Source organism: Chryseolinea serpens (genome assembly GCF_900129725.1).
GTDB classification, from domain to species: domain Bacteria; phylum Bacteroidota; class Bacteroidia; order Cytophagales; family Cyclobacteriaceae; genus Chryseolinea; species Chryseolinea serpens.
The window spans coordinates 692055-749725 of the sequence record NZ_FQWQ01000004.1 but is presented as its reverse complement, the minus strand read 5'-3'; the positions used below and the strand labels follow the sequence as shown (position 1 = coordinate 749725).

The window sequence follows — 57671 nt, the reverse complement described above, 5'->3', positions numbered from 1 at the left end:
AGCACGGGACGCACCTTATCGTGGACGAAAACAGCCGACGGCGTTTCGCTGACGTTGCCCGCCGTGAAAGATCCCAACGGTTATTATCCTGCTGCTGTACTTTCCTTCAAAGAATAAACGGTTACACCGAAAACTAAAATGCTATCCTGGAATTGCCCTCATAGTTGAGGGCAATTCCAGGATAGCATTTTTTATAAATCGTCGTACTATTTTTTCGCTGCAAGGCGATATAGCATCGCCATCATGCCGACAAAGAACAAGGTGCCCATGAGCATATAGCCCCCATGGCCCACCAGGGCGACCACAGAAGATTCCAGGCTAAGCTTGCCGATGTCGCTCACAAAAACCGAAAGGATGGCAACAATGACACCCGTAAGTGCGCCGCCCGCGATGAGACCTGTCGAGAAGAGGTTTGCTCTGCCCAATTCGTCCTCTTCCTTTTTCTCTCCTTTTTGCTCAGCGCGCCAGTCGACGTAGCCTTTCAAGGCGCCGCCTGCGAAAATGGGCAACGTGGTGGCCAGGGGAAGGTATAACCCGATGGCAAACGCCAGCGCCTTGATGCCGCACAATTCAAGCGTGACGGAAATGAAGACGCCGACAAGGATGAACTGCCAATCGAGACCAGACTGGCTGCCGTCGCCGACAGCAGCAAGAATGCCTTTGTCGATGGTAGCCATGAGGGTAGCCTGCGGTGCAGGATAGGTATCGCTACCGATGGCGTGCTTCAAGCCTTGCTCCACCATGGCGGCTGTGGGCGTATCCAAGATTTTCACGACAAGGCCAATGGCAATTGACGACACGATTGCACCGATGAACAATGCAAGCTGTTGATATCTGGGGGTCGCGCCCACGATATAGCCCGTCTTCAGGTCCTGGGATGTTCCGCCTGCATTGGCTGCGGCAATACAAATCATGCCGCCCACTACCAAAGCCAATGGTTCATAAAATTTTCCGGTCCAACCCACGCTGGTGAAGATGAGGCACGTGCCCATGAGTGTGGCGATGGTCATGCCCGAGATGGGGTTGTTGCTGGTTCCTACCAGGCCAACGATACGACTGGAAACGGTGACGAAGAAAAATCCAAAGACGATCACCAGCACGCCGATGAGCAGTTTTTGAACAAAGCTCTCGCCCGGGATGAAAGGCAAGAAGCAGGTGACCAATACCAGTGCCACGGTGCCGATGATCACCACTTTGAACGACAGGTCGCGGTCGGTGCGCAACACGCCGCCTTCACCTTTTTCTTTCAGGGAGCTTACGCTTTCGCGAAAAGCGCTCACGATGGTGGGAATAGTTTTGATGAGGGTGATGAAGCCGCCCGATGCCACCGCACCGGCGCCGATCTGACGGATGTAGGCGCGGTAGAGGGCATCGGCATAGCTGCCGAACGTATGCGTTTGAGGATCCCAGGAACCTGCACCACCGGCCGTGTTGATATTGGCGAGGTAGCCGAGCTTTACCAACTGGGCGGCTACCGCATCCGGCGGCACGACGGTCGCCAGCAAGGGGATCATCGCCCACCAGGCCAGTACGGAGCCGGCCACCAGGATGCCTGAAATGCGGGGACCGATGATGTAGCCTACGCCGAGATATTCGGGTGTGATCTCACCGCGCGTCGCGGCAGAGGGCCAGTATTTGTTGACCTGTGAGGTAACAAAAGCGGGTGTCTCGGCGATGACGTGGAACACCTTCTGCATAATAGCATAGACCATGGCCACACCCATGCCATAGAAAGCGGTCTGCGCAAACACGCCACCCTTCTCGCCTGCCTGCAGCACCGACGCACAGGCCGTGCCCTCGGGATAAGGCAACACGCCGTGTTCTTTCACGATGAGCGAGCGCCGGAGGGGAATCATGAGCAACGTGCCCAACATGCCGCCAAAGGCCGCCAGAATGAGAATGGTTAGGTAATTGAAGTAGGCATCGCCTACGCTATTGCCATCGGGTCCCGGCGAGAGAAACAAAAAGCCAGGCAATGTGAACACCACACCTGCCGCAATGGACTCCCCTGCCGAACCCGTGGTTTGAATGATATTGTTCTCGAGAATGGTTGTCTTCAAAAATTTCCGACCCAGCGTGATCGCGATCACCGCGATGGGGATAGAGGCCGTCACTGTGAGGCCTGCTTTCAAGGCCAGGTATACGGTGGACGATCCGAAGAGAATACCGAAGAGCGAGCCGAACACCACCGACTTAATGGTGAACTCGGCTACGTTGGCTTCGGGCGGTACATAGGGTTTGAACGATTTATTTTCTTCCATGGGAAGTTTAGGTTAATGAGTCGGGTGTCAGGATTCCTGGGGCTTTGGCGCCAGGTACAAATTGTAGAGGATCATCAACGTGGTTGATGTGAAGCCAATACCGGCCACGATGTACCACATTAATGCGGGGTTCGTATCCAGGTAGTTCAAGCGGAGCCAGTCGGAAACGGCCCCTGCGGAAAACGACCCGATGGCTACCGGCAGGAAGGCAAAGCCCATGTAAGTACCGGTTTGCCCTTTCGGGGCGAGATTGCTCACGTATTCATAAAAACGTGGGGCTTGCGTGGCCTCTCCCAAAGCGTACAAGGCTATGCCGGCAACGGTGGCCCATACGGTGGGCACTGCTCCTATCAATATCCAGGCAAAGCTGGCGAAGATAAAACCGAGGGTCATGGCCGTGATCGGCTTCCATTCTTTCACGAGTGCGGCCATCGGTACCGTTAGGAAAATGATGCAGGCTGCGTCGACGGTTTCGAACCATTCGAACGCGGTAAAGTTCAACACCTTGGGTGCATAAAAAGGGATGAGGTAGAAGATCTGCCAGAACATGATCCAGATACCGGAAAAGATGACCAGGAAAATCATGAACCTGAAGTTGGCAAACACCAGCAGCATGTCGGCGAAGACTTTGCCCAGCGTGCGTTTCTCCACCACTTCGTTGTTGTGGTCCACGGGCTCGCGATAAAAGAACCAGGCGCCAAGAAAGAGCATAAACGATGTGAGCGACGACATGATCAATACATATTCGATGCCCCAATCTTCACGCACCTGCAGCGCAACGATGGGCCCAACCGCGCCGCCGATGTTGGCCATAGTATAGTAGACAGAAAAACCCAACCCTTTCGCTTCGGGCTTTGTAGTTTTTGCAACGGTGCCGACGATGCACGGCTTGATGAGCGAGCCGCCGATGGCCGTGAGGATCAACACCGATAGTGCATAAGCTTTTTTGCCGATGACGCTCACGATCGGTTCTCCGAATTGCATGCCGGCCAAGCCGATGAGAAAGTATCCGATACAAAAAATGAAGAAGCAAGCCATCAGGGTTTTCTTGAACCCGTAGCGATCTACTAATACACCGGCAACAATAGGTAGAGAAAAAATCAGACCGGAGAAGATACCGGCCAATGTTCCTGCCTCTTCGTGCAGACCAACTCTATCGGCAAGGAAGACGACGAGCACAGCTTTGGCGCCATAAAAAGCCATGCGTTCGAAAAGTTCGAGGGTGTTTGCGATCCAGAAGTTGGAGGAAAAGCCGGTACGGATCTCGTGAAGTCGTTGTGAAAACGCCATTAATTGCGGTTAGGTTTTTGGTAAAAAATCCAATCAAAATTTTGCAAAAGGGGCCTTTTAAAAAATCTTTTTAAGTGGCACGCCTCTTCCTCCAAATCGGGTGTCAAAGTAGGCCGATAAATCCATTTTCGCAAGTATCCCTGAAGGCGGGCAAATGTAACAAAATTCATAATGCAAACGATTGAAATGGTATAAAATTGAGGTATCTTTGAGCAACTCATTAACCCATTTATCATGCAAGAACTCGGAATAAAACCGGCCGATGCCTCGGTCGAAGACCTCGGCATTGAGGAGGGGAAGGCGCACTGGAATTTACCCCCCGAACAACTCGCCGCCCGTGCGTTGAACGAAGGCCAGGTTGCCCTCGCCAGCAACGGCGCTGTTACTGTAAACACCGGTGAATTTACCGGCAGGTCACCCAAAGACAAGTTCACCGTCAAAGACGAACTGACCACCGACGCGGTGTGGTGGAACAACTTCAACATCCCCTTTTCACCCGCCAATTTCGACCGGCTCTATGCCAAGATGATCGCCTACTTCAACGGCAAGGAATTTTATGTGCGCGATGTTTATGCCTGCGCCGATCCGCGCTATCGCATGAACCTGCGGGTGATCACGGAGTATGCGTGGTCTAATTTATTTGTCCATAATATGTTTCTGCGTCCCTGGGAACGCGAGCTGAAAACGTTCTCCGCCGAATGGCACGTGCTCAACGCGCCGGGCTTCCATGCCGATCCCGCCACGGACGGCACGCGGCAACACAACTTTTCCATCATCGACTTCAAACGCAAGATCATCCTCATTGGCGGCTCCGGCTACACGGGCGAGATCAAGAAAGGTGTGTTCACGGCGTTGAACTTTATTTTACCCCATCAGAAAAACGTGTTGTCCATGCACTGTTCTGCCAACACCGGCAAGAGCGGTGACACCGCTATTTTCTTTGGCTTGTCGGGTACGGGCAAGACCACCTTGTCGGCCGATCCCGATCGCAAACTCATCGGCGACGATGAGCATGGCTGGACACCTGACAACGTGATCTTCAATTTCGAAGGCGGCTGCTATGCGAAGACCATCGACCTCGACGAAGAACGCGAGCCCGAGATCTTCCACGCCATTCGCTCCGGTGCTTTGTTAGAAAACATTTGCTTTAAGCCCGGCACCACGGATGTGGATTATACCAACTGCTCAAAAACAGAAAACACCCGGGTGAGTTATCCCATCCATCACATCCCAAACATCGCGGTGCCTTCGCTTGGGTTGAACCCGAAGAACATATTCTTCCTTACCTGCGATGCTTACGGGGTGCTCCCTCCTATTTCAAAGCTCACCCCAGGCCAGGCCGCATTCCACTTCATCTCCGGCTACACGGCTAAAGTGGCGGGCACGGAGGAAGGCGTAACGGAACCTACCATGACGTTCTCGGCATGCTTTGGTGCGCCGTTCATGCCCCTGCATCCCACGGTGTATGCCGGCATGTTGAGTGCCAAGATGCAAGAGGCCGGCGTAACGGTGTGGCTGGTGAATACCGGCTGGTCCGGCGGCGCCTATGGCGTGGGCAAGCGCATGAGCTTGAAAGTTACCCGCGCCCTCATCACGGCAGCGCTGAATGGCGCGTTGCACACGGTCGACTATAAAACGCATGATGTCTTTGGCGTGGCCTACCCGGTAAGTTGCCCGCAGGTCCCTTCCGAGCTCCTGGACCCGCGCAACACCTGGACCGATAAGGAAGCCTATGATCAAAAGGCAAACTTCCTGGCCGAGTCGTTCCTGAAGAATTTCGAAAAGTTCTCATCTTCTGCTTCGGAGGAGATCCTCATGGGCGCGCCACAGATCAAGGTGCACGCATGACTTTCTTACCGATGGCTGTAGTTGGAAAGCCGCCCTTCGGGGCGGCTTTTTTTTGATTTGATTTCTGATCCGTATGAGGCACAAAAAAAATGGAAGGGAGCTTTGTGCGCCCTTCCATTTTTTATTGCTCCTGATTTTGTGTTTAAGGTTCTACGAGGAACTTGAATTGTTTCTGCACACCTGGATTTTTCAGGATCATGATGTACAGCCCCGGTGAGAATGTTGTTGCATTGATGTCAAGCGTGCTGTGAGCTTGATCTATTTTGGTTTGTTGCAACAGGGCGCCCATGGCGCTATAAAAGGTGACATGGGTCTCGCCAGTGATGCCTTGGAACGAGATCGCATTCTTCACGGGGTTGGGATAGAAACCAATCGGCGTTTCCTCTGGGGCCGCGGGTTGCTCTGGGGCGGTCTGCGCGAGAGTTTGTCTAGGCGCCATGCGCGCCTGGCTCGAGGGTGGGATCATGGCGATGCTCCAGGCTACTTCCGTAAAATCAGACGCATAGTTTCCATCGCGGTCGACCGCGAAATAAATGCTGTCGCCAACGGTTAAAACTCCCAGCGACAGCGGGGTCGAGCTTTGCACCCAGTCCTGGTTGTTGGTGGCCTGGAGATCCAGGAGGATGGACTGGAGGTTGTTAAAAATTTTGAGTCTCTGGGTGCCCGAAGAAGATGACACTCTTCTTACGGCAGCACTGCTGACCGTATACTCACCCGCGGCGGGTACGACGAATGCGGCCACCATCAGCTTGGATGAATTCGGTGGATGCAATTGCAGGTCGAACACACCGGTGGGTGAAGGCACGTTGCCTTCGCCGGTCTCACTGCCTCTGCCCACGGTGCTTTTGCCTGCGTAGGGATATACGTTGCCGGTGTTGTTCGCCCAATAGGTGGTGACAAAACTATTGGCATTTGGATGCGCCCCGGGATTGTACACGGGAAGCAACGCGCTTTTCCGGACACCACCGTCGTTAGTGGATTGGAAGAACGCTATCGTTGCCTGCAGGCTGTTGTCGGTGCTGTTGACCTTGCCTTGTTGCGCCTGCGTGGATTGCATGACGATGTCATAGGAATTCCAGCTGATCTCTACGGGAGCGGTCACCACGACGGTTACCTCGTCGATGGCGGTGGCGCCGTCATCGTCGGTCACGGTGAGGCGGAATACGTACTCTCCTTCCGAAGAAACACTCACGGTCGGCGTCTGCGTGGTGGCGTTAGTGATCGTTGCCGTGGGGCCGTTTTGTTGTGTCCACGCGTACGTGGCGATGAGACCGTCGTTATCGGTTCCCGAGCCGGATAAGTTGAAGCTGTGCTGCGGCGTGGCGAAGTCAGTACCGGCATTCGCAACGGGAGGGGTATTGGGGATGAGCCGGTTGACGGTCCACATGACTTCGGTGAAATCGGAGGCATAATTTCCTTCCCGGTCAACCGCAAAGTAAATGCTGTCGCCAATGCTCAGGGTTCCCAGTGCGAGCGTGTTCGTGTTTTGTACCCAATCCTGGTTGTTGGTCGCTTGAAGATCGGCCACCGGCAACTGATCACTATCGAATACTTTCAGCCGGGTTGTTCCCGAGGCCGAAGAGACGCGTCGCACCGCCAGGTTGCTGAGTGTGTATTCGCCCGCTACCGGAACGACGAATGCCGACACAATGAGTTTGGCGGAGTTCGGTGGATGCAGTTGCAGATCGAACACTCCTGTGGGTGAAGGAACATTGCCTTCGCCGGTCTCGCTTCCTCTTCCCACGGTGCTCTTGCCCGCATAAGGATAGACATTGCCCACTCCAAGGGCCCAGTAGGTGGTGACAAAACTGTTGGCGTTGGGATGCGGTCCTGCATTATAGTTGGTGAGCAGGGCGTTCTTTTTTACGCCTCCGTCGTTCGTGGACTGAAAGAAAGAAACGGTGGCTTGAATGCTGTTGTCGGTACTGTTCACCAGGCCTTGATGCGCCTGGGTTGACTGCATCACAATATCATAGGCATTCCAGCTGGTTGCCGCGCCGACCGGCTCGGGATTGACAATGAGGGTCACTTCGTCGTAGGCTGAGGCACTGTTGTTATCCGTTACGGTCAGCCGGAACACATAGGTCCCTGCCGAGAAATTGCTTACCGATAGTGTCGCCGTGGCTGTTCCTGATAAGGTACACGTGCCTCCGCTCTGTTTGGTCCATAAATAAGTGGAGATCAATCCATCGCTGTCAGAACCGGAACCGTTGAAGGTTACGGGCAAATGCGGAAGGGTGATGGTCACATCGCCGCCGGCATTGGCTACCGGGGGCACATTGGTTCCTGAAACCGTGATGGTCACCTGGTCGGGGGGCGATGCGTTGCTGGCAGCGTCCGTCACCACGAGGCTAAACACATAGGTACCTTGCGTCATGCCCGATACCGAGAGTGCGTTGGTCGTGATTCCGCTTAACGTGCAGGTGGGGCCCGATACTTGTTGCCATGCGTAACCCGTGATGGTGCTGTTGGAAGATGTGCCGCTCCCCGTTAGTATTACGCTGTCCTTAGGAAGGGTGATGCTCCGGTCGGCGCCCGCATTGGCAACGGGCAGGTTGAACGTTTGCATCATCCATTCATACACATTCGGATTGTGGAGTGCATGATCGGTCCGGTAGGCATTATCCCATGCGTTGTGATTAACCCCTGGATAAATGGTTTTGATGGCCAGTGGATTGGGTGCCGGGATACAGGCGTTGATCGCGTTTACCATGTTGATGGTTTTGAGTTTGCTCACGGTGGTATCGTCCTCGCCGTGAAAGGCCCAAACGCGGATGCCATTGTTGGCGATGTTGCACGCCTTGTTCTGATCGTTTTGATGACCACACACGGGCACGATGCCCCGGACCTTCTGGCCATATACCGGGTCTTGCGCATAGCCCCACACGCCACCGCCGCCGAGGCTCAATCCGGTGAGATAAAGCTGGTCGGGATCTACGTTGTAGTTTTGCAAAACGTAGTCGACGACGGGGTTGATGTGATTTTTATTATTCCAACCCGGTTGGCTTGTCGGGAGTTGAGGGGAGATCAGTACAAATTCAAAATCTTCACCATCCTCCACATAGTTGGGTGGCGTATTGTTTACATTTATGATTTTGCTCATGTCGGCATCCGTATTGCCCCGCTCCTGCAGGCCGTGCAGAAAGATCACCACGGGGATTTTCCGTCCTGTCGGGGAATAGGTTGGTGGGAGATATTCCCAATACCGAAGCCCGTTTGGCAATGTGCGGATCGTTTGATTCGCGGTACTTTGACCGTGAAGATGTACAGCTGTGCTCACGAGGAGCACCCATAGTAAGAGGATTTTAATTTTCATGGATTGGTTTGAGGATTTATTTGAATTTAATTTTACAACATGTCGTTTTTTTTACGGGTTCGACAAACGGCATTGGTCAAAAGGCTGACCGGTGAGGTAATTTGCAGTGGTCTATCACTTCATTTGACACATCCTTTATCTTCTCTTTTTACAAAATATCTCCACAAAGAATGGAAACTTCGAATACTCTCTAACGTGAACCTTGTGGGGTGACCCGGTGGCTATCGCCTTGCCGACGCCAGGCCGAACTCATGATCACAGACTACTTTTTCTTTTTTGCAGCCACTTTCTTTTTTGCGGTCTTCTTAACGGGCTTGGCTTTGGTTGTTCGTTTTTTTTCGGAGACGGACTTGGTGATGGTCAGGCCCTCCATAATTTGTTTTTTATCTTTTACCTTGGCGAGTGAATTGGCATAGGCCTCCGTCAATAGCTTTTTCATATAGGCTTTGGGGAATTCTGCCGGGTCCTTCACCAGAATATAACGGTATTGATTGCCTTCACCGATCAAGCGTTTTTCGGGGTCGGCAATTTCGGAGCCCCAATAAAAACCGAAGTGAACGTTCATGCTGGTGCGGCCAACAGCGATGGAACAGAACGTGTGCCCCACCCGGTCCGTGGGCGACCAACCGAAAGCAACGGCGTTGTAATTGTCGTAAATGAGTTCGTTGGTTTGCGGGTAAAGATCCCACACAAAGTCCCGGAGAAACCAAACTGTTTCCTGGACACCGCTGGGGAACGGCTTTAGAAATTTCGACAGGTCTTTGGTTTCGGCTTTGCTCATAAACTGGGTGATGAAGTTAACCATTTCAAAACAAAAATCGAAATTACCTTTTCGTTACGTTTCGGCGCTGACCGTCCAGGCGCTTGTCGCCGGTCGATTGCTAATATCCCGCATTATGCTCATCTTCATTTCTTAAAATCAAAATCGTATGAGACCCTTTCTATTCCTGCTCTTCATCGCGCTTTCCCATACGCTCCATGCCAAGGCCGTGTCGGGATTTGTGTTTGCCGATAAAAACAACAATGGCCAGAAGGACAAAGACGAAACCGGCCTCCGGGGTGTGGCCGTGTCGGACCAGGTGCAGGTTGTTCAAACGGATGCCACCGGTCATTATACGATCGACGATGTGGAGGGCTATGGTTTGATCATGATCTGCTTACCCGACGGGTATAAAGCTGCGGCAACCTATTGGCAAAAGATCCCCGAAACCGGGGGTGAGTTGAACTTCGCCCTCCTCAAAACCGCGACCGTCACTTCCTTCTCCTTCCTGCATGCTTCCGACACCCACATCAGCGAAACGAGCCTTCCCCGAACCCAACGCCTGCGCGCCATGGCCGATTCTCTGAAGCCGGCGTTTGTGTTGGTGACGGGCGATCTCATTCGCGATGCGTTGAGAGTTCCCGAAAAGGAAGTGACCGCATTGTATGATCTCTACCTCAGCGAGACGCATAAATTCTCCATGCCCGTGTGGAGCGCCGCCGGCAACCACGACAACTTTGGGATCGAACGCCATTTGTCGCTGGTAGGAAAAAACAACCCCTTGTATGGCAAAAAAATGTTCCATCACTACTTTGGCCCCAACTACTACAGCTTCAATTATGGCGGGATCCACTTTGTGGCCCTGGACGATATCGACTATGAAGACTTGTGGTACTACGGCCATGTGGATTCCACGCAAGTGGCGTGGCTCAAAAACGATCTGGCCGCGATCCCTCCCACCCAACCGGTGGTCACGTTTGCGCACATGCCATTCTTCTCGGGTGGGCTTAGTCTCTCCAATTTTGAAGAGACCGGTCCGGGCCGGTCATTGGAGCGCCAGCACGGCATACTTCACTATCGCCACGTTGTCTCCAACGCGCAGGAGTTAGTGGCCATCCTGAACCAGCGCCCCTACCCGCTTTCGCTGGCCGGCCATTTTCATTTTCGCCAGGTATTCACGTTCGAATCCTACAACCAGCCCACACGTTATGAACAAACCGCCGCCATCGTCGGGCCTTCGGAAGAAGGCACTATAAAATTGCCGTCGGGCTTTACGCTTTATACGGTGAAGGATGGCAAGATCAGCGAAGGAAAATTCATTCGCCTCGACACCAAATAATGGTCGGTTTATGAAATAAAAAAAGGCTGATCAGTTTCTGGCGGGAACATAGACCGTAAACACCGCGCCCTTGTTCAATTGTCCGGAGGCTTCGATGAAGCCCTGGTGGTTCTCTATAATTTTCTTACAGATGGCCAATCCGATGCCGGTACCTGGATATTCGTCTTTGCCGTGAAGGCGCTGGAACACCTGGAAGATGCGCTCGTTGAACTGCGGCTCGAAGCCGATGCCGTTGTCGGTGATCATGATCCGGTGATAAAGGATGTCTTCCGCATCCTTGTGATGCACGTGATCGCGCCCCACCTTGTCGGCGTGGATGGCGATCAGCGGCGGCACATCCGTCTTGGAAAATTTCAGTGCGTTGGCGATCAGGTTGGTAAACAATTGTTCGAACTGGAAGCTGATGATGTTCAACACCGGCAACGTGCTGGACAGGATCACGGCTTGCTTCTGATCGATGGTGTCCTTCAATTGCTCTTTCACAAGCTGAAGGATCACGTTGAGGTCGGTCACCTCAAAATATTTTTCGTTGGTGTTGGCCCGCGAGAAGGAGAGCAAATCCATAATGAGTTGCTGCATGCGGACGGAAGCCGACTGCATGCGTTGAAAATAATCCCGGCCCCGCTCGGAAAGATTTTTTGATTCCACATCCAGGATGCGACCGGCGAAGGTTTGGATCTTTCGCAGGGGCTCCTGCAAATCGTGGCTGGCCACATAGGCAAACTGCGCCAGTTCGTCGTTGCTTTTCAGCAGGTTTTGGTTGAGCAGGTTCAATTCATTGGTGCGTTGCAGCACCTTGTTCTCCAATTCGTCGGTGAAGAGCTTGCGGTCGTGAATATCGGTGCTGGTGCCAACCCACATCTCAATTTTTCCCGTCACGTCGCGTTGGGGCACGGCGCGGCTTAGCTGCCAGCGATAGGTGCCCTCGTGATGACGGAAGCGGTGTTCGAATAGGAAATCGGTGCCCGTGGTCTGCGATTCCTGCCAGGCTTTCAGGGTGCCCTTGCGGTCTTCGGGGTGAATGGTCTTCCACCAGCATTCGGCCAATTGTTTGGGATCCATGATGCCGGTGTATTGGTATACCGACCGGCTGAAGTAATTCAGTTTACCGGCCCTGTCCGTGGTCCAGATAAATTGGGGCATGGAGTCGGCCAGGGTCCTGAATTTCTTTTCACTTTCTTCGATGACGCGTTCGGCGCGTTTGCGTTCGGTGATGTCCATCATCGTGCCCAGCATGCGCAGCGGGATGTGATTGTCACTATAGAATACTTTGCCCCGCGTCTGGATCCAGTGCACCGACTGGTCGGGGTGGACGACACGCGCTTCGTAGTAGTAGGTGCCCTTCTTCAAGGCAACATCAAATGCTTTTTCTATCACACGCAAGTCGCGTGGGTAAACGGCCTGGCGCATGTCAGGGAAGCTTAGGCGCGTGCTTTCCGGATGCCCGAAGACGCGGGCCAGGCGTGGCGAGTGAATGATGTCGAAGGTTTTGAGGTCGAGGTCCCAGGTGGCCATCTTTGTGCCCTCCGTGGCGAGCGTGAGGCGTTCGGCGGCGTCGGCAAGTTGTTGGCGGGCGGCCACCTGTTCGGTCACATCATAGCCCATGGCGAGTATGGCGTTGATCTTGTCATCCGCGTCGCGCAGGGCCTTGAAAATGAAGTTCACATACACATCGCGGATACTTCCGTCGCGCTCCAGGCGGGCGACCGATTCCCGGCCTTCAAACGTCTTGCCGGTGTTGTAGACGTCGATCATCAGGTCCAGGAAAGGCTGGCCTTTCAATTCTGGTATAGCGTCCAGCACAGGCTTGCCCATCACGCGGCGGTCTTTGCCCCACAATTTCAGGGACTCGTCGTTTGCCAACTCGATGATGAATTGAGGGCCACTAAACACGGCTGTAGAAATGGGTGCCTCGGCGATGAGGCTTCTCAGTTGCCGGCTGGTTTCTTCTGCATGCTCCAGGTTCTGCACTTTTCCAGTGGTCTCGTTGCAAACCACCAGCACACCTTCCACGGTCCCGGATTCGCCACGAACCGGACTATAGCTAAAAGTCCAATACACGTCCTCCAGCCCGCCGTTGCGATAGATGGGGATCAGTTGATCTTCAAAATAAAACGACTCACCATTTTTCATCACCCTTTCGATGAGCGGGCCGATGGTGGTCCAAATCTCAGGCCAGCACTCTACCCCGCGCTGTCCAACCGCATGGGGATGTTTTCCGTTGGTACCCAGGCTGGGCCGGTATGCGTCGTTGTAAAATTGGATGAGATCCGGTCCCCACCAAAGAAACATGGGAAACGGCGACGAGAGAATAATGCTCAGCGTGGTGCGCAAGCTTTGTGGCCATCCGGACGGAGGTCCGAGCGGCGTCAGGCTCCAGTCGGTGGACCGAATGCATTCGCCCAACTCACCGCCTCCCGAAAGGAATTGTTCCGTGCTATGCGGGCTCTCGATGATCATCACTGCCGGGATTGGATTATAAATTTTTCCTTGGAAGGTTGTGGAAAGGAGCGCCAGTTTGTACTGAGTATTTGGTCGATGATATTTTTCAGTACACCAAAGTTCCTCGGTTTGGAAATGTAATAGTGCGCGCCGCCTTCGTATACCTTGTCGATCATTTCCGGTTGGGTTGACGTCGAGAAAATAACAATGGGGATGTGTTTAAGTTTTGGGGACTGTTTCAGCTCCTGCAAGCACTCCATCCCATTCTTGCGGGGCATGTTCAAATCGAGGAAGATCACGTCGGGAAGTAGGGCATTCTCGAGGATCGTCATCAGTTGCTCCCCGTCATTGGCCATCGTGAGCTGCGTTCCGCCAGAGATCTCCCGGAGGGCCTCCTCGAAAAGGAGGCGATCGTCCGCATCGTCATCCGCCAGGAAAATGGTTTTTTCGGGTTTCATCGGAAAATGCTAAAAGGGCCTGCTCCGAAAGGTCGGGTCCCTAAAATACCCAAGTCCTTCCCCACTTCCAAGACAACTTCGGCGAACCGTTCAGCTATTCGCGGTCAAATCCGAAGCAAAAACGACGCACCGCAGCGTTTATTTCGCGATCACAAAACCGGGACGAGCGACACGAGCCCGCGTGGCCAGTAGATATGGATCAATCGATATACTTGGAATAGGTTGCTCTATAACCCAGCAGATACGCGATGGGCGACAGCAATGTGAACACAATCTTCTGCACGGTGTAGGAAGGCCTGGCCATGCGAAACACGTGGTGATATTTTTTTATGGTCAGCGCCACTTGCAGAATGCCGGGCATGCCGTCGGATTTCGTCTTACCATCCATGGCCAGGCCGGTGGTGACTTCGAATAAATTTTCGGTATCCAGGGCGGGGCGCACCTGCCAGTTCACCATGGCCTCACGGTCGGAACGGTTCCACATGGCGTGCACCATGCCGCGGGGAATGTGGAGCGTGTCGCCCGTCCGCAACGTTTTCAGCGCACCGTCGAGGCGCACGGTCACTTCACCTTGCAACACTTTGAAATCCTCGTCCTGCGACGGATGATAGTGCGCCACGGGCTCCTTGGAATGACCCCGGTAGGTGGTTTCCATTTCCAGCAGTTCGCCGCTGGTGTCTTTTGCTGTTTGAATGAACTTAAATGACTGCCCGGTATAAGGATTCTTGATGACCTTGTTTTTGTACGCCATGAACTTCGTTTTCCTCCTTTAACGGCGGGTAGCGTTCAGCGTTGCGTTCAAGGCTTCATCCACGCATCGCGCAAGGCCAGTTGTTCGGGGGTGGCATCCGGGTCGATCTCCATGATGTGACGGCGCGTGATCTCGATGCGGGCATTCGGAGTGGAGAGCTCCACGGTTTTCAAGTTGCCTTTTTCGTCTTTGCGCAACACGGTATAGGCAAGGGTCTTGCCTTCGCCCAGGTTGGCAAATTGTGATTTCAGGAACGGCTCGAAATCAGGTCCCACTTCGGGCATGACCTCGCCATTCATCTTGATCAGGATGTCGTCTTTCTGGAAGCCCAGGGCTTTGGCCACGGCGTTCATATTATCGAGGCTGATGATCTTCAGCCTTTGTTTACCTTCTACTTCGTCCACCCCGATCACGTCGTCGTCGATGCCGAGGCTCACGGTGTAGTATGATGCTTCTTCTGCATAGAGGATGCCGATGTCCTGCAAGGTTTCTTTCAGCGGCAGCTTCTCCGCGCCTTTCACATAGCGGTCGAAGAACGTGCCGATCTCGGGATAGGTCATGCGGGTGATCTCGTCGAAGAGTTGGTCGTCCTCAAAGGCTTTGTCTTTGCCAAACTTCTTCGACAGGTCCAACATCAGGTTTTGCAAACCGTATTTTCCATTCGAGAGCTTGCGCAGTTTCACGTCGAGACACAGACCGATGAGCGGCCCTTTCTGGTAAACGTTGTAGTATTGATCGTTGTACTTGTCCAGCGTATACTTGCTGATCTCCGTGAACGGCACATCGTTTTTGAACGGATCGGCCGTGACCATTTTCTCATACAGCACTTCCAGGTATTGGCCCAGGTCGATCAGGTCGTATTTGAGCTGCACCAGGCCGGCAAAATATTCCGTCACCCCTTCGTACATCCACAGGTGTTGCGACATTTTGGGGTGGTTGAAATCAAAATGTCCGATCTCTTCGGAGTGAATGCCCAGCGGGGTGATGATGTGAAAAAATTCATGCGCGGCAAAATCACGCAGCTGCTGGTTGATCTGCTCGATGGTCATCTCCGGCATATAGTACGTGGAGGAGTACGAATGCTCGAGCGCACCGTAGCTATAGAGCGGCTTGTCGGTGAAATAGAAAATGAAAGCATACTTATCGACCGGCAGTTTGCCGCCGAGAAATTCTTTTTGGGCCATCAGCACTTCGCGAATGCTGGCCGCGATCTGTTTGGCGTTGATCTTGCCTGTGGGCGAATAGGCACCCACCAGCACTTCGGCGTTGGCCACGTGGATGACGGCCGTGTCGGGCTTGTTGTACATCACGGGCGAATCCACCAGTTGGTCATAGTCCGAGGTTTTATAAACATCGACCAGCTTGTCTTTTTCGTTGCCACCCTTTTCCAGCTTCAGGATGCTCAGGGGCTTGCCGGTTTGCTGGGCAATGAGACCCGTGGTGCCATAGAAATCTTTGGGGCGGATGATGTTGAATTGAAAGGGCATGTTCTTCATGCCATCGAAATAGCCGTAGTAGCCGCCGGAGTTGATGATGAAGTTCTTTCCTTCCTCGATGTTGGTGCCGGCCGGTTGAAAGATCTCAGGGCCTTTCATGGGTGTGTCGATGGTGTCGTCCACCCAATAGCTGATCTTGTGCAAGCGCGTGGCGCCTTTGATTTTCCAGGAGTTGTCGTCGATCTTCTCAACTTCCAGTTTCTTGCCTTTTTTGTCTACGGCCGAGAACTCGGAAACGTAGCGGCCATAGTCGGCAATGTCGTAGGTGCCGGGCACGATCTTGGGGAGGTAAAAAATGATGTCGTTGGTCGTGATGGGTGGGGCAATAAGTTCTACGTGCACCTTGTCTTTCACCACTTTGGTGATGTCCACTGTATACACATAGCCTTGATTTTTACTGGATTGCGCAAAAGAAGCTACCCAAAAACCCAGAAACACCCCGATCAGCCGTAACCGCATAGTTATAATTTTGGCGCAAGATAATTTTATTTTGCGGGGTTAGTCATATTTGTTTTAATCGGGGGCCCAAATACTGTATTACGCGGCAAGAAGGCAGGTTTTTCCGTTCCAGGGTTGTATTTTTAAAGAACATGCAGAGCACCAAAAAGACCGTTGACGAAATTCTCCCCGACCTCCCCCGCCGCGAACAGGTCCTCGTGAAACGCCTGCGCTACCTGGTGCTGGAGTGCCTTCCCTTTGCCACCGAAAAACTGGTGTACGGTGTTCCGTTCTACAGCCAAAACCGCCTGATCTGTTTCATCTGGCCCCCCTCGATCTCTTGGGGAAAGAAGAAGGAGTCGGCCTTAGAAAAGGGCGTTACCCTGGGCTTTTGTCAGGGCAACCTCATGGCCAATGAAGACGGGATCCTGCTGGCCGAAAACCGGAAGCAGGTGTATTGCATTTACTTCAAAACCCTGAAGGAAGTTGATGACGAAAAGATCAAAGCATTGCTGTACGAGGCGGACATGATCGATGGGACGTTTCGGAAGAAAAAGTAAAACGAAGCCGATAACGGAAACAGCTCACAGGAATTACGTGAACCGAAGTAATTTATTCAAGAAAGACAGTCGATTTTCTTGATCATGACGTCAAGATCTGTAAAATATCTGGACTCAACCCGCAAAGCGGCTCTCCATCGTTTTCCTTCCGGGTCGGTATATCGCACCGTATGAAACCGCACCCTGAAAAATTGTGTTCGTATAAAGTCCTTGAAGTATACCGTATCATCCTGAAAGTTTTCATCCAGGTCTTCGTAGACTGCCCTGGATAATTTAATGTCCGTAAACCCCTTGTCAGTCAATTGACGGAACAAATTTCTTTTATAGAGTCCCAAATCATAAACAAGAACATAAAGAGGGATGCTCACGATGGAGAAGCAAACAAGAAAAAAGACAATGAATCCCATGACCCTTAGTCGTCAGTATTTTTCATTTCACCAACTGTATCCAACTCTTACACGCCGCATGATCGCTCACGGTGACCTCATAAAAATACACGCCGGCCGCTAACCCCTCTCCTTCCCAATCATACTGATAGTCCGCCGACTCATACACCTTCTTCCCCCAGCGGTTGTAGATCACCACCGACGTCTTGAATCCATAGTCAGCGGGTGTGGCACCTTTTTGATCGCCGTATTGGATGGTGAACACATCGTTGGCATTGTCTGCTTTTCCTGGGGTGATGATGTTGGGGATGAGCAAGCGGAACACGGGCATGGGCATCACTTTTTCGGTCACGCAAAACTCGCGGACGCCCACTAGCTTCACATTATACAAACCGTCTTTCGCATATTCATGCTGCGCCTCCTCGGAATCGACGGTAGTGCCGTCGCCAAAGTCGAAGAACAGGCGGTCACCTTGCCATAGGCTATCCGTTGTGCTTCTCACCGTGATGATGGGCCGGTTAAAACATTCGGCCGACCGGTCGATCTCAAATTCCGGCAGGATCACGGGGATCACATCGAGTTGCACGGTGTCCTTGTGAATACACCCGCTGGCTTCGACGATGGTGATGTAATAGATGGTGGTGTCTTGCGGGCTGACGTTCGGCGTGGCCGCACCGGAAGTGAATGTGCCATCCTGGCTTTTCCAGGCATAGGTTGCGCCGCCGCTGGCCCTCAAGGTATAGGTCGATCCCAGGCAGAGCGCATCATCGTCCTGCACTTTGGCCAGGGCGATATTGACGAACACCTTGGTGCTGGTTGAGTCTTTTACCTTACAGGTTCCTTTGTCGATCGCTTTCAGCCAGACCGTATATTGGCCGGTGTTCATGTACTGATGCACGATCAGGGACGTATCTTGCTTGGTAATGTAGGTGCCATCGCCCAGGTTCCATTCATAGGTCTCGCCACCGGTGCTCAGGTTTTGAAAGACGATCTTGTCGGGGATGCAGATCGTGTTCAGCCCGGGATGGTCGAGGGCAACAGAATTGGTTTGAATGCGGGCCTTCAGCGAAGAGAGGTCAAACTTGAAGGCGGCGTTGTTGCAGTTCAAGCTGCGGTTCTGCCGCGACCACGCATTGGCTGTCGTTGGAAAATCGGAAGAGGACTGCCCGCTGGCATTATAGGCCTGGCAGCCTGAACACACGGCATGATAAACAATCCCGCCCTTGTCGAACCGGCTCGTGCCACCATCGACGTGGGTGCGCGACTGACTGCCGCCGAGATAAGTGCCATACAGGAATCTGGAGGCGTCGTCGGTGAGCACCATGAAATAGAAATCGGACCCCGATGTGATGCGTTGATAGGCGTCGGCGGTCACCGGCATGCCGTAGGTATTGCTGTTCCAATAGCCTTCTCCCTCATTGATCAGTCCACCCCAGCCCGACATATAAATGTTGTTGCACTCGTTCACCAAAAAGGCTGTCGGCGAAATGTCGGGGATGCCGCGCCCCGACCCAAACACGGTGGAGAACATCAGTTGATTCAAGGTGGCGTCAAACTTTTGGATGAATTGCCCGCTGTTGGGATTGTTATAGACACCCGGTGTAATGGGAAATTGCCCGGCGGTCTGGCCGTAGACAAACACTTCGTCGTCTTCGTTCAGGTCCAGAAAATAGACCTGGTCAAACCCGGTGGTGCCGGTGAACGTTGCCGTTTTAATCGCATCGCCCGCCTGCCCCACCTTGGCGATCCAGCCATCGGCATCACCCGCCAAGGCAGCCTGATACACACCGGCCGTGACCGGAAAATCAGCGCTGCTGGTTCCCCCGGCGATATAGATGTCGCCGCTCTTGTTGAACTTCAGCGTATGCGAAGCGTCGAACCCGGTACCGCCGATGTAGGTGGACCACTGAATATCGGAAAGGTCTTTATCGATCTTTAACAAAAGCGCATCCGTAGTGCCCCCGTTAAAAGACGGATCGATGCTGTTCTCCATCGGAAAATCCGAAGAGGATGTGACCGAGCTGATATAAATATTGTCTTGTGCATCGGTGATGACATCGCCCCGGAGTTCGTCGCCATAATTTTTTGTCAGGGGTCCTATCCGAGGGTTCAACCCATCGTTCTCCAGGCCGCCCAGGAAAGTGGACGCCAGGAGTTTTCTTCCATCACTGGCCACGCGTGCCAGAAAAATGTCTGTGCCCTGTTGGTACACCACCACGTTGACAGCAAACGTGCCCCCGTTAAAGGTCCTGTCATAAGCTGTTGCCGTGGTGGGGAAATTTGTGGAGCCCGTGGTGCCGAGGATGATCAGGTCATGGCTGGAATTCATCACGAGACTATGCGGACTCTCCACGTCATCGCCACCCAGGTAGGAGGCATAAAGTAATTGTGAGCCCGTGGAATCGTATTTGAGGAGCGCCACATCATAGTTACCACCAAAGGTCGTTTGAAAAGCTCCGGGCGTGACCGGAAAGAAACCTCCCAGATCGCGGTTGGTCACCCCCGACGAGTAGAGCGTTCCGTGCTCGCCCGGCGTAGCAGTGCTCCCCCAGTTGTCGGCCGTCGAACCTGAGTAGGTGGAGAAGATCAGAAGGGGATCGATGACCAGTTCGTAGCACGGATCATATCCTTTCGGGAAACAAAATGACAAGGTGCTGCCCTCCAGGTGAAATTCGCACACCACGGCCGTGCGCCGGCCATCGATGAACTGATAGGCTACCGGCCGCTGCTCGATGATGTCGGCCAGCGAGGTCTTTGCATAGAGGTTGCCTTTGTCCAGCAACAAGGCGTCCATGCCTTCATAGGTCATGTTGATCACGGAAGGGTCGGCATAGGGCGCCACCGTTAGATCATATTTCACGTGCTGACCCAGGCCATATACTTTCAGATCGATGCCCGGATAAAAAGAAGGATACAACACACCCGAATAAGCATGTGCACCCGACGTCCAACGGCTGCTGTCGTTCCCTAAGAAGTAGTTATAATAGGTGGAGGATTGTCCAAAAGGAAGCGGCTGTGCCTCCCGGTTTGCCCGGACAAAGGTGACGTCCACCATATGCCCCTGGATGGGTTCTTCTTTTGATGGCGGTTCGTTTTCCTGGTGATGATGCGTTTGTTCATGAAGCTCCTGCAGCTTGCCATAATCCAAAAAACGATAGCTGAATTTACCCGGCTGCAAAACCATGTTGCCCCCCGGGATCTTGGCCGAGAACTGAACGCCTGCCGGCCACTGATTTTTGTTCTCAATAAACTTTGCGGCTGAAGGGTCGCCCGGTCCACCAAAGGCCAGCCTGCAAAGAGTGATCAATCCCACCCCAAGCCATATAACCTTTCTCCTGATCGTCCGCGATGACATACACATTCAGTTTTAAGCCGAGAGGGGGTACTTCGTAAAGATAGGGATAATCCCGAGCGGCATCAAAACAAATAGCCAAGGCGGATATAACCGAGCGTAGCTTCCGCCGAATGTGCGACCTCCACCGATAAAATGGCGAGGTTGAAAGGCGTGAACCACACGCCACCACCCCAGCTCTTGTGCCACACATTCGAGGAACCGTCGGGAGCCGTGGGATCGACGCCATTAGCATCCTTATACCAGATCCGACCAATGTCGTGGAAACCGAGGACGCCCAGGCTTGCAGGAAAGAGATAGGTCTTCAGGCTTAACAATTTGATCCGCATTTCCAGGTTGGTATACAATTTCTGTTCACCATAAAAGCGGGTCTTCCGGTAGCCTCTCACCTCGGTGCGGCCGCTAAGAATCTGTGCCTGATAAAATTCATACCTCCCCGTGTTGGCCCCTCCACCTACACGCGCTGCGAAAACGATGCGCGAAGGGAAGCGGAAGGAATGATAAAATGACACCGAGCCATCATACGACGAAAAATCCGCCGCCCGGTTTTCCACACCCGCCATGTTGCGCCCCGCCACCGTGAACACAACGCCCCGGGTAGTGAACACGGGATGGTTGCGTTTGTCGATCGTAAAACGCCAGGTGGTGCCGGTGTAGGTGTTATGTCCTTCGAAGAGATTGTAAGGCAGCGTCTCCGCGTAGGTGCTGATGTAGCGGTCTTTGGTTCCGGGATCCTCCACCTCCACCCGCTGAATGGCCGGGCCCACCTGGATAAGTCCCCAGTTCCCAACCTTTCGGGTGATGTAGGCATCCAGGCGCCATTCCTCAAACCGATACCGGTAATACTGCACGGCCGACGGCAGGGACTCGTGACCGGGCTTCTGGTCTATGTTCTGATCGAAGACGCTTTCGTTGCCCCAGCCAAAGAAGTTGTTCACATAGTTGGGCTGCTTTATGTCGGCATTGATCTCCAGCCCAAACTTGCCGATCACATCCGTGAAGTCGCCGCGGTATGACAGGTTAAATGAGCTTGTTCTCGGGGCCATGCTAAACAAGGCCACATGCCGGGACTTGAATAATCCCTTGCGGAAACCCTGGGTTTGATAGAGAAACCCGCCGCCAATAAAGAGACCATCGTCAGGGTTTACGTTGCCGGTTATGAGGGGAGCTAAGGTATTGTATTTGAAAACTTTACGATCATATAGATTAACTTGTGGATCGGCACTTGTCCGATCGCCCGCTTCTCCCTCCGAAACCAAGGTGTTGCTTTTCTTTTGATCGTAATATAAGGTCTTATGGGCCAGCCCACGAACGTGAGAGTTGTCTACCAGCGAGTCCTTTCCGTCTCCCCCGATCACCCTGATCAGGATGCTGTGGGCCGTGCTCCCCTCAATATCAAACTTGTCTTCCCCTCCCTTTCCGTAGAGCCGGATCTCCTTCGTTTCAGATCTCAGGAACAAGCGGTCGTATAACGTCTTTCCCTGATCACCGTCCTTGCCGATCTTGAACACCTTCACTTGCACATTGCCTTGGGGCAATCGCGTCACTTCGAAACGCTCGTCCTTATTCGAACCCACAACATCGACTGACTTTGCTAAAAACTTATAATGCGACACGGCATACTCGACCATGTGCGCGCGGCGGGCTTTCAATTTACGGATCACCGCCTCGCCGTTGAGGGCATAAATCTCCGGGGGCCAGGCTTTGATGGCTTGTTCGATCTTGTCGTCCGTCATGTTTGCCTGGAGTTCTTTGGCGGCTTTGGCCCAGTCTTCCTCCGACGGCTCCGTGAGGAAGGTGCGATCGAAATAACGGGCGTTGAATTCAAGGCCAGAGGGCCAGCGGATGGCGTCGTTGAAACCTTCGAATTTGGGGAGGGCCCACTTGCGGCTCCAGATCTTGGGGATGATCCCCTCGTTCACGAAAAAGGCCTGGTCGCGGTCGCGGGGCACAGGGCGGTAGGTCTCTCCTTTTTTGGATTTGAAAGTGGCCCAACGCCACTGGTCGTCGTGACGGTCCCAGTCGCCAATCCAGATGTCGAACACCCTGGAACGAAGCACAAACAACTGGTCCACCTGGTTGTCGTTGTCCTTTTCCAGCCGCTCTAATACTTTACCTGTGTTAATAATGTTCTTTGAATTCCCAAAGAAGTCCTTGTCAGACCAGTCTCCAGCCGGCCTCTCTTCAAAGAGCGCCAGGGTATTGGCAAAGGTTTTCCGGTAGATCCCCAGGCGCGGATCGTCGGGGATATAGACGACGCGCGGGTTGGTGTGATAGATCCCCGCGGCTTGTGCCAGGCCCGGAACCACCACGGCGGCGTAGGGATGGGAGGCCGAGATCTGGTCCTGCACGAGGTCTTGGGCAAAGGTCTTTCGAAGCATTTCGGGCACGGCGTTCTCGGGGTATTTCTCCACCGAGCGCAACACGAACTCGCGACCGGTAGAGTCCTGCAACCGGAGCGACAAGGTCTGCATGCCCCCTCCTTTTTGAACGACCTTCAACCCGCCTTGCTCGGCTCCGATATCAAAGACGGGCACGTCAATCGGCTGCGCCCAGGCCGCCCGATAGTTAGCTCCCAACAAGCGCTCATGCCCCTTGCCTGACTGGTACTGCTTACTGCCTTCTATTCTCACCACCTTGTCCTTGAAAGAGATTTCCTGAGCCGGCGGCAAGGGCTTCAACCGCTGCAGGGCGGGAAGCACATCGCGATAAACTTCTTTGCCCTCGGGAAACGCATCGTCTACTTGCCAGTATTCGGCCACCGCCGAGCCGTCGTTCTTTATGGAGAATTTCACAAACCCCTGCACGGGCGCGGCAAACCGCGAGTACTTTTTCATTTTCACGAACGTGTGCTTCGATCCCGAGCCGCTGCCGATCATGTGCAGGCTGTCGCGCACCAGGTACTGAAGGGCATGCTCGTGTCCCGCGGCATAGACACTGCCGGGGTATTGCAGCATGATGTTTTGGATGAGGCTACTCATTTCCTTGTACAACGGGTGCGATGTGTCCTGAACATCGCCAAACCATTTGCGATAGAGCGGATAGATGGAGCCGATCACAGGCATCGGGATATACAAGTTGTGTTTCACCGCCGTGAGCGGGAAGAGGTGATCTTGCCAGGTGAAGACACCGCCGTGTTCGCCGTGGGTGATGAGGGGATGATGGGCTGCCACGATCACACGCTTGCCGGCATTGCGGGCAAAAATATCGTTGATGGCAATCCAGGCATCGGCGCCATTTTTTACGTCGCAGGGACTTTCATCGCCACGGGGTTTATCCCACGGATGCAGGAACCACTGGGTGTCGAGGATGACCAGCACGGCGTTGCCGGGGAGCGCGATCTCGACCGGGCCGGGGCAGGCGTCGCGTGGCAGCAGGGTGATGTTCTTGTCCTTTAGCGAGTCGATAAATTGTTGCTGGTTCATCAGCGTGGCCTGGCCATTTTTCCGGCCTCGCTGCCAGTCGTGATTACCGGGTACGAAAATGCCGCGCACCCCCAGGCCCTGGATCCACCCGGCCTGGGTCTTTAAGGTTAGCTCGGCTGCGGCGCGGCTCCGCGCATCTTCCGGAGGCATGCCTTTGGGATAGACGTTGTCGCCCAGGTAGAGCAAGGTCGTGTTGGGGCCGGACTGTTCCGCCTGGCGGCGCAACACCTTGCCCAAGGGTTGGTTCACAATTTCGGGTTCGCCGGCATCACCCACGAGGTAGAGGGTGTAGGCCACGTCGGTGACAGGGGTTTGGCCTTGGATGGAGGCTGAAACGAGTAGACAAAGAAGTAGAAAGGGTATCGCTCTTATCATGCAGGCACGTCAGTTGAAAGTGGGGGTTGCCGGGCGCCTTCTGCTGTTCCGGGACTATCTGAGCACGAAGCTAAAAACTTTGTTCCATCCATGGGATGCCCGGAATCAGCGAAGATGAAATATTTTCTACCTTTAGCTTTTAACGTTTATGGATTCGGCACTCATCAAACAGGCGCAAACGCTAGCGGAGGAGATCTTCAACGACAAGTCTTTTGAACGGCACCGCTTTCACAACCTGGAACACACCCGGGATGTTGTGGAGGCGGCCACGACCATCGGCAAGCAAACGCAATTGAACGCCGACGAGATGGAGTCCCTCATCGTCGCCGCCTGGCTTCACGACGTGGGCTACCGGAACGGATTTCAAAATCACGAGGAAGCCTCCATGAAAATGGCGTCCGAGTGGATGACCGGCCTGGGAGCTTCTCAACAAAAGATCCGCGATGTGGTGGAAGCCATCGCGGCCACCAAAGTTCCCCAACAGCCCTTCACGCTCATCGGCAAAGTGCTGTGCGATGCGGACCTGTATCACCTGTCCACCAAATCGTTTCAAGTCAAAAGCAACCAACTGCGTGAAGAGTGGGCGCTGCTCGGGATCCGCCAGCTCTCCGAAAATGACTGGGTGAAATCCACCCTCGACTTCATGAAACAGCATCACTATCAAACCCCTTACGGGCAAACCATTTTGGAAGAAGGAAAGAAAAAGAACATGAAGCATCTGAAGAAGCTTCTGAACGGCGACGGCATCAGCGAGAAGAAATACCGCAAACTGGAAGAAGAAGTGGTATCCCTCCAGGCCAAGCTCGAAAAGGCGAAAATCCTGAAACCCGACCGGGGCATCGAGACCATGTTCCGGACCACGTCGCATAATCACATCATGCTGAGCCAGATGGTCGACAACAAGGCCAACATCCTCATCACCATCAACTCCATCATCCTTTCGTTGGTCGTGTCGGTGCTGGTGCGGAAGCTGGAAGAGAACCCCTACCTGACCATCCCCACGGTCATCCTCATCGCGGTATGTCTGGCCACGATGGTGTTCTCGATTTTGGCCAGCCGGCCGAATGTGTCGTCGGGAAAATTCACCCGCGAGGACATCAAGAACAAAAAGACCAACCTGTTATTCTTTGGGAACTTTCATGCCATGGGCATCGAGGAATACGAGTGGAGCATGAAAGAGATGATGAAAGACGCCGATTATTTATATGGCAGTCTCATCAAAGACATTTACTACCTGGGGAAAGTGTTGGGTAGAAAGTACCGCTTTTTGCGGATTGCGTATAGCATTTTTATGTTCGGCTTTGTCGTAGCGATCCTGTCGTTTATCGTGGCCTTTCAGTTAGCGGCTAAGGCTAACCTCTGAGTGATGGCGCATGCCGACATGAGAACGTTGCTTGATGAAGCCGAAAATGCAGAGGCCGATTTGCACGGCGACTATCGAGAAGATCACAACAAATAATTCCATACCGCCTTCTGTTTTATTCCGTGATGTGAAAGTAAGTGATGAGACTTAAATCCGTTTACGGGCACATGACCACACGGCTTTTGTTCCGATAACCGATCAAATAACCCTTCGAATGGATTTGACCAAAGCCCTGCTGAAAGAGCACTCTAAAGCTCAAATGACCAAAATAGTTGATTATGTGGGTCAAAATCAGGCCCGGTTTAAAGTTTTAGTTGAAGTTTATCTTGCTGGCCCTTATAGGGTTACCCAAAGGGCCGCTTGGCCCCTTAGTTACTGCGTGGAGCGCCATCCTGACCTCGTAAAGCCCCATTTAAAGCGTTTATTGGATTTCCTGAACAAACCGGGTATCCACCATGCTGTTAAGCGCAACACCCTGCGCCTGCTGCAGTATATCGAGCTACCCAAACGGCTTCAGGGCCGGGTGGCGGATCTATGCTTTCAATACCTCCAAGGTAAGGGAGAGCCCATCGCCGTGAAGGCCTTCTCCCTCACCGTGTTGCAGCGTATCCTGGAAGAGCAGCCCGAACTCGGGTCGGAGCTGAAGATCATCATCGAGGATCAACTCGCCTACGCCTCACCGGCTTTCCGGTCGCGTGCAATGAAAGTGCTGAAAGTGATTGGGTAGATACATCACGTTCAAGTACTTTCGCCTTCGAATGAATACTTCTCAAGAGCCCAGTCTTGCGCCCCATGTCTGCAAAAGCTGCGGTCATTCCTTCCACGGCACCTACTGCAATATCTGCGGGGAGAAAGTGATCGAACCCAAGGACCGCAAGCTCGAATTCCTGGCCACCGTGCTCATCTCCACCACCATCGTAGACAACAAATTCCTGAAATCGCTGCGCCTCACCCTGGGCAACCCGGGGTTCCTTTCGCGCGAGTATGTCGATGGCCGCAGGGTGATGTACATGAAGCCCCTGCAGATGTTCTTCATCCTGAACCTGGTCTATTTCTTTTTCCCGGTGCTGCAGATGTTCAATGCCTCGCTGTATACCCAACTGAACGTGCTGCCCCACAGCAACCTCGCCCGGCGCATGGTGGCTCAAAAGATTGTTCATGAGGGACTTAGCCAGCAAGGATTCGAGCTTATCTACAACGACAAAACCACGAACCTTGCCAAGCTGCTGGTCGTCATCTTTGTGCTCCTGGCGTCACTCCCCCTGAGCGCCATCTTCCAAAAAAAGAACCGTTTCTTCACCGACCATGTGGCCCTTGCCGTGGAGCTCACCAGTTTTAACATGGCTTTGAATGCCATTGGGTTATCGATACTCTTCCTGGTCTTCAGCAAACTTTTTCATTGGGGACATTTCACCTGGGGCAGCTATCTCAACGACATCACACTGACGCTCATCTTTATCATCACCAACGTTTACTTCATTTTCCGGGCGGCGAAAACCTTCTATAACCAGAAGGGTAAGCGGCTGGTCATCAAGGCCATGTTGGGCGTGGTGGGATTGTTCCTTGCACTGGAGGCTTATCGCTTCGTGCTCTTCATCATTACCATGTATTCGATCTAAGCGCCGTGGATCAGCGCGCTTCCTGGAACTTGCGGATCAGGTCGTCGGCCTGTTGGTGGTTTTCGGGGGCGGTGAGCTGGCGGTATTGGTAGAGCGCTTTTACGGCCGCATCAAACTCTTTGTTCATGGCCAACGTGAGGGCCAGGTTGAAATAGCTGTTGGGGAATGTGGGCTCCACTTCGATAGACACTTCGTAGTGCACTTTGGCCAAAGGGAAGTTGCCGATCTCGCCATAGAGGTTGGCCAGGTTATAGTGGGCCTCAAAATGGCGGGGCTCGTTCTTGAGGCTCAGGGTGAAGCTGTCGATGGCTTTGGTGGTGTTGCCCTCCTGCCACTCGATGATGCCCAGGTTGCAATAGGCATCGGCCAGGGCTTCACCTTCTTCGATGGCTTTGAGGTAGAGCTTGCGGGCCCCGTTGCTGTCGCCCTGGTTGTCGGTGATGAGGGCCTCTTCGAATTCGGTGAGCTGATGCAGGCGCACGATCTTGGCGCCGGTGAAAAGGTTGAGCTGGCCCGCCTTATTTTCCGTGGGCACATCCTTCTTCTTTTCGACCCTTACGGGACCGAACTTCTCCGGAGTGGGTAGTGGAAATTTAACAACCTTAGCCATTCCCGCAAAGGTAGTGGGTTTTTCTCAATGTTCACGCTTTCGCGGATGACGATACCGTTTTTCAGCGTATGGAATGTGGGCCCACCGAGTGCGGTGAGCGCATTCTTCCGCGACAAAAAAATCAGCTGGCTTTGCGACTCTTGGTCTTTGTTTTTTCGGCGGCCTTTTCGGATGCTTTCTCGGCTTTGGCGGCCGTGGTTCCCTTGGCTTTCTCCATGGGCTTTTTGGCGGCGTCGATGCTGGCCTTGAGGGCGGTCATGATGTCGACTACCTTCGGTTCTTCCTCTTCTACGATCACCACTTCCTTGCCGGCGATCTTGGCGTCGATGATGTTCATCAGGGCGCTGTAGTAGTGGTCCTTCATTTCGATGTTGGCAAACTTGGTGGTCATGGAGTCCACCAGGGTCTTGGCCAGCTTGAGCTGTTCTTTGTCGGCCTTCACTTCCAGGAGTTGGGGCACCTCGCGCATGCTGCGGACTTCGCTGGGATAACGGAGCCGGTACATGACTATGCCGCCTTCGAAGGGCGCCAGCAAGAGGGGTGTTTCGCGGTCGCGGAGCACGACCTTGCCCACAGCGATCTTGCCGGATTGTTTCAGGGTTTCGCTGAGCAGGCCATAGGTCTTGGCGGCGATGTCACCGTCGGGACCGATATAATAGGGTGTTTCAAATAAAGTGGGATGAACCTCTGTAGCATCTACGAAGCCTTCGATCTCGATCACCTTTTCGCTTTTGAGCTTCACCTTGGCGAAGTCTTCGTTGTCGATGATCACGTATTGACCGGTCTCGTATTGATAGCCTTTCACGATGTCTTCCTGCCGCAGGGTCTGGCCCGTCACCTTGTCTTTTTTCTCATAGCTCACGGGGTTGTGACCTTCTTTGGAAAGCAGGTTGAAGCTGATGGTTTGACCCGTATCAATGGCGTTGTAGATGCGTACGGGGATGGTGACCAGGGAGAATTGGATGTGTCCTTTCCAGATTGCTCTCATAACAAAGTAGTTAGATTAAAAAATGAATCAGGTGCTGCTAAGTTATTGAAAATGTTAAAGTTTAAAAACTCTATCTCAATTTTTAATTAGCCTTTCCAGGATCTCTTGTTTCTTCTCGCGGCTGATCGGCAGCCGTTTGTTCCCCACCACCACCTCGTTTCCGTCGATGGCCGAGATCGCCCTCACGGCCACGATATACGACTTGTGAATCCGCAAAAATGCGGGCGACTGGAGGATCTCCTCCATGTTCTTCATACGCAACAACGTCATGTAGGTTTGGGTTGGCGTGTGAATCACGACATAGTTTTCCATGCCCTCCACGAAGGTGACGTCGTGGAAGTGGATCTTCTCATAGCGGTAGTCCACCTTCACAAAGAAGTAATCACCCCCCTGTATCCCCCCTTTGCCCCCTCGTTTTAGGTCAAAAAAGTCACGGGCCTTGTTCACTGATTTCAAGAAGCGTTCGAACGGGAAGGGTTTCACCAGGTAGTCCACCACGTCCAACTCATAGCCCTGCAGGGCGAAGTTGGGATAGGCAGTGGTCATGATGGCCATGGGGGGTTCCTTGAGGGACTTGAGGAATTCTATGCCAGTGATCTTCGGCATCTGGATGTCGAGGAACATGAGGTCGACCGGTGTGGAGCCCAGCACTTTGTTGGCTTCGAGGGCGTCTTCGCACACGGCCCTCACTTCCAGGAAGTCGATCTCGCGGACATAGGAAAGCAACCCTTCGCGCGCCAGGGGTTCGTCTTCAACGATGATGGTTTGGATCTTGGTGCTCATAGGGTCAACGTGAGGGTTACAGTGTAGGTGGTGGAGGTTTGTTCGATGTCGAGCGTGTGACGGTTGGGATATAAAAGCTCCAGCCGGCGCTTCACATTTTTCAGGCCAATGCCGCCCACGGGACCTTTGGGCAGGGCGTCGTGGGTGTTGTAGAAGACGGCTGTCAGTTGGTCGTCGGTACGGGTAAGGCGGAAGCGGATCTCGTTAAGGCCGTTGCCGTTATTCGACACAAACTTGAAGGCATTCTCCAGGAATGGGATCAGCAGGAAGGGTGCAATCTGGAAACCCGCGAGGTTGCCTTCAGGCATATATTCTACTTTTATTTTATCTCCCTTTCTCAGCTTTTCAAGGGCGATGTAGTTCTGCAGATACTCCAGTTCCTTTTCGATGGCGATCACCTCGTCGGAGCAGTCATACAACTGGAACCGGAGCAGGTCCGACAATTTGATGAGGGTCTCTGAAGCCTTGTCGGGATCTTTTTTGATGAGGAAGTAAACGCTGTTGATGGCGTTGAACAGGAAGTGCGGATTAACCTGGGCCTTAAGGTATTGCAATTCCGATTCCAGCCGCTGATGCTCCACGGTGCGCATGTGGCGCTGATTTTTCATGCGGTCGAGGACTAGCTTAACTGCGCCAAGGCCAGCCAGGACCGTACCGTTGGAGCTTAACGACATCATGAAAATGGGGCCGTAATAATAGGCGTAAGGGTTGTCGTGGGCTTTGAAAATAAGGTGGAGGGTCACCGCCAGGCCGACGGACATTCCCAACACGGTGGCGATAAAGGTGATGAAGAAAGGACCGTAGCGATGGGTGTTGAAGTATTTGGGAATGAGGTAGTAAACCACGCTATAGAACGTTCCTGCATTAAATACGAAATAGATGGAGATCACGAAGAACAGGAAGAGCATCGAGGTGTACTGATGCTTATAGACCGCGGCCCAGAAATTAAAATAACAGATCCAAAGCAGGACGTGATGGAGTTTGAGGCGATAGAATTTCTGCCAGTTGAAGAGGAAGAGCTTTTGAGCCTGGGTACCCATAGTGGGGGGATTGGATGGTGTCATGGTGTGTCTTGAGGCGACATAGTCCCCGAGACGGGAGACTATGCCGCGGACTCGGGAGACTATGTCGCGGACCAAAGTAAGGCATCCTGGGGAGAACCCAATAATCCTGTTGACCAAACGTAGCAATCTGTTGACCATCCGCAGGTAACGGCATCCTGAGAAAAATCATAGCCTGAAGGGATGCCTCCGTTGGCCAAAAATGTCGGGTGGCGCGGGTTCGTCAGTTCTTTGGAGCAGTTAGTCAATAAAAATTTAGGAGGCGGATGCGGGGGCGTTCCTTTGGGATATGAAAACGCAAAACACCAAAACTATGAAACGTATCTATTCCCTCCCCGCCATTGGCTTGCTGTTGTCTTTCCTGTTGGCCAACCTGATCGCTAATGGCCAGGCTCATTTCACGGTGAATGTCACCGGCAAAGGCAAACCCATGATCCTCATCCATGGCCTGTATTGCACCGGCGAAGTGTGGAAGGAAACTGTAGCCCACTACCAGGATCGCTATGAATGCCATGTGGTTACCCTGGCCGGCTTTGGCGGCAACGCCCCTGCCCTGAGCGACCATTTTATGGAAGACGTGAAGAACGACCTGGTTGCTTATGTAAAGGATAAAAAACTGAAGAAGCCCGTCATCATGGGCCACAGCATGGGTGGGTTCCTGTCGTTCTGGACCGCCGCCAGTGCGCCCGACATGTTTGAAAAAGTGATCGCTGTGGACGGCCTCCCCTTTCTGAGCGTGCTGCAATCGCCCGGCGCCACTGGCGAGAGCATGAAGCCCATGGCCGAGAACATGAAAGCCGCCATGGCCAAACAAACTCCCGAACAAATCAAGAACAACCAACTGCGCATCCTGGCCAGCATGATCTCGAGTTCTGATCGCGTGGCCCAGGTGGCCGAGATCGCCTCGAAAGCCGACCCTGCTACGCAAGCCGAAGTGATGTATGAGATGTTCGCGACCGACCTTCGCCCGCAGGTAGCTGCCATCCAAAGCCCGGTGCTTTTGTTGGGTGCCTGGAGCGCCTACAAGGATTATGGCGCCACCCATGATGGCTCGTTGGCGGCATATCAAGCGCAAGTGTCCAACATTAAAAATGCCAGGGTGGCCATCAACGATACGGCAAAACACTTTATCTTCTACGATGAACCGGCTTGGTTCTTTGAAACTGTAGATGGTTTTTTGAAATAACCCCACCCAAACCCTCCCCTAAACCATAAACCTCATGGAACTGAAAGCACTTCTTCGCCAGGAAAAACGGAACGCATTCCTCAAAGCCAACGGCGGCCTGGCCCTGCCCGCCGCAGGCTTTCTCTACTGGCTTGCGTTGGGTATTGCCGGCCTCTACCTGTCGCCCCGGGTTTGGTTTCCGGTGGCCGCATTCACCTCGGGCCTGATCTTCCCGCTGGGCCTGCTGCTAGCCAAGCCGTTGAAATCGGACATCATGAACAAGTCGGCCTTGACTGACCTTTTATTGCCGGCTTTCATTTCCATGCTGATGTTCTGGCCCCTGGCCTTTGCCGGCGCGCAGACCAACCTCTCTTTTGTTCCGCTGGCAATCGGGGTAGGTATGGGCATTCACTGGCCGGTGATTGGATGGGTGTATGGACGGTGGCTGTACCTTGGGCACGCCATTGTGCGCACCGTGGGGGCTACTGCATTGTGGTATGCTTTCCCGGACGCCCGGTTTGTGATGGTGCCGCTTTTTGTGTCGGGGGTGTATTTGATCACGGTGTTTGTGATCAAGGCGGAGGTGAAGCGAGCGCAGGCTGAACTTCAGACCTTAAACCAGCCAGTGGTTTAGGTCCGTCTCTTTTGAGAGGTCCTTCAACAAGATTTTTCAAGTAGGTGAAAGCAAAGGACGCAAGCTCGTGCAAAGATTTCGTTGCGCGGGCTTGCGTCCTCTGTATGTGATGGTTCTAGTAGGCTGTCTTGATCGTTGCTTTCAGATCGTGAAGGATGGTGTACAATCCAAAATAGGTGCGGTTGATATACACGGCATCGCTCACGCCCCTCGCCCGTTTTGAATCGCGCAGTTCCTTCATCGTGGAGAGCTGCTCTCCAAAAGAAAACAGTTCATCAAAATAAGCGTTGTCGGCAAAGTCGAATTGTTCCGAGCGGAACGGGCGACTGAGCAGTTCCACCAGCTTTACAAAAATGCCTGTGAAGAATTCTTTCTCCTTAGGGGTGTCTTCGGGATAGACGAATCGCAGGTCGCTGAACACCTTTTTCTGGACAGCGGCGTCCGATAGAACGTTGCCTTCGAGGAGTTGGAAGTAAGTGTTATAGAAATCTACGGGGATCTCTTTCACGCAGCCGAAGTCGATGATGCCGAGTTTGTAGTCCGGGGTGATGATGAAGTTGCCCGGGTGCGGATCAGCGTGGACGGCACGGAGGGTATGCATCTGAAAATGATAGAAATCCCACATGGCTTGACCCAGTGTGTTGCGGGCTTCCAGGGGAATCTCTTCCTTGAGGGCCTGGCCCAGCGGTTTGCCTTCCAGCCAGTCCATTGTAAGGACCCGGGGCGACGAATATTCAGGATAATACGTCGGGAAAAGGATGTTTTTGATCCCTTTGCTCTTCTCCGACAGCTCCATCGACCGCTTTAACTCAAGGGTATAATCGGTCTCTTCCAGCATCCGGGATTCCACTTCCTGGATAAACTCGTTGTATTCTACCGGATTCAATTTGAACATGGTGAGCGCGATGGGCTTCACCATAGCCAGGTCCGACTTCACGCTGTCGCCGACGCCGGGGTATTGGATCTTGACGGCGAGTTTCTTGCCCTTCAACGTGGCCTGGTGCACCTGCCCCATGGAGGCGGCATTGACCGCTTTGGTGGTGAAGGTGTCGAAGATCTTGTCGGGCGATTTGTCGAAGTATTTTTGGAATGTTTTTACGACCAGGGGATACGACAGCGGCGGCGCGCTGTACTGGGCCATGGCAAACTTCTGTTGATAGGCGGTGGGCAGCAGGTTTCTGTCCATGCTCAGCATTTGGGCCACTTTCAGGGCGCCCCCTTTCAGTTCGCTGAGGGAGTTGTAGATGTCTTTGGCGTTGTCGGCGTGCAGTTGGTCGCGATCGGTTTCGCCGGTAACGAGTTGTTTGCCGTAGTGCTTAAGATAGTTTGTGCCGATCTTGGCCCCGGCAGACAGGAACTTTGAGGCCCGTTGCACTTTGGTGACGGGTATGCGATCGAATTCTTTCACGTTATCAGGGGTAAGGTCACTTCTTGTTCTGGTATAGGAACTTGGCAAAATCCATGGCCGAGTCTACTGCGCCCTTGCCAATGAGATCGAATGCCAGGTTAACGGATTTCTCCACGGCGGCGTCCGTCTTTTCAAAGCCGGGGCTGTCGTCTTCCTTCCAGAAGATGAGGATAAAGCCCAGGTGCATCCAGAAAAGTTGCGGGTAGCGCTTGTCCAGCAAGGGCCGGGTGGCGATTTCGCCGTTGCCTTTGCCTTCGTTGAGGAGGGTTTCGAAGAAGGTTTCGAACGCGGTCTTAAAGCCTTTGATATAGTCCGGTATGAGTTCCAGTTTGCGGGAATGTTCCAATTGATAGAGCACGTAGCTGCGGTTGTTCTTCAATTCTTCCAGCAGCGTGTAATAGAAGGCCAGGATCTTTTCGCGGGTGCTGAATTCGGCAAAAGCCTGGTCAGCCGTGAGGCGCGAAATCGTTTTGTCGATAAAGCCTTTCCAGATCTGTTTTTCGAGGCCGTCGAATGAACCGAAGTGGGCATAGAAGGCGTCCTCTTTGATGCCGAGGTCGAGGCAAAATTTGTAGACCGTTGCAGGGCGTTGGCCGTGGGTCAATACATATTCCACATACGCGGTTCGGATGCGTGCCCCGGTTTGGGTGTTACCCTTGTTTTCAGATGTAACGGTTGCTCCGGAAGCTGCTGCAGTTCCGGATTTTTGGGTTGATTTTTTTGCGGCTGCCATACACGTAGTTAAACATGATTTCCAAAAAAGAGTTTACACTTTGCCGCAGAATATTTCGTTAAATTTCCCGGCATGAGAGCGCTCCTGACCCTAACGATTCTATTCTTATCAACGTATTCCTGGGCCCAGGAAAAAAAATCAACGACGCGTCAACGTTTTGAGCAGGCAATCGCCGCCTATGACGCCGGAAAGTATGCCGAGGCCCTGCCGCTGTTCGACAAAACGCTGCAGGAAACCCCCGGCAATATGGACGCCTACCTGCTGCGCGCCGCCACCCGTGAACAATTGAACGACCTGGCCGGCGCCAACACCGACTACAGCATCTACCTGGAGCATTACCCGGACCGTGCCGACGCCCTCTACAGCCGCGCCCAAGTGCTGTTCCGGCTGGGATTATACGCCCAAGCCAAAGACGACTTCACCAAACTGCTCACCCTCCACCCCGGCGAAACCACCACGGTCTATTTTAATACTTCGGCATCCGCCACTGGCAAGAACCAGGTCATGACCATGCAAGGCCCCATGCAAGCCCCGCTCTACAATTACCTCGGCCTAACCGAAACCAAACTAAAAAACTACAAGACCGCCATCCACTGGATCGACTCCGCCATCCAACTCCAAAGCAAGGATGCCGACTACTATGTGAACCGCGGCATCGCCAAGGAAGGACTAAAAGATTCCACCGCGATCGCGGACTATGAAAAAGCCTTGAAGATCAATCCCCAACACGCCATCGCGTTGCACAACATCGCCATCCTGAGGCGAAATGAAGGCAAGAAAGATGCCTCGCGCGACCAACTCGAAGCCGCCATTGAAAGCGACTCCAGCATGCTCTACCCCTACCTGGAACGCGCCAACCAACGGCTGGAGGGTGGCTACTACAAAGGCGCCCTGGATGACTATGACAAAGCGCTCACCATAAACGACAAAGACCCCCGCATCTGGACCAACCGTGGTATCGTGAAGGAAAGGCTTAATGATTTGAAAGGGGCCTTCAGTGATTATACACAGGCCATTGAATTGGATGAGAAATTTGATAAGGCTTGGTTGAATCGGGGGAATGTGCTTATTAAGCAGAGCCGGTATAAGGAGGCAATTGAGGATTATACGATCGTGCTGCTTTATAACGCTGAGTCGGCGACGGCTTATTATAATCGGGCGATCGCGAAGCAGAAGCTGAAATTGATTACCGAGGCATGCGATGATTTGAAAAAGGCGGAGGCGCTTGGGCAGACGGTTGCAGAGAAGATGAAGAAGGAGTTTTGTAAGGAATAGTTTCCTAAACCAATCACTCTCCACCGTGTCGCGCCGCACGTCATGTCGCAGGCACAAGTTTTATAGAAACCTACGCCAGTAGTTCAAGACATCCAGAATTTCGAGAGCACGGAAATTGGATAAGCTTCGCACTGGATGAAACGAAACCCGGCAAACACCGATAACTCCGAGCCCGATCTCAAATGCATCACCACACAGATGCAAAGCGCTATCCACTGGATTCCTTGGGCCACTTGCGAGGCTCGAGGAAACGCGTGCCTGCGGAATGACGTGTTTTGTCGAAACGTGCTGAAGGACTTCTCTTATCGCTGCTACAAATCCGGCCTCAGTCTTATGAACACCGGCTCCCGAAACATATTGTCCGGTGTAAGCTTCGAATAACTTATTTCCGCTACCGTAACAGGCTCCAGCCACGTCGATATTTTTTCATCCAACAATTTGCCAGTGACTTCGGGCTTGGGCGTTGTTTCCACTTTTTTCAGCACCTCAGAAATTTCTTTCATCGTCGCATCATCAAATCCGGTGCCTACTTTGCCGCGGTAGTGTAACTCCTTGCCTATGCGCTCGGCGATGTGGAGGGCGCCAAAGGTTGCGCCGCGGTTGCCCTTGCCGGGCGTGAAGCCGATGATGACGGCCTCGGCAGACTCGCGGATCTTTACTTTCAGCCAGAGGTCGGTGCGGCGGCCGGGCATGTATTTGCTGTCGGCGCGTTTGGCCATGATGCCTTCCAGGTTGTGTTCGCGGGCGGCTTCGAGGAGTGAGGGGCCATCGTCGACGTGTTCGCTGACGCGGTAGGGCGTTTCGGGGCGGATGGTGTCGGCCAGCCATTCTTTGCGGCGGATGAGGGGTTCGTTTACCAAGGCGCGGCCGTCGAGGTAGAGACAGTCGAAGATGTAGCAGAAGGCGGGGTTGGACTTGGTGAGCTTTTGGATGTTGGTTTCGCCGGTGCTCATGAGGCGGTTGATCACACGCTTGAAGATGGGCTTGCCGGCTGGGTCCAAACACACGATCTCAGCATCGAACAGGGCGTTGGTAGCGCGGAAGGCTTTCTCGCCGATCTGAAGTTCGGGAAACTGTGCGGTGACGTCGCGCTGGTTGCGCGTTTTGATTTTTATGTGACCGTCTTCCAACGTGATGAGGGCGCGGATGCCGTCCCACTTGATCTCGTAAAGATAGCCCTCCCCTTTCGGCACGACGGCATCCTGGTCGGCCAGCATGGGTTCGATGTCCTGGTGGAGGTAGTCTACCTGGGGTTGGTCCACGCGTTCGAGCAGCCACTCTTTTTCCTTCATTTTGTGGATGCGGTATTCGCCGTTCACTTCCTTGCTGTTGAGCCGGAAATAGAAGCCGTCTTTTTTGTCTTTGGTGATCTGGTATTTGCCCAGCGCATAGATCCACATATCGCCGGCACCGTATTGGCCTTTCGGGATGGCGCCGTCGAAGGTGAGGTATTCCAGGGGGTGGTCTTCGGTTTGCACGGCCAGGCGTTTCACGCCGGGGTACGGCGGCAATCCTTTTGGAACGGCCCATGATTTTAGAACGCCGTCTTTCTCCAGCCGCAAGTCGTAGTGCAATCGCGACGCGTGGTGGCGGTGCACCACAAATTTGCTCCCCACGGCATCGGGTGTGGCTCCGGCGGGTTCGGGGGTTTTGGTGAAGTCGCGCTTTTTTGTGTAGGCCTCCAGTTGCTCCGGTGATTTGTGTTTCGTTCCGGCGGGGTTGATATTTTTCTTTTTGGCCGTTGGTTTGGGGCGGTGGGTATGGATGGGCACGGCGTACGCGTCGAAGCCTTGCCAGGCGTCGCCATCGCGCACCACTTTTTCCACCGCCGTGTGGATGTTGAATTCTAGGGGGCTTTTTACATGTTCCAGCTCATCCCAGGTCAACGGCATGGATACCGGTGCTCCGTTGCGCCCGCGGAGACTGTAGGCCGACACGATGCTTTGGCCGGAACGGATCCGGAAAATATCAACGAGCACTCGGCCTTTCCGGGCGTCTTTCTTGATCTGGAGGGTGACGTCGTTGGGGTACTTCTCCACGAAGGGTTTGGCGATGTCTTGTGCCGCTTCAAATACGGTATGAAAATCGTGCGTGGCTTCGATCGGACAACAAATGTGCAGTCCCTTCCCTCCTGTGGTTTTCACAAATGGCGTGTAGCCATAGCTCTCCAGCACCGTCCTCAGCGACAGCGCTATCGGTATTAATTTTGGAAAGGAATAGCCTTCCGGCGGATCGAGGTCGAAGACCATGTAGTCGGGCAGATCGTAGCTGGGTTTGCGGCTGTGCAGTTGGTGAAGCTCCAGCGACGCCAGGTTGGCCAGCCACACCAGCAAGGCCGGCTCGGTGGCGATGATGTAATCTTTCTTTTCTTTCCCCAGCGTGACAAACTCGATCCACTGCGGCGCCCACTCGGGACGGTTCTTTTGGTAGAAGCTTTCGCCGGTGATGCCGTCGGGATAGCGGATGAGGGTGAGCGCGCGGCCATTGGCATAGTTGAGCAACGTGGGCGCGATCTTGAGATAGTATTCGATCACCTCGGCTTTCACGATGTGGTCTTCCGGAAAAAGGACCTTCTCCAGGTTGGAGAGTTCCACCTCGCGTTTGCCGACTTGCGCCCATTGTGATTTCCGTTTCGCCACCGGTTCGTTGGTTTAGGATGATGCCGTGTTCTTAAAGTTAATCCATCCGCACAATACCAACGCCACCAGCAAGCCGGAAACGACGCTCACCACGGCATTGCCCAGGTGATAGTCGGACGGTTTGATCCAAAACCGCAAGGCCACCACGGCCATCGTGATCACGGCCAGCAGCGCCCAATAGTCGATCCTCGGAATGTACAGCGTCGTGGCCGTGTTGTCGGTCGGCTTTTTCACCAGCAAATACACCAGCACAATGGTTAGACCCACGCCGCTACTAATGTTTTGCAAGGCATAAAAAAGGGGATATTTCACGCCGTCGTAGGGAAAGAAAACCGTTTTGTAGGCAGGTATGATGCCGGCGAAGTATCCATCGTTATGGGTGAAGTTGTCCCACAGAAGATGAGAGGCCGTTCCGACAAGCGCCGACGCGATGAAGATGGCGGCGTGCGATTTAAGATAAGTCATGAAATCAAGCGCCAGTGTATCCTGGAACTTGCGTTGCAGAAAACGCGGCAAGTTGTGGATGGCGTTGCGTTTGACGACGGCATGAAAAAGCCATGCCAGCAGAAACGTAATGGGCAGGTCGAAATAAAAGACTCCCCACAGGGTGTGGCCATAGCTGCCGTTCACACTCATTTTGAAAAAATATTCAAAGTCGGGCGCCATGCTGCCGATGATGAGGGCCGTGGCCGAAACATAACGCCAGCGAATGAGGGGAAGGACAAGGGCCGGATGCGCGGGTGTGAAGGGCATTTTTCCTACGACAATTTTGGTGAAAGTAGGAAAAATAAATTAACCGCACGGCACCGGGACTGGGGGGAGACGCAGAGAGGGTTTGCGTTTCCCATTTGTCACCGGGCCAATGCGGCTACTTCACGCTCTAACCCATAGGCGGAAATAAGACTATTTATACAGATCGAAATTCACATAACCATCCGCAGCGCGTTGCGGGCCGCGCTTCACATAGATCTCGCGATCCTGTGGTGCCCAGGTATCCAATCCATCGACATACCGGTTGAACATGCAAAAGGCGGCGGCGATCAACACGGTGTCGTGTATTTCGCGATCGGTGGCGCCCATGCTGCGGGCTTTTTCCACCTGCTGGGGCGTCACGTTCTTGCCTCCTTTTTGAACACTGGCGGCAATGGCCAGCAGGGCTTTCAATTTTCCGGAGAGCGGCATGGCTTCATAGTCTCTTTTGACGTTGTCGATAAAGGCCATGTCGCACTGCAGGTAATGTTGCGCGATGCCACCGTGGGCATTCTGGCAAAAGAAGCAGTCGTTCAGGGAAGACACGTAGGTGGCGATGAGCTCGCGGTCGCCGCGTGACAACGAGTTATCGCTGCGCAGCAATACTTCGGCCAGTTCGTTGAGTGGTCTGGCGGTTTCCGGTCGGAAGGCCATGGGGCCGCGTATGCCGGGCAGTTGTGCATCCAGTTTAATGTGAGGCATTAGTTTGCGGGTTGTGGATGAGGTAAAACATATCCCATGGTGGCCATGCGCTTGCCCATGGGTACATAATCTTCAAAGTTCATCGGGGTATAGCTGGCGAGGCCATCCACATAGCGGTTGAACATGCAGAAGGCTGCGGCAATGAGCACGGTGTCGTGGATGTCGCGGTCGGTGGCGCCGTGCTTCCGGGCCACGGCAACATCCTCGGCCGTGACTGCCTTGCCGCTGATCTGCACCTTGCCGGCGATATTCAGGAGGGCCTTCATCTTTTCGGTGACGGGTGCTGTGGACACGTTCTGGATAACGCAATCCACCACTTCACTTTCGGAGCCAAACAGTTCGCGCGCCGCGGCAGCGTGGCTGCTCATGCAAAACATGCAGTCGTTGCGCGACGACACGTGGGTGGCGATGAGTTCGCGTTCGGCGGGGGTCAGCGGCGAAGGATCGCGCAACAGCACCTGCGCCAGTTCATATAAGGGCTTGCCTGTTTCCGGCCGGAACATCACCAGGCTCCGGATGCCGGGTACACCTTCAGGTACTTTTATGTGTGCCATAGTTTTTAAATTTTAAGGTTTAGGATACCGGGGCCGATTCTTCTTTTGTCAAAGACAGTGTTACCAGCCCGATCAGAAATACCACGGAAAATGTGAGGATGGCATTGCCATAGCCATTCAGCGAGGTGACCAGCGCCCCAATGAAGAATACGGCGATAGCCGTCACAATGCGACCAATGTTGAAGCAAAAACCCGTAGCCGTGGCGCGGATGGCCGGCGGGAAAAGCTGCGGCACATAGGCCGACAACAATCCCTGACTGATGCCAAAGAATAAAGCAAGACAAGCAATCTCAACATAGATCACAGCGGAGAACGACGTATTCAGCTTGAAGAGCAGGATCGACAAGATGAAGCATCCACCAAAGCAAAGCATCATCGCTCTGCGCACACCCAACGCGCGCGCTACCCAACCGGAAAAGAATCCGCCAGTAAGACCGCCCGCACCCAGCAGCATCATGGCCAGACCGCGTTGGGTTTGTCCGTCGGCTCCCGTGAGCAGGCTTTGCACCCAGGTGGGCAGCCAGGAAAAGATGGCCCACAAGCCAATGAGCATGGATCCGAAGATGAGTGACCCTCGCACCAGGTTTCCGCTGTGGAGTTGCGCTTTCTTGAGCAAACCATCTCCCGTTGGGTTGATGCGCGAGTCTTTCCATTTCTCCGATTCTTGTACGACCCAAAACGAAAGCAACGCCAACCCTACCGGCAACGCGCCGATCAGGAACCCCTGACGCCATTCGGAAACCACCAGGTTGACCAGGCCAGCAGAAAATATACCGACCGGGAAGCCGATGGAAAGAATGCCGATGGCGATGGCGCGCGTACGCTCCGGCCACACTTCCGAGAGCAAGGTGGCCGATACCACCAGCACCCCTCCTACTCCAAAGCCCGCCAGCAAACGGCAGGCCACTACCATTTCCCACGAAGAAGCAAAGCCCGTGGCGATGGTGAAGGCCCCGTATAAACCTACGGCCAGCACCAGGGCTTTCGCTCTTCCAATGCGATCGCTGATCAGCCCCCAGGTGAAACCACCGAAGGCCCAGCCCAGAATATAGAGGGCATTGATATAGGCGCTCACTTCGCTAAGGCGCGCGGCGTCTACCGTGCCCAACAGATCGCGCACCACCACGGGCAGGTACACGGACATGAGGGTGGACACGGTGCCTCCGAAAATGTTGCTCAGCAAACATATTCCGAACGTGCACCACAGGCCTACACTCACATTTTCCGCGTTCTGCAAGGATGCTGCGGGCAATTCTATATCTGATTTCATAAGATCGTTTTCCACTATAGATTCAAAAAGCTATTTCATGAGTTGATCAAACACAATGCTCACATAATACACCGCGCCGATAGAAGGCGAACCGTACGCCTGGTACACCTGGTTGTTGAACACGTTGTTGGCGCCCAGCTTCACGATGGATTTGATGGGTGACATTTTGTAGCTCACCTGTGCGTCTACGATCGAGTAGGCATTGATGGTGCCGGGGCGCAACTGGTTGAAGGTGCTGGTCCACTCGAAGGTGTCCTGCCAGCGCCAGGCCACGTTGAAGCCGATGTTCTTGGCGATCTCCGTGTTTCCAAAAGTTACTGTCGTTCTGTATTTCGGCGTGTTGAAGGCAGGGATGTCGTTGGGGTTGGCATTGCGCAGGTTGAAGTCGGCCCATGTGCCGTTCGCGCCCAGGGTATAGTTCCGGGGAAGCAGGTAGGTGAAACCCACCGTTGCGCCCTGCGACGTTACACGCTCGCTGGCGTTTGTGTAGAGTTGGTACAGGTGACTGTCGCCGTTGAGCAGATCCATGGCCGCCTGTGGATTGATCTTGCCATCGGGACCCAATACCGGGCTCTCGGGCTGCATCACCACTTGGTTTAGGATGAAGTCGTTGTAGCTGCTGAAGTAATAGTTGGCGTCGACCAGGAGATTGTTGTTGAGCAATCCTTTGTAGCCCACCTCGAAAGTTTGTACGCGCTCGGGTTTGATGTAGGGCACGTTCGATTTCACCAGCAGGTCTTTGGTTTGCATCACGGCTTGTTGCGGCGGGGTGCCCGAACCCACAGCGGCACCAAACGCGCCAAAGAAGGGACCGAGCGACGTGGACGTGAACGAATTCTCATACACATTCATGCCCTTGCTGTTATCCGGCACACCCCCCAGGATGGTGATGGGGCCTGCATTCAACTTGATGTATTGATCGCCGGGTGTAGGGTTGCGGAAGCCGGTCTGATAGGAAGTGCGGAAGTGGTGATTGGTGGCTACGGTATATACGGCCGAAGCACGCGGTGTGAACCGGCCTTCGAAATTCTGATTCTTGTCGTAGCGTATGGAGGCCGTGAGTTTCAAATGCTCATTGATCACACGTTTGGAGGCCTGTACAAATGCGCCACCTTCTTTGATGGTGATCTTGTGGTTCTTGTCGTCGAACAGCGTGCCGTTGGTGAACATGTCGTACATGCGGAAGTTGCCACCGGCCAACAGGTCGAATACTTTGATCTTGCTGCTGAAGTCGTATTGGCCTTCTGCATGGTAGAGCTTGCTTTGGCTCAGGATGCCTGCTCCGGACAACCCTTGTGTGGCGATGAGCCGGTCTTTCTGTGCATTGAAATCAGCAGAGCCCGGTAAGAATCTGCCTTGGTCAGCGAAAGCGCGGGCAGCAGCATGGTCGCCGGCGGCTACGTTGTTGATGTCACCGATGTAGGCTTCGCGGTAGCGCGTAAACCACATGTCGTCAGCCTGGGCTTCGGGAACGATGTTGCCGCTCAGGTCGCGTACCCAGGTTTTGTTGATGAGTTGGCCCAGTCCCTTACCGTTGTAAGAGTCCTTGGAGTCTTCGAGGCTGGCATAGGCGCGCACAAAATAGTTGCTGCCTTTCAGTTCTACGCGGTGCTGCTGGAAGTTGAAGTTGTTGAGCATAAAACGGTTGCTGCCCGTGTAGGCGGCCCGGCCCTGGTTGTAGTTGTATTGATAGATCAACTCCATGTTGTCGGTGATGCGGTAGTGGAGCGCGCCATTGAGTTTCACGCTGTAGCTGTTGTAGTTCATCAGGTAGCGTTCCTCATAACCGGTGCGCGATACGCGACCCACATCGGCAAGCTGACGGGCTTCGTCATCGCCATAGATGTTCAGGGCGTTGCGGGCGGGGTTGTTGTCGCCGCGCTGCTCGGGCGATGTGCCGGGATCGACGTCGGTGTAGTTGGTGGCATACCAGTCGAGACCGGTGAAATAAGAAGCGTTTACTTTGAAAGCAAACTTGTTATTGAAGGCTTTGGCATAACGCACGGCAAAATCATAGAGGCCGTGCGGGTCGGCATATTGTTCGTTGATGTGGTTCACGCCCACACGCGCCTGGGCGCTGAGCCCCTGGTATTGGAAAGGATTTTTCGTGCGCATCATCAACACACCATTGAAGGCTACGGGACCATAGAGCGCGGACGCGGAACCGGGAATGAGCTCGACGCTCTCCATATCCAGATCAGACGAGCCGAATAAATTGCCGACGGCAAAGTTCAATCCGGGTGTTTGGTTGTCTACGCCGTCCACCAATTGAAGAAAGCGCGAGTTACCGGTGCTGTTGAAGCCGCGGGTGTTGATCTGTTTGAAGGTGAGTCCGCTGGTGACCATCTCTACGGACTTCACATTTTGTAGACCTTCGTAGAAACTGAACGAAGGCGTTTCACGGATCGCCCGCGTATCCATCTTCTCGATGCTCACGGGTGATTCCAAAATGCTTTCTTCCACACGCGAGGCGGTGACCACCATCTCGTTGAGCAGTTCGGTTTGCGAGGAGAGCCCGATGGCTACTGGTTGGCTGGCCGAGCTCACGGTCACTTCCTGTTTCTGGAATCCTACACCCGTCACCACGAGGGTCAAGGGCAAGGCCGAGGTTGTGTTCAATTTGAAATTCCCATTCTCATCCGTAGTCGTTCCGGTGAGTTTTCCTTTGATGACCAGGGACGCACCACTGACCGGCGCATTGGTACTGGCGTCGGTTATCGTGCCCGTGACCGTGTTGACGGTCTGGGCTACGAGGAGCGTGGGAAGCGTAAGACAAACAAACAGTAAAAGTTTTTTCATACAGGGAGGTTAAGGTATTTGGTAGTTGGGATAGGTATATCGAAAGGGTCTTTATTTCTTTTTCAAGTGATCGTAGCCTTGTGGCAGACGGGTGTAGCCATGGTTGACGAGGCGGTCGGCGAGTGTACCGTAATAAGCCGGGTCTGCCGGCTCCAACGTAGCCAGTCCATCGACGTAGCGGTTGTAGAGGCAGAAGAGGGCGGCGATGAGCACGGTGTCGTGGATCTCCAGGTCGGTGGCGCCGGCTTGACGGGCGCGGTCCACGGATTGGGTCGTCACGTTCTTGCCGCTTTGCTGCACCTGGCGGGCGATGACCAGCAGGGCTTTCATTTTTTCGGTGAGGGGTGCGTTTTCGAGATCGTGTTTTACTTTGTCGGTGGTGTCGCACTCACCATAGAGCAGATCGGCAGCGGCGGTGTGGGCCGTGGTGCAGAACTTGCATTGATTGTTGTGGGAGACGATGGTGGCGATGAGTTCGCGCTCGCCTTCTGTTAAGGTGTTGGGTCCACGCAACAGGAATTGCGTGAGGTCGCGGATCGGTTCCGCAGAATCTTTTCGGTATTCAAGCAAGCCCGTAATGCCGGGCAAATGCTCTTCAACAGGAATGTAAGGCATAGGTAGTACGTAAAAAAACTAGGGGGCTCCGTGTTGCTTTTGAGAAGGGTAAGGAGGTCTGCCGACAACCCAAACGAGCCGGCAGACACATCCTTCATTCAGACCATCCAAGTTCTTCGCCATGCGCAACCAAACGCACGTTGTACCGGAAGAAACTTAGAAAATGACCAAAGGGAATAATCTTGACCGCGACGGCAGATAGCAAACTGTCATGTATTACATCACCGGATAAGGGGTCCGGGGAAAATAAAAAGGGAATGACAAATTGAACAGGTGCCGACGGGTGCCAGCACTAGGCTTCGGGAGGTGGTGAAAACACCGGGGAAGTTTGAGACAAGAGGGTGAAGGACGGCTCAGCGTAAGAACATTCTTGAGTCCATCCTTGTGATAAGGTTATTTCATGTTGCAAGCTGCCGGGCACATAGTCTTTCATGAGGCCGCTGAGCAGTTTCAACGTTTGGTGCGATGAGGTGGGCAGGTCGTTGGCGAGTTTAGCATAATCCGACATGGTGTCGAAGAGCTTTTTCTCGTGTGTGTCTCTGATGCAGACTACATACAACGTATCTTTCTCGAGCTTTTGTTCTACGAGTTTATAGAACTGTCCTTCGTGTTGAAACTCGCCGTCTACACGTTCGTAGTCTTTAGAGTCCATCCAATAAGGCAGTGCAAAAGGGATCTTCAAGGTGACTGTTTCTTCTTGTGAATAGTCGCGTGCATCCAGGCGCGAGATCATCTCTGTTTTGGCTTGGTGACGCAGTCCCAGATAGACAAAATAGTACCCCACGAATTGGAAGAGGAAGACGAAAAGGAGCGCTATGGAAAATATCTTTTTCAAATCTGGATCAGATCATAAAGCATATTTCGGGAAAATTTTCAGAATAACAATGGTTCGGATCAATAATTTCAATCGATTACGTCCGCAACTTTGCGGTTTTTCAGGAAGATCATGCCGATAATAAAGCAGACCGCAGCCACGATAATGGGGTACCAAAGGCCGGCAAACGGGTCGCCGGCGGGGGTTGCCTCCGTTTTGCTGGACTCATAGAGCGCCGTGGCGATAAACGGCGTTAACCCGCCAAAAACACCATTTCCGATGTGGTAGGGCAACGACATGGACGTGTAGCGGATGCGCGTGGGGAACAACTCTACCAGGAAGGCGGCGATCGGTCCATACACCATGGTCACCAATACAACCTGTACCAACACCAGTACTACCATCGACCAGAAGGCATAGTCGCCCAGCACGATCTCCTTCTTGGTGTCGAGCTTTTCTTTTTTCTCGCTGCCGGCTTTGGGGATCAAATGGGTGGAGGTCTCCTTCTGCTGATTGCCCGCTTCGAACGTCCGGATGGTCTGCATCGTGACCACCGAGTCGCCATTCGCGTTGATGGTGTGTGTCTTTTCAATACGCTTCTCTGCGGTCGCCTCTTTTTGGTGCGTGATGTCCGCCAGGGCATACATCTGCATATAGACCGGCCGGTACAAGATCACGGCCATGAGCAAGCCCGCCATCATGATCATCTTGCGGCCGACGCGATCGGACAGCCAGCCGAAATAAATAAACAAAGGTGTGCCGATGACCAGGGCGATGGCAATGATGTTTCGGGTTTGCACAAATTCAACGCCGCAGGTCTTTTCTATAAAGGTCATGGCATAGAACTGGCCAGTGTACCACACCACCCCCTGCCCTGCCGTGGCCCCGAACAAGGCGATGAGCACCAACGTCAGGTTTTCTTTATGGAGAAAGCTTTCTTTGAGCGGGTTCTTCGACACCTTCCCCTCCGACTTCAACTTGGTAAACAACGGCGACTCCTGCATCCGCATCCGGATAAAAACCGACACCGCCACCAACAACGACGACAACAAGAAGGGTATACGCCAACCCCAATCCGCAAACTTCTCCACCCCTACCGACTGCCTGACAGCCAGGATCACGCCGATGGAAACAAAGAGCCCGAGGGAAGCCGTGGTCTGTATAAAACTGGTGTAGAAACCTCTTTTTGCAGCCGGCGAATGTTCCGCCACATAGGTCGCCGCGCCGCCATATTCACCCCCCAGGGCCAACCCCTGCAGTAAACGAAGGATCAACACCAACGCCGGCGCTGCCAGGCCAATGGTCTGATACCCGGGGATCAACCCGATGGCAAACGTGGACCCGCCCATGAGGACGAGCGTGACCAGAAAAGTGTATTTCCGCCCCACCAAATCGCCCAACCGCCCAAACACCAACGCCCCAAAAGGCCGCACGATGAAGCCGGCGGCAAAGGTGGCCAGCGTGGAAAGGAAGGCCGCCGTGGGATGGGTCTGTGGAAAGAACTGCTCGGAAAGAATGACGGCCAGGCTCCCGAAAATGTAGAAGTCATACCACTCTATTAAAGTGCCCAGCGACGAGGCGGTGATGACGAACCAGAGTTTTGATTTTTCCTGTGAGGTGACGGCGGTAGATTGCATGGTTGAGGTTTGGCATTTCTGTGAGGGAAAGATAAAGAGAAATGCAAATGATGCAAAGGTATTTGGGATGGGATGTTGAGACGGGGCGAATTTTTCAAAGCGCGTCGTCCATAAGAGGTTTCTTCTATTGTCCTCAACTTTTGGACAGCGGCCTACACTAAACAGTTTTAGGGCAACTCATTTCTTTTTTTTGTTTTTCTCCATTAACAAATAGATGAAGAAAAAAACAGGGCCTGCCGGCACAATTAGCACATCCAAAGTCCATAACACCGTATCGACATAGCTCATTTCTTTTGCGCGATAAATCAAAACCAACGCGATTATGCTCAGGATTAGCGATGCCCATCCCGCAAAGGAAATCAACGTCATTATGTTAATCTTCAAGTATATCATGCACTTACAGGTTTGGTACTCTCATTTTAGAATAACTCTAAGATAGACTTTCGAGCGTCTTCTCGAAAATATAGATCTCAGTATTTTCTTAGTGTCACCCTTGTGCGTTTGCAAAATGGGGTTAGCAAGAAAACCTGATCAAAGACAACGCTACTTATTTACGGGCGGAGTTTTTTCGTAGTCCACCAGGTCGACACCATCCATCGTACAGGATTCAATTATGATCGGCAGCCCGCCGGCCTTTCGAAAGGGCACTACGTAGGTTTTCTCTCCATTGCCGGTAAGCAAATAGATAGACTTGGCGGGGTCTTTCAACACAAAACTATAGGTGCGATCGTTGGTGTTTACCTCGAGTCCATCCTTGTTCTGATCGATGGATTTAATCAATTCAGTCCCCATGCCATCCATGTAGTAGGTCATAAATGTAGAGTCGGTAACCTGGTGAACGAGGTACATATCGCATGAACGAACCACGTACGGGTGCTTCTGGTACCAAAATACGGGCAGCCATCCATCGATCATTTCCGGATGTGAATGGATTGCGTGGGGCGCGATGTCGACAAATTTTTCCCTTAGGCGATTGTAGTCGCTTGTGTACTCTTGCTGTTGGCCATCTCTCATGGTGAACAAATCCCATAACCGTTGATGCTGCTCGACACCCTCGCCATGCAAGATGAAGGCATATTGTGCTTGGCCTTCAATGTATATTTTTTTGATCAAAGTAATCGGATCCGACAAGCCATGATCGCGGCGAATTGAATCTTCATCTGCTGTTTGTTTTTTCTGCTCCACGGCTTTTGTGACGACGGGCGCTCCCGCGGTTGAATCAGGTGTTTTTGCATCGGGCGCTTTAGATTTCGGGCCACAACTTGTCAGCAAGCAGATGTAGAGAAGTGAAAGAAATGGATACAATCGCATCAGTTAACGGTTAAAATGACATGCGGTGCAAATTTAAAGTGATCTTGTAAAGTTGCAATAAATCCGGTTCGTTTTCCCTCACTATTAATTTCCGCTTTACGCTTGCCACGTGCCCGTTTATTTCGAAGGGTTCTTCCTAACACAACGCACAGAATAGGCCCTGGCCTTCTCCGTATCACTATGTCGATTGAGGATTTTTGAGCCCTTGCCGAAGTTGTAGATCCAGGCGTGCTCCGCATCCGTGTCTGTTGCGGTCCAATAAAATCCGTGGGCTTCCAGGCGTTTGTAGGTACCGGAAATTTCGCGGTTGCCGCCTAACAAGATGTTGAAGCCGGAATTGCCTCCGTACAATAAAGCCGTATACGTCGCACCACCGTTGTGAATGGAGTCCTTATAGATTCCACCATAATATCCGGTCAGTCGTTCCCACTCCTCGTTTGTGGGCAGTTGCCATTCCTTGCCAAGCATTTCGCATCCTTTCTTTGCCGACTCCCAGGTATATAATCGGCCATAGCGGTCGCAGTTCGGTTTTAGATCTTCATAGCAATAGGAACCCGGTATGTCAACTCTCAGATTTTCTGTTGTCCATTGGCGATTGTCTAACATGATTTGTGAAGCGTAGGTATTCCCGTCTTTGTCTTTTGCTGAAGTAGGGCGTTGATTTTTTAGGGAGCTCGTTGCGCAACCCGTGATCAGAAAAATTGAAGCCGCGAATACGGTTAAAGAAGTTATTTTCATAACTGTGCTTTTGTCATTCAAATATGGGTCATGGCGTGTAACTTTCTCAAAATCTGGTTAAAGAATGAAACGGCAAATTGAGCATTTCGGCACATCGCCTGTTCATCACCGCTGTTAATTTTGTGCCATCAGCAAATTACAAAACACGATTGATGAAAGCGACTGCCATCCTCACCCTGATTTCCGGTGTTGCCTTCTTTTTCGGTTGCCAAGGGCAAAGACCGGCCGATGATCCCGAAAAATTAAAAGTGGTGCTCCTCTCCTATTTTGATGGGATCAAAAACAAGGACTTCAAAAAAATGACCGACGCGACGACCGATGATTTCGTCCTCTATGAAATGGGCCGCGTCTGGAACAATGATAGCGTGTTTAAAGAAATGAAAAAATTTCCCTATACGGTAATCTACAAGTTCGACAATTTTAAAATAACGGCCGACCAGCAATCCGGGCACATGACGTATTTCAATCATGGTGACTTCGCGTTTGACAGTACCCGGCAGAGTTTTGATTGGATCGAGAGCGCCGCCTTTCGAAAAACGGATGAAGGGTGGAAAATGAACTTCTTGCATATTACGGAACGATATAGCCCCGTAGCGCCGCAAAAATGAAAAGATATTTATAGCAGAACTCCTCACACTTCACTTCGCCCTCAAAAAAGCGCCATCGCAGTTCAAATTAAACTAACCAACTTTTATACGCCGAATGAGTTTTATGCCCTCCTCAAATAATTCCTTGTGATTTTCAGGGCTGGACTCATACGCACGCGGGTCCTCGTTGAATTTTCTAAGTGTGACATCAAAGTTTTCCAAGTCATTGCAAAGCATGCATATTGTCAGGAACCGCAGTCTTCTTGGAATACCGCTACCCCCCATGGTTATCCCCTTCTCTTTTGGTTTGTAGTAATCTCCGAGGACGTTATACACCTCGTCAATGTCGAGCAAATCAAGACACCGTTGGTACATCTGAGCCTTAAATGATGATTTGAATTTTTCCATCACCGCGGGAATGGGAGCCCCCTCCTTTCTTAGTTGATGCATAGCCATCATGGTCTCGCCTAGTTGGTATGATACGGTAATGGGCTTAGCGCTGATCTCAAACTTTTGAAACAAGGAGTGGAGTACCTCCTCAACTTTACTGATCGAAATATGAAAAGGTGAAATAAGGTAATCGCCACCGGAGAGGACTTGAAAAAAGAAATCTATAGAATCCCCATCGCGTGCTTTCCAAAAACACAAACCTGGAGGCTCCTCGCGATATTTAAATCCATACGCTTCAAGAAAAGGAGCCAGGTTTTCAATTAACGCTTCTTTGGCTTCAATGGAAAACATGATATAATCAGCGGTTTGAACAGATCACTTCTCAGTGATGATGCTCCCCATGTCCTGCATACCACGCCTCTTGCAGTTCATGGAACATGTCGTGAAGTTCCGTCAACGCATCGCCTACAACCTTATCGTCTGTCGATTTCGAGGTCTCCACAAAGGCCGTTGTTTTTATTTTCAGGGCTTCGAGTTTCGCCTTCACATTCGCATTGTTGACTTTCTCCGGCAGCGGCGCGGCAAGCCATTGCTCAGCGGAAGCAGCCAATTCGGCGGCCTTGGCTTTCGCAGGAGCCAGGTTGGCGCTGTCTTTAAAGGGGTGGAAAGATTCGGCCATGATCATGTGGAAATCGTCCATGGCTTTCCATTCGTCGGCATCGGCGGATGTGGAATCGGTTGCCGTCTCGGTGGCCGTGGTCTCCTTCTTGGTGCCGCAGGCAATGAGAAGGGCAAAGAACAAGGCGGCGAAAAGGGTCTGGGTGAGGTTCTTGATCATGGTTTTAGTCGGTGTTATAGCGTGTGGCAAAAGTACAAAGTCGCGATTTAATTTACTGCTTATCGCGCACGCGATATTTACGGCTGCGTTCCAGACGGCGCATCAGGCGTTTCAACACATCGAAATAAAGCGTGAGGAACAGGAATATCGTCATGCTCCAGATCACGGCTACATTGAAATAAAAAGTGTCGAACGCGAGACCGGCAAATTGCTTGGTCGGCTGGTATAGGTTGGCCGAGAAGTCAAGTTTGTTTTTGGGCTTGTGGTCGTCGACATAGATAGGGTAGATCTTTTGTACCAGCGAGCCGTTGTACTCCACAATGCGATCGGGCGTGCCGATGTTTTCCACCGCGTCGGCGACGGCCTTGTTGGAGTAGCGTTGTCGCAGCACCTCAAAGCGCGCTGCCTTGACGGGGGTTGAGGTCAGTTCCGCGATGCGCTTTTCGCGCTCCCCTGCCGCCCTTCGCCGTTGCATGCTGTAGAATTGCTTGAGGGTCGCCAGAAAGCGCGTGGTCTTTTTATAAACCGTTGAATCGAATTCACCCACCGCGAGCTTGTCCACTTCAGGGAAATTTTCTTTCCCGACGTAGGTTAACTCATTCTCGATCTCCCCTCGGAGAAGATTCAGGGCGTCTACCACATGTTCATCGTTGGTGTGCCGCCAGCTAAAGGGGCGGTTCACCACGTAGGCCAGTTTCGACTCTAGAGCGGGGATGTAGTACACGCGTTTGTATTCGGCTTCCGCCTCACTTTTATCGACGTCGTAGAATTGCTTCTGAAAGGGATTGTCTTTGAACTGCGTGACCATAAACGCCTCGAACGCCCAACGCGACGCCATCACCTCCCCCGCCACCGGCACACCAATGGGCTTGCCCACGCGCGGATTGAATTTATCGAAGCTGATGACCACACCACTCAGCAGCAGTTGCGGGATCACCAACAAAGGAATAAGAATGTAGATCGTCACGGCAGAATTAAAGGACGCCGATATATTCAATCCCAACATGTTGGCAAAACAGGAACAACTGAAAAGGATGAGCCAGTAACGCATCTCCGTCAGCGGTATTTCCAAAATGGTATTTCCCACCAGCAGGAACAGCAAGGTCTGTATAGCCGAAAAAGCAAACATCACGGCCACCTTCGATACCAGGTAGCTACTGCGGCTCAAGTGCAAAAACTCTTCGCGCTTCAGGATCTTGCGGTCGCGGAAAATTTCCTCAGCACTCATCGTGAGGCCGAAAAACAGCGCGACCACCACACTCATAAAGAAGTATACCGGGACGTTGTTATTGTTGTAGAACGTATATACCGGATTGGTTTCGCTCAATACGTTATAATACTTCACCATGAAAGCGATGAAGAACGCCAGCACGGGAGCTTCCAGCAAGTTGATATACAAGTACTGCTTATTGGAAAGCTTCGCCAGCACATCGCGGGTGATGAAGACCTGCAGCTGTTTGGCCCACGCGGGGATGGCCTGTAACACCGGCAGTGATTCCTGCACGTGGTCGACGCGGGGAACTTTGATCTTTTGTTTGAAATATTGATACCACTGACCAGACGAAACCTTTCGCGTATTCGTGAGCCGTCCATATTCATTCACCACCCGCGTCTCGATAATGCTGAACACCTGCTCGGGGTTGATGTTCCCACACTCGGGGCACATGCCCTGTGTTTTGTTGGCGGCATTGATGATGTCGCGAAAATAAATAACAGACTCCACGGGGTTGCCATAATAAATCTGGAAGCCTCCCACGTCCATGATGATGAGCGTGTCGAACATCTTGAAGATATCGGACGACGGTTGGTGAATGACCACAAACACCATCTTGCCCCGGAGCGACAATTCCTTGAGCAAGTCCATGATGTTTTCCGAGTCGCGCGACGAAAGACCGGAAGTAGGCTCGTCCACAAACAAGATCGTGGGCTCCCGAAGCAGCTCCAGGGCAATGTTCACGCGTTTGCGCTGCCCCCCGCTAATGGTCTTGTCCAACGGCGATCCCACACGCAGGTCGCGGATCTCGGACAGGCCGAGGTTCACGAGCACGCGGATGACCACTTCGATCATCTCCTTCTCCGTATAATGGGCGAAGCATAATTTTGCGGCGTAGTATAGATTTTGAAAGACCGTCAGTTCCTCGATGAGCAAGTCGTCCTGCGGGACATAACCGATGATGCCCTGCACTTTTTCCGGGTGCTCGTGGATGTTGATGTCATTGATGAGCACACGGCCGCTGGACGGCTTCTCCGAACCGTTGAGCACATTGAGGAGCGTCGACTTTCCAGAGCCGCTGGCGCCCATGAGGCCGATGAGCTTGCCGCCCTGTTCGGCGATGTTCACGTTTTGAATGCCGGCGCGGCCGCTTTTGAAATGATAGAAAATGTGGTCGGCCGTAAACGAGATATGGGTTTTGCTGGCATCGCTGAGGAATTTGCCAATGATGTCGCTGTAGTAGATCGGCCCGACTTTATCCCCGCGTATGGTGCTACCGGTAGGGAACACATCGATCTTCCGGCTTTTGAGGAGGATGCTGTTCAAATACAGGGTAGTGATACCAAGGTATTTGATAAAGTAGGTATCCGCATCCTGCAGCCTCAGGATGGCGATGAGGCCCGTCAGATCTTTTTCAATGATGCGTGGTCCGGGATACTCCCCCGAACCTTCGTCGATGATGAGCACTTGTTTGCTGGCGAGCTCGTCGATGTCGTGGCCCGTCACAAACGCCTGGAGGGCCTGGACGTCGGCCTGGGGTATTTTGAGGGCCTGGCCGATATAAAAGATGAGGTTGCCCTGGCGATCCGAAATAACGTCTTCGGCAAACACGAGCTCGATGATCTTGACGATGAGCACGACCTTCTGCTGCATGGTGAGGGCCTGGTTCACCTGCTTGACGATCTTCATGATCTTGGCCCAATCGTCTACAAACTGCTGGGTTTCGGCATCGAGGCTGCTGAGCTCCTGGCGGGACTCGATCTCGTGAGAGGCGGCGAATTCGTCGAAGAGTTTCAGGTAATAGTTCGTGGCCTCCCGGCTGAGGTGGAGGCTGAGGAATTCTTTGATGTTGGTGCGCTCGGCTTCGGTAATCCTCTCACGGGCAACGATAGCAAAGAGCTGCAATATGGCTTTGAGTAATTCTTCACTCATGGATCTAGGCAATGAGCCCCTAAAATAGCTTTTAAAAAATGGAAATTAAAGGTATTGGGGTTCAGGAAAATGTGGGAATCTTCTCGGCGGAATACACCAACAAGGACGTTGCGAGCTAACCGTTTGGGTTACAAGCATTATACGGCGAGAGGTGGTCGGGGGGTTGTGGGTTGAGGGGAAAAAGTATGGGCGGGTTTGGGAGGATGATGACGAAAACGGCTGGTTTTGGTGGCGATGGAAATGACGAATGGGTTGACTTTGAGCGGGTGGGGCTGGCCTTTGTCCGTGAAGCACACAAAAAGACCTGGGTTGGTGGCGGGCATCAATCGTGGTGCGCAGAGCGCGGAGCAGGTGTTTCTTTCTAGCGGACCAATTTCAAATCGTAGGGCATGTCGCTGAGCTTGATGACGCTCAATTCGTCGCCGGACCGGATGTGGATGACGGTCTGGCCTTCATTGTCTTCGCCGATCTGAGTGATGATCCAGTGCCGTCCCTCGTGCTCGATGACGGTACCTTCTTTTACGGTGATCTCCATGGTAGTTTTTGGTTAATTCTAAACTGTCAACACCATTGCAGCCATCACAAACAAAGATTCATCGCCCCCGATTGGCCTCCATCACCAACAAGATTCGACGGCGATCCCCATATAACACCAGAAACCGAATTGTGGCTCCCCCATTTCCAAAAAAATTGCGCCCAATCGTTTCAAAATTTAAACTCCCCTCGATTATTGCCCACCCCCCTTTGTTGGGGTCCCACCAACAAAGCCCTCTCAGCTACCCGCACACAACCCGGAAAACCCCAAATCCCCCGCCTTTGTTGGTGTTCTTCACCAACAAAATTTGTGTGGACACACCTGTAATGTGGGGAAACCCGATTGCTGCCCAACATTTTGATCTCCATCCTTGATGCCGACCACGCACCCATATACACAATTGTGGGTTGATAAAATGCCGGCTCTGGCAAAGTGGGTGGAAGCGATTCTTGTTGGTGAAGAACACCAACAAGGGCGGGGCGAAGGTTTGTTTGGTCGGGCAAAAAAAAGAAACCATCTCACGATGGTCTCTTTTCTGATTTCATTTCAAATATTTTTGATTATCCCACTTTCGTGTTGATCAAATCACCAAGCACAAACAAACCTTCCCGGAGATATTCATCATCCAGTTCAAGCACGTTGGTAGGTTTGCCTTCCTTGCCAACGATCTTAGTATCGAGTTTGTCGTTCGCAGCTTTCTTCTTTTCAGCTTCTTCCATTTCCTTTTTGCGGACGGCCTCGTTTAGGGAGATCGTGGTTTCTTTAAAGTTTTTGCGCTGCTCTACGGTTTCCTCCACGTAGCGTTGCAGGGTGGGTTCCGTTTTCAACCGTTCCTGGTAGGCCTTGTTCAGGTTGGCGATGACGCGGTCGTTGAGGACGGTAGTCTTTTGAAAAAGCGTGCCCCTGATCTCATCCCAGGGCATGGCGCTGGGGCTGGAACTCTCGCCGAATTGTTCGGGGTCGAGGGCGGTGGGGAAGCTCACATCGGGCGTGACGCCTTTGTGCTGCGTGCTGCTGCCTGTGACGCGGTAGAATTTCTGGAAGGTGATCTTCAACTCCCCTACTTTGTTTTTGGGGTCGTTGATGAAGCGGTTCAGATCAACAATGGTCTGAACGGTACCCTTGCCATAGGTGGATTCGCCCACGATGACGCCGCGTTTGTAGTCCTGTATGGCACCGGCAAAGATCTCCGATGCGGATGCGCTGAAGCGGTTGGTCATCACGACCAACGGACCGCTATACGCAATGGTCGGGTCGTCGTCCTGGCCGACATCAATTTTGTTGGCAGAGTTCTTCACTTGCACCACGGGACCGTCTTTGATAAAGAGGCCGGTGAGGTCGATGGCTTCGGTGAGGGAGCCACCGCCGTTGTTGCGCAGGTCAAGCACGACGCCGTCTACTTTGTCGACCTGCAATTCTTTGAGCAGGCGTTTCACGTCGCGCGTGGTGCTGGTGTAATTGGGATCACCTTTTTGGTAGGCTTCAAAATCCATATAGAAGCTCGGCAGGGTGATGATGCCCAGCTTGAGGTTCCGGCCATTCTTATTGTAGTTGATGACGCTCTTTTTGGCTTGCTGGTCTTCCAGCTTGATCTTGTCGCGCACCAGGGTGATGACCTTGGAGGGGCCGGTCACACCGGTTTCGGTGGGCAGGATCTGGAGCTTCACGGTCGTGCCTTTGGGGCCTTTGATGAGCTTCACTACGTCGTCGATGCGCCAGCCGATCACGTCCACCAACTCGCCGTCGCTGCCTTGGGCTACGCCGATGATCTTGTCGTTCACGTTGATGAGCTTGCTCTTGTCGGCGGGACCGCCGGTGATCACTTCAGCGACACGGGTATAATCATTTTCGGTTTGCAGACGGGCACCGATGCCTTCCAGCGAGAGGCTCATCTGTTGCTGAAATACTTCAGCGGCCTTTGGTGACAGGTAACTGGTGTGTGGATCGTAGGCTTCGGTGATGGTGTTCATGTACATGCTGAACACATCTTCGCTGTTGAATTGCTGTATGGATTTGGCAAAGCGATCGTAACGCTCGTTGAGTGTTTTTTCGATTTCAGCCTGAGTCTTGCCGGCAAGCTTAAGACTGAGGGCCTGGCTTTTGATGATCTTGCGCCACACTTCGTCCAGTTCTGCGTCATTCTTGCACCAGGGCTCTTTGTCGCGGTCGGTTTCGTAGGATTCCTGGACCGTGTAATCAAAAGCCTGGGGA

General features: G+C 52.9%; 44 protein-coding genes (2 of these 44 cut by a window edge). 11 read left to right on the top strand and 33 right to left on the bottom strand.

Annotated features, from left to right (window positions below):
* Positions 1 to 117, top strand: partial view of an alpha-L-fucosidase gene (locus tag BUB30_RS27665; protein WP_073141056.1) — the 3' portion only. Its footprint begins 1320 nt before the window's first position; the window shows 117 of its 1437 coding nt (coding positions 1321-1437); its start codon lies off the left edge, out of view; its stop codon occupies positions 115 to 117.
* A gap of 89 nt (positions 118 to 206) precedes the next feature.
* Here the strand turns inward: BUB30_RS27665 and BUB30_RS27660 are convergent, their stop codons facing one another.
* Together BUB30_RS27660 and BUB30_RS27655 are read right to left on the bottom strand one after the other, a co-directional pair.
* Positions 207 to 2261: an OPT family oligopeptide transporter gene (locus BUB30_RS27660; protein ID WP_073141054.1), complete on the bottom strand. Its 2055-nt coding sequence runs from the start codon at positions 2259 to 2261 to the stop codon at positions 207 to 209.
* A 27-nt stretch (positions 2262 to 2288) separates the two neighbouring features.
* On the bottom strand, positions 2289 to 3551 hold the full coding sequence (locus BUB30_RS27655; RefSeq protein WP_073141052.1) for an MFS transporter: 1263 nt from the start codon (positions 3549 to 3551) through the stop codon (positions 2289 to 2291).
* 234 nt (positions 3552 to 3785) lie between these two features.
* On the opposite strand from BUB30_RS27655, the gene pckA reads away from it, so the two are divergent.
* Complete coding sequence (gene pckA / locus BUB30_RS27650) at positions 3786 to 5399, top strand: phosphoenolpyruvate carboxykinase (ATP) (protein WP_073141050.1); 1614 nt, start codon at positions 3786 to 3788, stop codon at positions 5397 to 5399.
* A gap of 142 nt (positions 5400 to 5541) precedes the next feature.
* Here the strand turns inward: pckA and BUB30_RS27645 are convergent, their stop codons facing one another.
* Positions 5542 to 8715, bottom strand: coding sequence for a PKD domain-containing protein (locus tag BUB30_RS27645; protein WP_073141049.1), 3174 nt, complete (start codon positions 8713 to 8715; stop codon positions 5542 to 5544).
* Positions 8716 to 8977: 262 nt separating this feature from the next.
* Complete coding sequence (locus tag BUB30_RS27640; protein ID WP_143165109.1) at positions 8978 to 9496, bottom strand: hypothetical protein; 519 nt, start codon at positions 9494 to 9496, stop codon at positions 8978 to 8980.
* Positions 9497 to 9644: 148 nt separating this feature from the next.
* Here BUB30_RS27640 and BUB30_RS27635 point away from each other — a divergent pair, with 148 nt between their 5' ends.
* Positions 9645 to 10814, top strand: a complete 1170-nt coding sequence (locus BUB30_RS27635; protein WP_073141042.1) for a metallophosphoesterase — start codon at positions 9645 to 9647, stop codon at positions 10812 to 10814.
* Between the two features lie 30 nt (positions 10815 to 10844).
* Here the strand turns inward: BUB30_RS27635 and BUB30_RS27630 are convergent, their stop codons facing one another.
* The 4 genes from BUB30_RS27630 to BUB30_RS27615 form a co-directional block, all read right to left on the bottom strand.
* Complete coding sequence (locus BUB30_RS27630; protein ID WP_073141040.1) at positions 10845 to 13274, bottom strand: PAS domain-containing sensor histidine kinase; 2430 nt, start codon at positions 13272 to 13274, stop codon at positions 10845 to 10847.
* Positions 13274 to 13714: a response regulator gene (locus tag BUB30_RS27625; protein ID WP_073141038.1), complete on the bottom strand. Its 441-nt coding sequence runs from the start codon at positions 13712 to 13714 to the stop codon at positions 13274 to 13276. Before BUB30_RS27625 ends, BUB30_RS27630 begins: the two co-directional genes overlap by 1 nt.
* 199 nt (positions 13715 to 13913) lie before the next feature.
* On the bottom strand, positions 13914 to 14465 hold the full coding sequence (locus tag BUB30_RS27620) for a cupin domain-containing protein (protein WP_073141036.1): 552 nt from the start codon (positions 14463 to 14465) through the stop codon (positions 13914 to 13916).
* A 47-nt stretch (positions 14466 to 14512) separates the two neighbouring features.
* Positions 14513 to 16420, bottom strand: coding sequence for a M61 family metallopeptidase (locus BUB30_RS27615; RefSeq protein ID WP_073141034.1), 1908 nt, complete (start codon positions 16418 to 16420; stop codon positions 14513 to 14515).
* A gap of 131 nt (positions 16421 to 16551) precedes the next feature.
* Here BUB30_RS27615 and BUB30_RS27610 point away from each other — a divergent pair, with 131 nt between their 5' ends.
* Positions 16552 to 16959 (top strand): DUF1801 domain-containing protein, encoded by a 408-nt coding sequence (locus BUB30_RS27610; RefSeq protein ID WP_073141033.1) that lies wholly within the window; start codon positions 16552 to 16554, stop codon positions 16957 to 16959.
* A gap of 429 nt (positions 16960 to 17388) precedes the next feature.
* Here the strand turns inward: BUB30_RS27610 and BUB30_RS27600 are convergent, their stop codons facing one another.
* Together BUB30_RS27600 and BUB30_RS27595 are read right to left on the bottom strand one after the other, a co-directional pair.
* Entirely contained in the window at positions 17389 to 20700 is a 3312-nt protein-coding gene (locus BUB30_RS27600; RefSeq protein ID WP_178377217.1) for a DUF7948 domain-containing protein, read from the bottom strand.
* 62 nt (positions 20701 to 20762) lie between these two features.
* Positions 20763 to 24497 carry a BamA/TamA family outer membrane protein gene (locus BUB30_RS27595; RefSeq protein WP_073141027.1) on the bottom strand — a complete coding sequence of 1245 codons (3735 nt, stop codon included), beginning with the start codon at positions 24495 to 24497 and terminating at the stop codon, positions 20763 to 20765.
* Between the two features lie 148 nt (positions 24498 to 24645).
* Between BUB30_RS27595 and BUB30_RS27590 the strand changes: the two genes are divergently transcribed.
* The 3 genes from BUB30_RS27590 (at position 24646) to BUB30_RS27580 (ending at position 27479) form a co-directional block, all read left to right on the top strand.
* Complete coding sequence (locus tag BUB30_RS27590) at positions 24646 to 25860, top strand: Pycsar system effector family protein (protein WP_073141025.1); 1215 nt, start codon at positions 24646 to 24648, stop codon at positions 25858 to 25860.
* A 424-nt stretch (positions 25861 to 26284) separates the two neighbouring features.
* Positions 26285 to 26587: a hypothetical protein gene (locus BUB30_RS34950; protein WP_143165108.1), complete on the top strand. Its 303-nt coding sequence runs from the start codon at positions 26285 to 26287 to the stop codon at positions 26585 to 26587.
* A gap of 31 nt (positions 26588 to 26618) precedes the next feature.
* A complete protein-coding gene (locus BUB30_RS27580; protein WP_073141021.1) occupies positions 26619 to 27479 on the top strand; it encodes a DUF3667 domain-containing protein in 861 nt (286 codons plus the stop codon).
* A 10-nt stretch (positions 27480 to 27489) separates the two neighbouring features.
* Here the strand turns inward: BUB30_RS27580 and BUB30_RS27575 are convergent, their stop codons facing one another.
* The 4 genes from BUB30_RS27575 to BUB30_RS27560 form a co-directional block, all read right to left on the bottom strand.
* Entirely contained in the window at positions 27490 to 28089 is a 600-nt protein-coding gene (locus tag BUB30_RS27575; RefSeq protein ID WP_073141019.1) for a tetratricopeptide repeat protein, read from the bottom strand.
* Between the two features lie 121 nt (positions 28090 to 28210).
* A complete protein-coding gene (ku, locus tag BUB30_RS27570; protein ID WP_073141017.1) occupies positions 28211 to 29077 on the bottom strand; it encodes a non-homologous end joining protein Ku in 867 nt (288 codons plus the stop codon).
* 75 nt (positions 29078 to 29152) lie between these two features.
* Positions 29153 to 29860: a LytR/AlgR family response regulator transcription factor gene (locus tag BUB30_RS27565; RefSeq protein WP_073141015.1), complete on the bottom strand. Its 708-nt coding sequence runs from the start codon at positions 29858 to 29860 to the stop codon at positions 29153 to 29155.
* Positions 29857 to 30900, bottom strand: coding sequence for a sensor histidine kinase (locus BUB30_RS27560; protein ID WP_073141012.1), 1044 nt, complete (start codon positions 30898 to 30900; stop codon positions 29857 to 29859). The genes BUB30_RS27565 and BUB30_RS27560 overlap by 4 nt, the downstream gene beginning before the upstream one ends.
* A gap of 334 nt (positions 30901 to 31234) precedes the next feature.
* Between BUB30_RS27560 and BUB30_RS27555 the strand changes: the two genes are divergently transcribed.
* The gene (locus tag BUB30_RS27555) at positions 31235 to 32107 is read left to right on the top strand and encodes an alpha/beta fold hydrolase (protein ID WP_178377216.1); all 873 of its coding nucleotides are present in this window, start codon (positions 31235 to 31237) and stop codon (positions 32105 to 32107) included.
* Positions 32108 to 32141: 34 nt separating this feature from the next.
* Positions 32142 to 32720 (top strand): DUF7010 family protein, encoded by a 579-nt coding sequence (locus BUB30_RS27550; protein ID WP_073141008.1) that lies wholly within the window; start codon positions 32142 to 32144, stop codon positions 32718 to 32720.
* Between the two features lie 115 nt (positions 32721 to 32835).
* Here the strand turns inward: BUB30_RS27550 and BUB30_RS27545 are convergent, their stop codons facing one another.
* Positions 32836 to 34128 carry an ABC1 kinase family protein gene (locus BUB30_RS27545; RefSeq protein ID WP_073141006.1) on the bottom strand — a complete coding sequence of 431 codons (1293 nt, stop codon included), beginning with the start codon at positions 34126 to 34128 and terminating at the stop codon, positions 32836 to 32838.
* Positions 34129 to 34144: 16 nt separating this feature from the next.
* Positions 34145 to 34861: a TetR/AcrR family transcriptional regulator gene (locus BUB30_RS27540; protein WP_178377215.1), complete on the bottom strand. Its 717-nt coding sequence runs from the start codon at positions 34859 to 34861 to the stop codon at positions 34145 to 34147.
* 72 nt (positions 34862 to 34933) lie between these two features.
* Here BUB30_RS27540 and BUB30_RS27535 point away from each other — a divergent pair, with 72 nt between their 5' ends.
* A complete protein-coding gene (locus tag BUB30_RS27535; RefSeq protein WP_073141005.1) occupies positions 34934 to 36136 on the top strand; it encodes a tetratricopeptide repeat protein in 1203 nt (400 codons plus the stop codon).
* Between the two features lie 311 nt (positions 36137 to 36447).
* On the opposite strand, the gene ligD is transcribed toward BUB30_RS27535, so the two are convergent.
* The 12 genes from ligD to BUB30_RS27475 form a co-directional block, all read right to left on the bottom strand.
* The gene (gene ligD / locus BUB30_RS27530) at positions 36448 to 38775 is read right to left on the bottom strand and encodes a non-homologous end-joining DNA ligase (RefSeq protein WP_073141003.1); all 2328 of its coding nucleotides are present in this window, start codon (positions 38773 to 38775) and stop codon (positions 36448 to 36450) included.
* Positions 38776 to 38787: 12 nt separating this feature from the next.
* Entirely contained in the window at positions 38788 to 39528 is a 741-nt protein-coding gene (locus BUB30_RS27525; protein ID WP_073141002.1) for a DUF4184 family protein, read from the bottom strand.
* Positions 39529 to 39678: 150 nt separating this feature from the next.
* A complete protein-coding gene (locus tag BUB30_RS27520) occupies positions 39679 to 40227 on the bottom strand; it encodes a carboxymuconolactone decarboxylase family protein (RefSeq protein WP_073141000.1) in 549 nt (182 codons plus the stop codon).
* Positions 40227 to 40781 carry a carboxymuconolactone decarboxylase family protein gene (locus BUB30_RS27515; RefSeq protein WP_073140997.1) on the bottom strand — a complete coding sequence of 185 codons (555 nt, stop codon included), beginning with the start codon at positions 40779 to 40781 and terminating at the stop codon, positions 40227 to 40229. Before BUB30_RS27515 ends, BUB30_RS27520 begins: the two co-directional genes overlap by 1 nt.
* Positions 40782 to 40800: 19 nt before the next feature.
* The gene (locus BUB30_RS27510) at positions 40801 to 42051 is read right to left on the bottom strand and encodes an MFS transporter (RefSeq protein WP_073140995.1); all 1251 of its coding nucleotides are present in this window, start codon (positions 42049 to 42051) and stop codon (positions 40801 to 40803) included.
* Positions 42052 to 42081: 30 nt separating this feature from the next.
* Positions 42082 to 44850, bottom strand: a complete 2769-nt coding sequence (locus BUB30_RS27505) for a TonB-dependent receptor (RefSeq protein WP_073140994.1) — start codon at positions 44848 to 44850, stop codon at positions 42082 to 42084.
* Between the two features lie 51 nt (positions 44851 to 44901).
* A complete protein-coding gene (locus BUB30_RS27500; protein WP_073140992.1) occupies positions 44902 to 45465 on the bottom strand; it encodes a carboxymuconolactone decarboxylase family protein in 564 nt (187 codons plus the stop codon).
* A 292-nt stretch (positions 45466 to 45757) separates the two neighbouring features.
* Entirely contained in the window at positions 45758 to 46300 is a 543-nt protein-coding gene (locus BUB30_RS27495; RefSeq protein WP_073140990.1) for a hypothetical protein, read from the bottom strand.
* A 68-nt stretch (positions 46301 to 46368) separates the two neighbouring features.
* Entirely contained in the window at positions 46369 to 47916 is a 1548-nt protein-coding gene (locus tag BUB30_RS27490; RefSeq protein WP_073140988.1) for an MFS transporter, read from the bottom strand.
* Between the two features lie 177 nt (positions 47917 to 48093).
* A complete protein-coding gene (locus tag BUB30_RS35520; RefSeq protein WP_143165107.1) occupies positions 48094 to 48309 on the bottom strand; it encodes a hypothetical protein in 216 nt (71 codons plus the stop codon).
* 150 nt (positions 48310 to 48459) lie between these two features.
* Positions 48460 to 49227 carry a hypothetical protein gene (locus BUB30_RS27480; RefSeq protein ID WP_073140985.1) on the bottom strand — a complete coding sequence of 256 codons (768 nt, stop codon included), beginning with the start codon at positions 49225 to 49227 and terminating at the stop codon, positions 48460 to 48462.
* A gap of 117 nt (positions 49228 to 49344) precedes the next feature.
* Positions 49345 to 49965: an FISUMP domain-containing protein gene (locus BUB30_RS27475; protein WP_073140982.1), complete on the bottom strand. Its 621-nt coding sequence runs from the start codon at positions 49963 to 49965 to the stop codon at positions 49345 to 49347.
* Between the two features lie 152 nt (positions 49966 to 50117).
* Between BUB30_RS27475 and BUB30_RS27470 the strand changes: the two genes are divergently transcribed.
* The gene (locus tag BUB30_RS27470; protein ID WP_073140980.1) at positions 50118 to 50573 is read left to right on the top strand and encodes a nuclear transport factor 2 family protein; all 456 of its coding nucleotides are present in this window, start codon (positions 50118 to 50120) and stop codon (positions 50571 to 50573) included.
* A gap of 72 nt (positions 50574 to 50645) precedes the next feature.
* Here the strand turns inward: BUB30_RS27470 and BUB30_RS27465 are convergent, their stop codons facing one another.
* The 5 genes from BUB30_RS27465 to BUB30_RS27445 all read right to left on the bottom strand — a co-directional run.
* Positions 50646 to 51293 (bottom strand): hypothetical protein, encoded by a 648-nt coding sequence (locus BUB30_RS27465; RefSeq protein ID WP_073140979.1) that lies wholly within the window; start codon positions 51291 to 51293, stop codon positions 50646 to 50648.
* Positions 51294 to 51324: 31 nt separating this feature from the next.
* Positions 51325 to 51780: a hypothetical protein gene (locus BUB30_RS27460; RefSeq protein WP_073140977.1), complete on the bottom strand. Its 456-nt coding sequence runs from the start codon at positions 51778 to 51780 to the stop codon at positions 51325 to 51327.
* Between the two features lie 52 nt (positions 51781 to 51832).
* Positions 51833 to 54925, bottom strand: a complete 3093-nt coding sequence (locus tag BUB30_RS27455) for an ATP-binding cassette domain-containing protein (protein ID WP_073140975.1) — start codon at positions 54923 to 54925, stop codon at positions 51833 to 51835.
* 361 nt (positions 54926 to 55286) lie between these two features.
* On the bottom strand, positions 55287 to 55460 hold the full coding sequence (locus tag BUB30_RS35335; RefSeq protein ID WP_178377213.1) for a hypothetical protein: 174 nt from the start codon (positions 55458 to 55460) through the stop codon (positions 55287 to 55289).
* A gap of 560 nt (positions 55461 to 56020) precedes the next feature.
* A protein-coding gene (locus tag BUB30_RS27445) for a carboxy terminal-processing peptidase (protein WP_073141273.1) crosses the window boundary here: on the bottom strand, positions 56021 to 57671 show its 3' portion. The gene runs 395 nt beyond the window's last position; 1651 of the gene's 2046 nt are visible here — the last part of the coding sequence; its start codon lies beyond the right edge, outside the window — the gene reads right to left on this strand; the stop codon is at positions 56021 to 56023.

What these genes read in the sequence shown, in the direction of transcription:
- BUB30_RS27620 (WP_073141036.1), bottom strand. Translation starts at nt 14,465, where the DNA reads ATGGCGTACAAAAACAAGGTCATCAAGAATCCTTATACCGGGCAGTCA.
- BUB30_RS27625 (WP_073141038.1), bottom strand. Translation starts at nt 13,714, where the DNA reads ATGAAACCCGAAAAAACCATTTTCCTGGCGGATGACGATGCGGACGAT.
- BUB30_RS27645 (WP_073141049.1), bottom strand. Translation starts at nt 8,715, where the DNA reads ATGAAAATTAAAATCCTCTTACTATGGGTGCTCCTCGTGAGCACAGCT.
- BUB30_RS27540 (WP_178377215.1), bottom strand. Translation starts at nt 34,861, where the DNA reads ATGGCAGCCGCAAAAAAATCAACCCAAAAATCCGGAACTGCAGCAGCT.
- BUB30_RS27525 (WP_073141002.1), bottom strand. Translation starts at nt 39,528, where the DNA reads ATGCCCTTCACACCCGCGCATCCGGCCCTTGTCCTTCCCCTCATTCGC.
- BUB30_RS27560 (WP_073141012.1), bottom strand. Translation starts at nt 30,900, where the DNA reads ATGGGTACCCAGGCTCAAAAGCTCTTCCTCTTCAACTGGCAGAAATTC.
- BUB30_RS27535 (WP_073141005.1), top strand. Translation starts at nt 34,934, where the DNA reads ATGAGAGCGCTCCTGACCCTAACGATTCTATTCTTATCAACGTATTCC.
- BUB30_RS27490 (WP_073140988.1), bottom strand. Translation starts at nt 47,916, where the DNA reads ATGCAATCTACCGCCGTCACCTCACAGGAAAAATCAAAACTCTGGTTC.
- pckA (WP_073141050.1), top strand. Translation starts at nt 3,786, where the DNA reads ATGCAAGAACTCGGAATAAAACCGGCCGATGCCTCGGTCGAAGACCTC.
- BUB30_RS27510 (WP_073140995.1), bottom strand. Translation starts at nt 42,051, where the DNA reads ATGAAATCAGATATAGAATTGCCCGCAGCATCCTTGCAGAACGCGGAA.
- BUB30_RS27600 (WP_178377217.1), bottom strand. Translation starts at nt 20,700, where the DNA reads ATGTCATCGCGGACGATCAGGAGAAAGGTTATATGGCTTGGGGTGGGA.
- BUB30_RS27635 (WP_073141042.1), top strand. Translation starts at nt 9,645, where the DNA reads ATGAGACCCTTTCTATTCCTGCTCTTCATCGCGCTTTCCCATACGCTC.
- BUB30_RS27630 (WP_073141040.1), bottom strand. Translation starts at nt 13,274, where the DNA reads ATGATCATCGAGAGCCCGCATAGCACGGAACAATTCCTTTCGGGAGGC.
- BUB30_RS27660 (WP_073141054.1), bottom strand. Translation starts at nt 2,261, where the DNA reads ATGGAAGAAAATAAATCGTTCAAACCCTATGTACCGCCCGAAGCCAAC.
- BUB30_RS27615 (WP_073141034.1), bottom strand. Translation starts at nt 16,420, where the DNA reads ATGCGGTTACGGCTGATCGGGGTGTTTCTGGGTTTTTGGGTAGCTTCT.
- BUB30_RS35335 (WP_178377213.1), bottom strand. Translation starts at nt 55,460, where the DNA reads ATGGAGATCACCGTAAAAGAAGGTACCGTCATCGAGCACGAGGGACGG.
- BUB30_RS27460 (WP_073140977.1), bottom strand. Translation starts at nt 51,780, where the DNA reads ATGATCAAGAACCTCACCCAGACCCTTTTCGCCGCCTTGTTCTTTGCC.
- BUB30_RS27565 (WP_073141015.1), bottom strand. Translation starts at nt 29,860, where the DNA reads ATGAGCACCAAGATCCAAACCATCATCGTTGAAGACGAACCCCTGGCG.
- BUB30_RS27590 (WP_073141025.1), top strand. Translation starts at nt 24,646, where the DNA reads ATGGATTCGGCACTCATCAAACAGGCGCAAACGCTAGCGGAGGAGATC.
- BUB30_RS27500 (WP_073140992.1), bottom strand. Translation starts at nt 45,465, where the DNA reads ATGCCTTACATTCCTGTTGAAGAGCATTTGCCCGGCATTACGGGCTTG.
- BUB30_RS35520 (WP_143165107.1), bottom strand. Translation starts at nt 48,309, where the DNA reads ATGATATACTTGAAGATTAACATAATGACGTTGATTTCCTTTGCGGGA.
- BUB30_RS27555 (WP_178377216.1), top strand. Translation starts at nt 31,235, where the DNA reads ATGAAACGTATCTATTCCCTCCCCGCCATTGGCTTGCTGTTGTCTTTC.
- BUB30_RS27640 (WP_143165109.1), bottom strand. Translation starts at nt 9,496, where the DNA reads ATGAGCAAAGCCGAAACCAAAGACCTGTCGAAATTTCTAAAGCCGTTC.
- BUB30_RS27480 (WP_073140985.1), bottom strand. Translation starts at nt 49,227, where the DNA reads ATGCGATTGTATCCATTTCTTTCACTTCTCTACATCTGCTTGCTGACA.
- BUB30_RS27575 (WP_073141019.1), bottom strand. Translation starts at nt 28,089, where the DNA reads ATGGCTAAGGTTGTTAAATTTCCACTACCCACTCCGGAGAAGTTCGGT.
- BUB30_RS27550 (WP_073141008.1), top strand. Translation starts at nt 32,142, where the DNA reads ATGGAACTGAAAGCACTTCTTCGCCAGGAAAAACGGAACGCATTCCTC.
- BUB30_RS27455 (WP_073140975.1), bottom strand. Translation starts at nt 54,925, where the DNA reads ATGAGTGAAGAATTACTCAAAGCCATATTGCAGCTCTTTGCTATCGTT.
- BUB30_RS27580 (WP_073141021.1), top strand. Translation starts at nt 26,619, where the DNA reads ATGAATACTTCTCAAGAGCCCAGTCTTGCGCCCCATGTCTGCAAAAGC.
- BUB30_RS27655 (WP_073141052.1), bottom strand. Translation starts at nt 3,551, where the DNA reads ATGGCGTTTTCACAACGACTTCACGAGATCCGTACCGGCTTTTCCTCC.
- BUB30_RS27465 (WP_073140979.1), bottom strand. Translation starts at nt 51,293, where the DNA reads ATGTTTTCCATTGAAGCCAAAGAAGCGTTAATTGAAAACCTGGCTCCT.
- BUB30_RS27470 (WP_073140980.1), top strand. Translation starts at nt 50,118, where the DNA reads ATGAAAGCGACTGCCATCCTCACCCTGATTTCCGGTGTTGCCTTCTTT.
- BUB30_RS27595 (WP_073141027.1), bottom strand. Translation starts at nt 24,497, where the DNA reads ATGATAAGAGCGATACCCTTTCTACTTCTTTGTCTACTCGTTTCAGCC.
- BUB30_RS27515 (WP_073140997.1), bottom strand. Translation starts at nt 40,781, where the DNA reads ATGGCACACATAAAAGTACCTGAAGGTGTACCCGGCATCCGGAGCCTG.
- BUB30_RS27505 (WP_073140994.1), bottom strand. Translation starts at nt 44,850, where the DNA reads ATGAAAAAACTTTTACTGTTTGTTTGTCTTACGCTTCCCACGCTCCTC.
- BUB30_RS27520 (WP_073141000.1), bottom strand. Translation starts at nt 40,227, where the DNA reads ATGCCTCACATTAAACTGGATGCACAACTGCCCGGCATACGCGGCCCC.
- BUB30_RS27610 (WP_073141033.1), top strand. Translation starts at nt 16,552, where the DNA reads ATGCAGAGCACCAAAAAGACCGTTGACGAAATTCTCCCCGACCTCCCC.
- BUB30_RS27475 (WP_073140982.1), bottom strand. Translation starts at nt 49,965, where the DNA reads ATGAAAATAACTTCTTTAACCGTATTCGCGGCTTCAATTTTTCTGATC.
- ku (WP_073141017.1), bottom strand. Translation starts at nt 29,077, where the DNA reads ATGAGAGCAATCTGGAAAGGACACATCCAATTCTCCCTGGTCACCATC.